We start from the raw sequence: 57517 nt of genomic DNA on the forward strand, positions 1-57517 counted from the left end.
CCTGACGGCCTACGACTCGGCTTCGGTATTGGTGATTAGGATCGTCCGCCGCAGTTCGACACTGAGCCTCTGACGCAGGCTTTCCGGCGCGGTCTCCCCGCCGCACTTGCGGTTCACCAGATTCTTGACCTTCTCCTCGATCCCGTATGCCTCGAGGCACGCACCGCACTCGTCTAGATGCCACTTGAGTCGGGCCCTCGTCGTCTCATCACACTCGCCATCCAGCATCAACCACACGTCCGCGATGACGGCGGAGCAGTCGAGTTGCTGGGATTCGTCCTGCTCGCTCATTGGGAAACCTCCTGCTCCGAACTCGTTATCGCAGGTACGTCTGCCCCGTCACGATTGAATCCGCGTTCACGGGCGACGTCGGCAAGAAGTCCCCGCAACTGCTTGCGCCCACGGTGCAATCGCGACATCACGGTCCCGATCGGGGTCCCCATGATGCTGGCTATTTCCTTGTAGGGGAATCCCTCGACGTCGGCGTAGTAGACCGCCATCCTGAACTCCTCCGGCAGCGCCTGCAGAGCCTGCTTGATGTCGTCGTCGGGCAACGCATCCAGGGCCTCGACCTCGGCGGACCGCAGACCACGGGCCGAGTGTTCCGCCGTCGCCGCCAACTGCCAGTCGGTGATCTCGTCGGTAGGGTATTGCGCGGGCTGACGTTGCTTCTTACGGTACGAGTTGATGTACGTGTTCGTGAGAATCCGGTACAGCCACGCCTTGAGGTTCGTGCCCTCGCGGAAGGAACGAAACGCCGTGTATGCCTTCACGTACGTTTCCTGAACGAGATCCTCGGCGTCCGCCGGATTCCGAGTCATCCGCAGCGCAGCACCGTACAGCTGATCGATAAGCGGCAGCGCATCCCTTTCGAAACGCGCGATCAACTGGTCCTGCGGCTCGGCTCGATCCGCCGTTGGACGGTCATGTTCCTGCACCCTGATCCCTTCGGTCGCCGTGGGCGTCAAGATTACCGCCAACTGGAGACGCGATGTGGGCTCCGCTACCGAAGACATCACGATACCGGCCACTCCTTCCGCTGAAAGTTACTCGTCTGCACCTACAACACGGCTCCCCTCTCCTATGTTCCCGATTGCGTGCTGTGTTCCCGATTGAGTGACAGAGTGTCCTTCCATGGCCGGAACCGCCACACCCGCGACGAAGATGCTGGACGCCCACAACGTCACTCACCGCGTGCACAGCTACCAGCACGACCCGCGCGCCGAGTCGTTCGGTTCAGAGGCCGTCGACGCGCTGGGTAAGACGCTCGGCGTCACCGCTCATCAGGTGTTCAAGACACTGCTGATCAAGCTGGACTCGGGCGCGCTCGCGGTTGCGGTTCTTCCGGTGCCGGCAAAATTGTCTTTGAAGTCTGCTGCCGCAGCACTCGGCGCAAGGAAAGCGGCGATGGCCGATCCGAGGGAGGCGGAACGCTCCACCGGGTACGTCTCCGGCGGCATCTCCCCGCTCGGACAACGCAAGACACTTCCGACAGTGATCGACGCTTCAGCGCTGGACTGGGACCAAGTGCTGTGCAGCGCGGGTCGGCGCGGACTCGAAATTGAACTCGCCCCTGCTGACCTCGTGCGACTCAGCGGCGCCGCCACCGCCGCGATCACAGCAGGCTGATCTGCTCTCCCACCTGCGACTCGCCCCAACCTTCGGACCCTGGGTCGAGCAGGTGCGGTCCGTTATTCCTCACCGAGTTCACAAGCGTGGACACCCTCCGCACCGTGATGCGGGCGACTTCGTCCGGTGACACCGCAAGCAGATCCGTGGACACCGGGTGCTCGGGGTCGAGCCACGCGGCCCACCGACTCTGGGGCATCACGAGCGGCATCCGGTCGTGAACCTCCTCCAAATGGGGTGCGGAATCGACCGTGATGATGCTGCAACTCAGGACTGGAGGCGACTCCTCGACCGAGCGATCGTGCCAGACCGACCACAGGCCTGCCATGTACATCCGAGATCCGTCTTCAGTCGACATGTAATACGGGATCTTTCTCACCTTGCTCGACTTCTTCGTCCCCGCGCCGGCCCCGTCGGGGGCCATCTCGGTCTGCCACTCGTACCATCCGTCCATCGGGACGAGGCACCGTTTGTGCTGGAACGCGTTCCGGAACGCGGGCTTGATGTCCACCGAGTCGGCCCGCGCATTGAACAGCACCGGCCCTTTGCCGATTTCCTTGGTCCATGGCGGAACGAGACCCCACCGCATCCGACGGATACGCCTGGCACCGTGTCGATCGACGACCGTCAGCACCGCCGTAGTGGGCACGACGTTGAAATCGGGCGGACTCGGCTCCTCGCCTGCCTCGTTGATCGCGCCGAGGCCTGCCTCGTTGATCGCACCGAGGTCAGCCGCTAGCGTTGCCGGGTTCGCAGTGGTCGCATACCTGCCGCACATGCTCACCAGGGTGGCACGAACCGCCGACAGTTCGCCCGACACGCCGCCCACCCCTGCGCCGCGCCGGCCCGATAGGCGAAGATGGAAGCCGTGAGACCGAGCCTGTGGAACGCCCCCCGTGCCGAGTCGCCCGTCCTCGCGACGGTCGCCCTCCCCGGATCCAAGTCCATCACCAATCGTGCGCTGATCCTGGCCGCACTCGGGGACGGTCCATCAACCCTCACCGGGGCACTCCGCAGTCGCGACACCGACCTGATGATCGACGCCCTACGCGCGCTCGGCACGACCGTCGACGCCGCCGCGGACGGTACGACACTGCGAGTTACCCCGGGTTCGCTCCGGGGCGGCGTGGTCGACTGTGGTCTGGCCGGAACCGTCATGCGCTTCCTGCCCCCCGTTTCCGCACTCGCCGACGGCGCCGTCCGATTCGACGGTGACGAGCAGGCGCGAACCCGACCCCTCGGGACGATCTTGAACGCCCTGCGCAGGCTCGGGGCAGATATCGACGGCGACGCGCTCCCCTTCACCGTTCGCGGAGCCGGGTCGTTGAGGGGTGGGAGCGTCACGATCGACGCGTCCGGGTCCTCCCAGTTCGTCTCGGGCCTGCTGCTGTCCGCGGCCTCGTTCGATGAGGGCGTCACCGTCCATCACGAGGGCGAACCCGTCCCGTCCATGCCGCACATCGACATGACCGTCGAGATGCTGCGCCAGGCCGGTATCGAGGTGTCCACTCCCGCGACGGGCGGTGGCGCCGACACCTGGCATGTCCGTCCGGGCGTCATCCGTGCCGTCGACTGGGTGATCGAACCCGACCTGTCCAACGCCACCGCATTCCTCGCGGCAGCCGCCGTGACCGGCGGTGAGGTGACCGTGCCGCTGTGGCCGGCCAGAACGACCCAACCCGGCGACGCGATCCGCGAAATCCTGCTCACGATGGGCGCGGAGGTACGGCTCGAGGGGTCGAACCTGACCGTCCGCGGACCAAGGAAGCTGACGGGACTCGACATCGACCTCCACGACGTGGGTGAACTCACGCCCACCGTCGCCGCGCTCGCCTCACTCGCGGATGGTCCGTCGCACCTGCGCGGCATCGCACATCTACGCGGGCACGAGACCGACCGGCTCGCCGCCCTCGCTCACGAGATCAACGCCCTCGGTGGGAATGCCGCCGAGACCGCGGACGGGCTCACAATCCTCCCCGCAGAACTACACGGCGGGACGTGGCGCTCCTACGCCGACCACCGGATGGCCACGGCGGGCGCCATCATCGGCCTGACTGTCGACGGCATCGAGATCGAGGACATCGGAACTACTGCCAAGACTTTGCCTGGTTTTGAGACCCTATGGGCCACAATGCTGTTCGAAACACCGAAAACGGAAAGGAAGGCGAGCTCCTGAGCCGCCGGCAGTACGACGAGTCCGACGTCCGAGTGCGACCGGGCCGAGGAACCCGCCCACGCACCAAAACTAGACCCGAACATCTGAACGCCGAGTCGGCGATGGTCGTGTCGGTCGACCGCGGACGGTGGGGTTGCGTACTCGCCGGCGACCCGGACCGGCTGATCGTGACGATGCGGGCGCGCGAACTTGGCCGCACTCCCATCGTGGTGGGCGACGAGGTCAGCGTCGTCGGTGATCTGTCCGGCAAGCCCGACACCCTGGCCCGGATCGTGCGAGTGGCCGAACGCGCCACTGTCCTGCGACGCACCGCCGACGACACCGACCCGTACGAACGGATCGTCGTGGCCAACGCGCAACAGTTGCTGATCGTGGTGGCGCTCGCTGACCCGCCGCCGCGGACCGGATTCGTGGAGCGCGCCCTCGTCGCCGCCTACGTGGGCGGGTTGAGCCCCATCGTGTGCCTGACGAAAAGCGACCTCGAGTCGCCGGAGGAGTTCGCGAGCGCGTTCGCCGATCTCGACGTCCCCGTCGTCGTGGCCGGCCGCGACGATCCGGTCGACGAGGTGGTGTCGATGCTGTCGGGTCAGCTCACCGCGTTGATCGGCCATTCGGGTGTGGGCAAGTCGACACTGGTCAACCGACTAGTGCCCGACGCCGATCGGGCAGTCGGGGTGGTCTCGGGCGTCGGCAAGGGACGTCACACATCTACCCAATCCGTCGCCTTGCCGCTTCCGACTGGCGGCTGGGTGATCGACACTCCCGGAATACGCTCGTTCGGGCTCGCCCACATCTCGCCCGAGAACGTGGTTGCCGCATTCTCCGATCTCGCCGCCACGATCGAGGATTGCCCGAGAGGGTGTACCCACCTCGGCCCACCCGCCGATCCCGAGTGCGCACTCGACCGACTCGAAGGTAAGTCCGCCAGACGTGTCAGCGCCGTCCGTCACCTCCTCACGGCCATCGCTTCGAACGAAGCCTGGTGAGTGACGGACGGCGCCTTTGACGCGCCGGCTGATGACAACGATTTACCCCCAGCCCGAACAGTGGAAGGCGCGCTCGCCAAGGCGGTAGCGAAGCCTTCTAGCGAGAAAGCAGCGCTCGCAGTCCTCGACGCTTGCGGGTCCGCTTGATCGCGGTTCGCAACCCCTGACGATGTCCGGTCACGGGATCAAAAGTCGCCGTGGTGTTTCCGCCGAACTTGCGCTCGGATGCCGTCTCGGGAGCGTCGTCCGTAGTCGCCTTCAGATACTTGTTCGGCAGCGACAGCTTGGCGATGGTGCGCCATGACTTCGCGTATTGCACGAGGAACGGCCCGGTCGTGTACGGCAGGTCGTACTTGTCGCACAGTTCCCGCACCCGAACGGCGATCTCGGCGTAGCGGTTGCTCGGCAGGTCCGGGAACAGGTGATGCTCGATCTGGTAGCTCAGGTTGCCGGACATGAAGTCCATGACCTTGCCGCCTTCGATGTTGGCACTGCCGAGCATCTGGCGCAGGTACCACTGTGCCGGAGACTCCCGGTCGATGTCCGCCTTGGTGAATTTTTCCGCACCGTCCGGAAAGTGCCCGCAGAAGATGATCGCGTTGGTCCACACGTTGCGGATCACGTTCGCTGTGAGGTTCGCTGTGAGCGTGCTCTTCCAGGCCGGGCCGGTGATCGCGGGGTGGACCACATAGTCCTTGAGGATCTGCTTGCCGACCTTTTCGCCGACCTCGCGAAGTTTGCGCCGCGTCTGCTCCTTCGGCACTCGCCCCTGGGCTACCTTGCCGAGTTCGAGGTGCTGCACCGCAACTCCGTATTCGAACATCACAGCCAGCAGCGTGTTGAAGACCAGGTTGCCCGCATTGAACGGCTCCCAGCGCTGGTCGCGCGTCACCCGGAGCAGTCCATACCCGACATCGTCGTCCATGCCGAGGACGTTCGTGTACTTGTGGTGCAAGTAGTTGTGCGTCTGTTTCCAGTGCGCGGACGGGTCGGTGTTGTCCCACTCCCAGGACGTGGAGTGGATTTCCGGATCATTCATCCAGTCCCACTGGCCGTGCATCACGTTGTGACCGAGTTCCATGTTCTCGATGATCTTCGAGACACCCAATATTCCAGCGCCGAGTAGCCAGGCGGGACGCCGGCGACTGGCGAAGAGCACGGCACGGCCGCCGATCTCGAGTCCACGTTGAAGCCGGATGGTGTTGCGAATGTAGCGCGCGTCGCGTTCCCCGCGCGCCTCCTCGATGTCGCGTCGGATCGCATCCAACTCGCGTCCGAGCGCCTCGACATCGGCATCGGCGAGATGCGCGTATTCCTTGACATCGGCAATCGCCATGGGGCCTCCTCCTTGCTGGGTCGATAAGTTCACACCAGACTGGCACTGGAAACCTACCGGATCGTAGGTTACGGTACCGTAGGTTACCGGAACTCCGCTGTGAGGGACATCACCGTCGACGACGGGCAATATTGGCTTCTGCGCGGGAACGCAGTGCCGACAGCAGCCCTCGACGCTGCCCGGTAACGGGGTCGGTGCGCAACGTCTCGACCATGGCCGCACCCGCGTCGCGGAACTTGCGCTCCGACGACGTCTCGGGGGCGTCGTCGGCAGTTGCCCGCAGAAACCTATCTGGCAGAGCGAGTTTGTGGATTGTGCGCAACACCAGCAGATACTGCTTGGCAAGCGAACCGGTTGTGTACGGAAGGTCGTACTTCTCGCACAGCGCCCGCACCTTCACCGCGATCTCCGGATACCGATTACTCGGCAGATCAGGGAACAGGTGATGTTCGATCTGGTAGCTCAGGTTGCCGGACATGAAACCCATGATCTTGCCTGAATCGAAATTGGCGCTACCGAGCATCTGCCGGAGATACCACTCGTGGCGGGTCTCGTTCTCGTATTCCTCAACAGTGAACTTCTCGGCGCCGTCCGGAAAGTGGCCACAGAAGATCACCACGTACGCCCACAGGTTTCGGACGAAATTCGCGCTCGCATTCGCCGACAACGTCGACTTCCACGCCGGACCGGTCAACGCCGGGAACAGCACAAAATCCTTGCCGACCTGACGGAAGATCTTGCGGGCGAAATCCTTGTTGGCCTGGGAATTGAGTTGACGACGCTCCGTGCCCTCGAGTTCGGAGGCGGCGGTGAGGTCGTGGAGGGCGATGCCCCACTCGAAGGTGGCCGCGAGGATGACGTTCGCGACAGGCTGCAGCAGATTGATCGGCCGCCACGGCTCGTCACGGGTCATTCTGAGGATGCCGAATCCGACGTCCTCGTCCATGCCGACAATATTCGTGAACGTGTGGTGTGAGTAGTTGTGGGCTCGCTTCCAGTGCTCTGACGGCCCCGTCTGATCCCACTCCCACGACATCGAGTGGATCTCCGGATCGTTCATCCAGTCCCACTGGCCGTGCATCACATTGTGGCCGAGTTCCATGTTCTCGACGATCTTCGAGACGGAGAGCATCGCGGTACCCACCAGCCACGCCGGGCGGTACCTGCTTCCGAACAACACGAGCCTGCCACCGAGCTCCAAGAGTCGTTGAATCCTGATCGTCCGGCGGATGTAGCGGGCGTCGCGAACTCCGCGCGAGTCCTCTACCTCGAGCCGGATCGCATCGAGCTCACGCCCGAGCGATTCGATGTCCGCTTCGGTGAGATGCGCGAACTCTTTGATGTCGGTGATTGCCACCGTTCTCCTCCGTCTGTAAGAGTCCGAGAATAGCGGAGCGAGGTGAACACCACACTCGCTCTCATGCGTCTAGCGTGCAGTCCCCTGCCGCCGCCGAGATACACGTCTGCACGCGGTCACCTTCGGCATGCTGCTTGCCTGACCTCAGGTCGATGGCGTGACCGGAGAGAATCGGCACCACACACGTCTGGCAGATACCCATCCGACAGCCGAATGGCATGAGTGCCCCGACGTTCTCACCGGCCTCGAGCAGCGTGGTGGCACCGTCGACCGAGACGGTCTTGTCAGCCTTGGCGAACGTCACTGTTCCCCCTTCGCCGGACGTGTCGGCCCGGGAGACGGCGAACCGCTCGAGGTGGAGCTTGTCCTCGATCCCCTCGTCGCGCCACAACGTCTCGATCTCGTCGAGCATCGGCAGCGGACCGCAGGCCCACGTCTGCCGTTCACGCCAGTCCGGGCAAATCTCGTCGAGGGCGGACAAGGCGAACTTGCCACCGCTGCGAGTGAGCTGAATCTTGCAGCGGAAGTCGTCGTGCTCGTCGTGAAGTTGGGCGAGTTCGTCGGCGAACATCACGTCGCCGACGGTGGGCGCCGAGTGCACGTGGAAGACATCGGCAAGCTGACCGCGCCGGTTCATCGTGCGCAGCATCGCCATCACGGGAGTAATGCCGCTTCCCGCGGTAAGGAACAGTATCCGCTCCGGCGGTGGGTCGGGCAGCGCAAAGTTGCCGGTCGGCGTAGCGAGTCGGACGATCGTTCCCGAGGGCACGCCGTTGACGAGGTGACTCGACAGGAATCCCTCAGGCATCGCCTTGACCGCGATGGAGATGAGCTTGTCGTCCCAGTTCGGGGGCGAAGTGAGGGAGTACGAACGCCAGTGCCAGCGCCCGTCGACGTGCAGTCCGATGCCGATGTACTGGCCCGGCTCGTATCCGAAGTCGAATCCCCAACCGGGCTTGATCACGATCGTGGCCGAATCCGCCGTCTCCGCACGGACCTCCACGATCTGGCCACGCAATTCTCGCGCCGACCACAACGGGTTGGCCAGGTGCAGGTAGTCGTCGGGGAGTAGCGGCGTCGTGAGCCGCGCAGCCGCGCCGCGCAACCAATTGAGCTTGGACCTAGTGGCGGGCACGACCGCAGCTGCGGGCGCCTCGATCCAGTTCTTCAGACCCATCCGACCTCCACCTGTCTCGTCACGACCTACGCTACCGTAAGCCAAATTACCTACGGTAGCGTAGGTTACCAATGGGTACGAAGTCGCGCCGGTCACAGCAGTTCGAGCAGGAACGGAAGTTCCTGAGTCGCATACCACGCCAAGACATGGTCTTCAGCGTCTCCGAGAACGAACTCGGCATCCGGATCACCCAGGTCCGCCTCGTCGATGACCGATACAGCACGTTCGATGTCACGTTCCGCCTCCGCGAGATCTACGTGCACCGCTGCGACCTGCCCGATTGCGACAGGACCCGGCAACCGGACCACGGCGTCGTCGAGGTCCGCACGCGGGGTCACCACGTCCACGTCGACCGCGACCACGGCACGCCGGAAGCGAACACAATCCGCACCGCTCTCTGCCACCCGACCTGCAATCAGTCGCAGCGATGCCCGCGCAGCCTCGGCCATCGCGACCTCGGCCAGTTCCTCGTCGTCGCCGGACGAGTACGACTCACGCAGAGTGGCGGTGACGGCGAATGCAGTCCTACTCATCGGGTCGAACTCCTGATCGGCCACCAACCGCTGGAGGATCTCGATCGTCGCGGGAACATACACCCTCGTCATACGTCACTCGTCAATCGCACCGCGGACTGCTCACCGACTGGCATCCAACAACTCCTCGAGAGATTCGTGCAGCAGTGCCGCCACCACGTCCACGTCGGCCATGGCGTCACGGTCCGCATTCAAACCGTAGTAGACGTCGCCGTCATAGGATGTCAGCGCAATGCTCAAAGTCTGGTTCTTCAGCAATGGCGACACCGGATACATCTCCAGCATTCTCGCTCCGCCGACGTACAGCGGCATCTGAGGACCCGGCGCGTTGGTGATCGTCAGGTTGAACATCCGCTGCGAGAAACTGCTTGCCACGCGGGCACCCATGGCGTGCAGGGTGGCGGGCGCGAACCCCGACAAACGCACCAGCGTCTTCGCGGTGACACGAGGGCTCTGCATCGCCTGCGCCTCCGTGGCATGGGCGAGGTGTGAGAGTCGTATCACCGCATTCGGTTCCCCGACCGGCAGGTCGATGAGGAACGAGGACACCATGCTCCGCGAATCCCCCCATTCCCCACGACCGGACGCCTCGTCGTCTTCGCGCTCGGATTCCGTCGCATAAACCGACATCGGCACCAATGCGCGCACGGCAGTCGACTCGGTCACCGGCTCGCCCCGCGACAGCAACCAGTTTCGCATTGCCCCGGAGATCACCGCGAGGATGACGTCGTTGACCTCGCACCCGTAATTGGCGCGGATCTTCCGGTAGTCCCCCACTTCGGTTTTGGCAACGGCGAAACGGCGACTGCGGGAAATAGCTGCGTTGAGCGGGGTCACGGGTGCCACCTGTGCGGCGGCGTGCACCACGGCGGCAACCCTGCCCACCGCTCCCATAACCCCGCCGAGCGCGGCGGCCATTCCGCCCAGCGTCATCCGCAGGGCCGTCACCCCTTCGCTGGGACGCGACACCATCTCTGCCAGTGCGCCGGCGATCAACGTCGATTCGCTGGGCGCGCGAGCAGGCATCCACAGTTCCTCGACCATCGGAGGGCGGGTCTGTGCCGAGTCCAGGATCACCTGAGTGATCTCGAGCGCCGTCTCCCCGTCGACCAGAGACGCATGGGACTTGGTAAAGATGGCGAAGCGATCGTTCGACAGACCCTCCACGAGGTACATCTCCCATAGCGGGCGACTCACGTCGAGCGCCCGCGACGTGAGTCGCGCGACGAGATCATGCAACTGCGCGTCTGAACCCGGCTTCGGCAGAGCCGACCTCCGGATGTGGTACTCGATGTCGAAGTCTCGATCGTCCACCCACACTGGACGTGACAGCCCCAGCGCCACCTCTCGCACCTTCTGCCGATAACGCGGCACGAGCCTGAGCCGTTCCTCGACGAGGCACAACAACTCCTCGTAGGACAATCCGTTCGACGGCTTCCGGAAGACCGCGAGCGACCCCACGTGCATCGGAGTGCTGCTCGCCTCGAGAAAATAGAACGACGCGTCCTGCGTTGACAGTCTCGTCACCATGTCGAGCCCCACCCCCTTTGCAGCCCGTCTCGACACACGTCGAGAAGTATCGCTGTCTCGTCCTCACCTGGACCTGTCGGTACCCCACCAAAGTCCGATGTCAATCCCAACACGCATCCACCCTAGGTTCCGCTGCCCAGTTCGGCTACACGACAGCGGAATCCATGCGATCATGACCGCTACGACGGCCATCTCATGCCGAAACCGGGGGGTAAGAAATGAGTGAATTCTACACGTTCCTGTCACGAGTGCCGCGCTTCGAACCGGCAGCCCAGGTGGTATCAGCACCACCGCTGCCTGCGCCCCGCTCCGCGTCTTCCGCTGGACGGCACACGCCCGCGCGGGGCCGGCCCCGTTCCTCGCCCCACTCGGGGGCTTCACCCCGATCGGCGCAGACGGCCCAACCGGTTACTCGACCCACTCCGGACGTCCAACGTTTCACGGAGCACGCGTTCCGACTCCTCCTCGAAGTGCTGGACAGGCGCCGGAACGTGCGGCAGTTGCGGCCACTCCTGGCGCCGTCGCTCGTCGACGTCGTACGCACGCACGCGTCGGCCGACTCGCCGGCCAGGCGGCTCGGCGTCGCGACGCTCGTCAGGGTCCACCTGCGCGCCGTCGAACCCCGAGCCGTCGAACCCGGAGCCGTCGAGGCCTTCGGTACCTACAGCAGGGGTCCGCGGATCTTCGTGATCGCAGCCTGTGTCGAACGAGTGTCCGACACAGGCTGGACTATCACCTCACTGGTGATCGGCTGATCGGTTCGCCACAACTCAGCTCTTGCGCTTAGGTCGTGGGGCCTTTTTGCCCTTCGACTGCGACCTTGCGGTCTCACGACGCTGGCGACGGGTTCCGGCGTCTTCGGAGTCGTCCGCACCACGGCGGCTGAGTTGGGCATTGCCGTCCTCGGCTGGACCGGAATACGTCAGTCCGCGCGTGTCAGCGTCAGCCAGTCCCTTGGCACGGAGAGCGGACGGAGCCGCTGAGCCCTTGGCCCGCTGGGCAGCCTCCTGGGTGGGCAAAGGACGCGGGGCGGCTGGACTGGATGCCGCGGTCGCCGCTGCGGACGACGCCGTGACGCTGATGCCCGGAGCCGTTTCCTGCGGGGCTGCGGCCTCGACCTGAAGATTGAACAGGAATCCGACCGACTCCTCTTTCAACCCCTCGAGCATTCCGCCGAACATGTCGAAACCCTCGCGCTGGTATTCCACGAGCGGATCGCGCTGTGCCATCGCCCTGAGACCGATGCCCTCTTTGAGGTAGTCCATCTCGTAGAGGTGCTCCCGCCACTTGCGGTCGAGAACGCTCAGCAGCACACGGCGCTCCAACTCGCGCATCGAGCCCTCGCCGGCGGCACCGTCGATCTCAGCTTCCCGGCGCGCGTACGCCTCGTGCGCATCCTTCAGAAGGATCGCTCGCAACTCGGCGCCCGAGATGTCCTTCGTCTCGCCGTCGGCTTCGTCGCCGACGAATTCCTTGTAATCCAATCGGATCGGGTACAGCGTCTTGAGCGCGGTCCACAGCTGTTCGAGGTCCCAGTCCTCGACATAGCCCTCGGCGGTCGCGCCATCGACGTAAGCCGTGACCACATCGGTGATCATCTCCTCGACTTGACCCTCCATGTCCTTGCCTTCAAGGATCTGGCGGCGCTCGTCATAAATCACCGTGCGCTGAAGGTTCATCACCTCGTCGTACTTGAGGACGTTCTTGCGGATCTCGAAGTTTTGCTGCTCAACCTGTGTCTGAGCGCTCTTGATGGCCTTCGAGACCATCTTCGCCTCGATGGGAACGTCGTCGGGCAGATTGAGTCGCGTCATGATCGACTCGAGGGCTGCACCGTTGAACCGTCGCATCAGTTCGTCACCGAGCGAAAGATAGAACCGCGACTCACCCGGGTCGCCCTGGCGACCGGAACGACCGCGCAACTGGTTGTCGATGCGTCGCGACTCGTGCCGCTCAGTGCCGAGGACGTACAGCCCACCCGCTTCGCGGACCTTGTCCGCATCGGCTTTCACCTCGGCTTTGACCTGATCGAGAACCTCGTCCCACGCGGCCTCATACTCCTCGGGGGTGCGGACGGGGTCGAGACCGCGCTTACGCAGCGCGATATCGGCGATGATATCGGGATTACCGCCGAGCACGACGTCGGTTCCACGGCCGGCCATGTTGGTCGCGACAGTAACCGCGCCAGACCTGCCCGCCTCGGCGATGATCGTGGCTTCCTGCTCATGGAACTTCGCGTTCAGCACGTTGTGCGCCACACTCCGCTTGGTGAACTGCTTCGACAGGTACTCCGACCGCTCGACGCTGGTCGTGCCGATCAGGACCGGCTGGCCGTTTCCATGCCGCTCCACGACGTCGTCGACCACCGCGTCGAACTTGGCTTCCTCGGTCTTGTAGATCAGGTCACCGTTGTCGACACGGACCATCGGGCGGTTGGTCGGGATCTGGATGACACCGAGGTTGTAGATCTGGTGAAGCTCGGCGGCCTCGGTCTCGGCCGTACCCGTCATTCCCGACAGTTTGTCGTAGAGGCGGAAGTAGTTCTGCAACGTGATCGTCGCGAGCGTCTGGTTCTCGGCCTTGATTTCAACCTTTTCCTTGGCCTCGATCGCTTGGTGCATGCCCTCGTTGTACCGGCGACCGACGAGGATACGACCGGTGAACTCGTCGACAATAATCACCTCGCCATCGCGGACGATATAATCCTTGTCCTTGTTGTAGAGCTCCTTGACCTTGATGGCGTTGTTCAAGTAGCTCACGAGCGGCGAGTTCGTCGCCTCGTACAGGTTGTCGATTCCGAGTTGGTCCTCGACCAACTCGACGCCGGCCTCATGCACACCGACGGTGCGCTTGCGGATGTCGACCTCGTAGTGCAAGTCCCGCTTCAGGAGCGGCGCGATGCGAGCGAACTCCGCGTACCACTTACTCGATGCGTCGGCGGGGCCGGAGATGATGAGAGGTGTCCGCGCCTCGTCGATCAAGATGGAGTCGACCTCGTCGACCACGGCGAAGTTGTGACCGCGCTGGACGAGATCGTCCAGGGAGTGCGTCATGTTGTCGCGCAAGTAGTCGAACCCGAACTCGTTGTTCGTCCCGTAGGTGATGTCGGCCGCATATGCCGCGCGGCGCTCGGCGGGCGACATCCCTGACAGGATCACGCTGGTTTCGAGTCCGAGGAAGCGGTGAACGCGCCCCATCCACTCGGAGTCGCGTCTGGCGAGGTAGTCGTTGACCGTGACCACATGCACGCCGTCACCGGAAATGGCGTTGAGGTAGGCGGGCAACACGCAGGTCAGGGTCTTTCCCTCACCCGTCTTCATTTCGGCGATGTTGCCGAAGTGGAGGGCCGCTCCGCCCATTATCTGCACGTGGAAGTGCCGCTGGTCGAGGACCCGCCAAGAGGCCTCCCGGGCGACTGCGAAGGCCTCGGGCAGCAACTCGTCGAGTGATTCACCGTCGCGGTACCGGGCACGGAACTCCTCGGTCTTTGCGCGGAGCTGCTCGTCCGACAGGTCCTCGACCTCGGACGACTTCGAGGAAACGTGGTCGGCGATATGCTTGAGTCGCTTGACCATGCGACCCTCACCAACACGGAGCAGCTTCGATAGCGATAGCGACGGCACAGTCTTGTTCGTCCTCAATCTTCGGCAGTGGATGGATGGGTGGCACACAAATCCGGCCGGAGGTCGAAGAACCCCGGCCGGATCCATGGTAGGCGCTCTCACTATCGAGGGAGTAGACCGACCGTTCAGATCGTCAAGCGATATGTGAGAACATCACGCCAGACGGATGATTCCATAGTCGAACGCGTGTCGCCGATAGACGACCGAGGGCTTGTCCGACTCCTTGTCGTGGAACAAAAAGAAATCGTGCCCGACCAACTCCATCTCGTACAGTGCGTCGTCGACTGTCATCGGCGTGGCGTTGTGCTCCTTGGTGCGCACAACCTGACCTGGCGTGTGTTCGTCCTGCTCCTGGCCATCCAGGGAGATGTCGGGGCTGATTCCGAGGCTGTCGTCCTCGGCCAGTGCGGCGGTAGCCTCGGCCACCGACACCGGCGTCTTTTCTCCGTAGTGGATCTTCTTCCGGTCCTTGGTGCGGCGGAGCCTGCTCTCGAGCTTGGCGGTAACCGATTCGAATGCTGCATAGAAACTATCGGCGGACGCCTCAGCTCGGGCTACCGGCCCCTTGCCGCGGGCAGTGATTTCGACACGCTGACAGCTTTTCATCTGGCGTCGATTACGTTCGTGCTGAAGTTCCACGTCGAAGTGGTAGATGGAAGGGTCGAAGCGCTCGAGGCGCGACAGCTTCTCTGAGACGTACACGCGGAAATGGTCGGGTACCTCGACGTTGCGTCCTTTGACGACAATCTCAGAGTGAGCAGTATCCGTCTTCTCCGGTAAATCCGTCATGCTGTCGTCGATGAAAACCGAGGCTTGCGAAGGGGTCGTCACTCGTACCTCCCGATTACGGCCCCGCCCTACGTTGGGCGTGGCGAAGTTGAGCAATGCCAGGTGGGGACCCGCCCGGCACCAGGTTCGAAGTATCACCTCCTACCTGTCTTCTCGGGTGTGCTCGCGACGCTAGTCCGTAACTTGCGCCCGTGCCACTATTCAACAGCAATTCATCCCACGCCCGCTATGACAACCGCCGCACTCACTCGAATCCCCGACTCCGACAGCACCCTGATCGACTCAGTCGCGGTCGCTCTGGTAGTCGACACATCGTCGAGTAGTACCACCGACACACTTTGCAGCTCAGCCGATTCCGATAGTAGACACCGGGAGAAGTGTTCCCCCCTGCCTGTGAGCCGGATGCCCCCGTCGAGGTTTGCTCGACGTTGATCGGCTGACAGCCCGACCGAATCGTGCACCCCTCGTCTCATCGTGAGTGCGGGACACACCCGCCTCGGTCCGACGGCCTCGACAGCGATGCGCGTGACAGGATCGCCGCCGCGTATACGGGCAGTCCTGGCCCGGGTCGGAGCAGGGACGAGAACTACCGACGACTGTTCGGACGCGTCGAGTTCACCCCAATGATGGAGGCGCACGAGAGCGCCGGCGACCGCAGATCCGAGCGGCCCGGCGAGATCGCGACGCCCCCGTTCCTTCGCCGCTATGACAGCCCGCCGACGCGGTCCCGAATAGTGGCCGAGGGCCCACACCGGGACGCCTGGATCCATCCGCGGACACAGCAGCACGGGATCGTCGGCCAACTCCGCGGCGCAGCGGGCGCACCACCGAGTGCCAGGCACCGCGCAGCCACCGCATTCCACCGGCAGGATCAGATCCAACAGGGTCCGCAAACCGGGCAGGGAGCGCATGCGCGCAGTATCCGCGCCCACACCGACACCAATCAGCCCGGCTGGATCGGGATGGCCTTCACACCCGCCAGTCCGGGCACCTCCCGCCAGTATCGGTCACCCGCCGGATCGTTATTGTTCAATTGGAAGACGGCCCGCGCGTCCGCGACGAACTCGGTGGTCGTGGACGCGTCCACGGCCACAACTGGTGTCGTGAGGTTGCGGCTCGGCAGCGCGTCCACGCGCGAACCGTCGACCGCCACCTGCACCACCGGTATCTCGGAGGCCGCGCGCGCAACCACGATCGTGTCGCTGGTACTCCAGTCGAGAGCGATAGCCGGGCTGCCGAGCCCGATGGCCACCGCATGGGGATTGGTGAGAGCATACTCACCATTCGGCATCTGCGTCACGATGGCGAGGTAGACCTTGCCATCGACGATCAGCGCAGCACGCACACCGTCGCGGGATAGCCGCAACTCCGTGATCGTGGCGCCCAACGCTGTGACGGCACCCGCGTCGACGTCGGCTACCGACGTCCGCCCAGTGCCGGGGTCGCGCAGCACGCGAATAACCTTGTCGCCGTTGACTACGGCCCAGATCGACGAACTCTCGGGCGCCCACGTCGGTCGCGTGATGGCACCGCCCTCCAGCACCACCGCCGCATCTTCCCCGTAGGTGCCGACCATCAGCGCGCTCGTAGGTTCCGGAGCAGCCAAGCCAGTATCCGCGACCGCAGCGATCAGCTTTCCGTCCTGGGACAATGCGACCGAACGCATGTTTCTGGTGGAACCGAAGTAACCCGGCACGGGGATTACGCCTGCCTCATTGACGCTCACCATGGATCCGTCGCGCAAGGCGTGCAGTCCGACGGCCGCACTCGACGTCGCGAACGGGTTCATGGATGCGACATCGGCGGTGGTCCAGCCGTTGGGATATCGGTCGTCCAATAGCTGACCGTCCGCGAGCAAGACATACGGTCCGGAGATCCCCGCGTTGGCAAGTGTCCAGATCACCTGGGCCGCAAACAACTGCTTCGCCCGTTCCTCCATGAACCCCAGTCCGGCGAAGTCGATCCGAATTCCACCGAGATTCAAACCCACATGCGCGGTACGCCCGTCCGCCTTCGTGATCTGACCGACGACCGAGACGTCGCCACCGAGTTCGTTGCGTACCGCCGGAGCCAAGGCACCCTTCGGTCCTTCGATCAACAGGTCGACGAGCTGAGATGCCATCTGATCCTGCGGTCCCCACACCCAGCGCGGGTCCGGGACGACCATCTTCCCTGCCGGGTCGAGGAAGTACAGCGATTTACGCTGGTAGGAGTTCAGGAACTGTGCCCGGTCGAGGATCACACCCGCGGGCAACTCGGAGATCCGCCACTCTCCGTCATGCTGCGAGAGGCTGATCGTTGCCTCGAAGCTTCCGTCCACCGCGACATAGAGTCCTCCACTCTCGAGCTGACCCACTTTGTTGGCCCGGATGGTATACGTCGCGTCGTCGGCAGACCGCGCCTCCGAGAGTACATCGACCTTGTCGACGATGGTAACGCTCGCGGCGTCGTCCCATCTCTCGGATACCGCGGGGGCGAGGAATTGGCGGGCCGCAAAGTGCTGGTTCGACGGATCGGTACTGGCCTTGAAGAAATCACGCAGCAGGTGGTCCGGTTCACGCCCGGGTGCCGGGGCCGCAACATCGGATCCGGGCGGATCGGTGTTGACCGTCCCGATCGCCTGCGGTGTCGAGGAATCCGGCAGGCTCGCGCATCCACTCACTCCCACGAGCACGGCAATGACGACCGCGGCGAAGGCCGAACGCGCGGCGGTGATGGAGTTCCCGCGGGGCGTCATCTGTCCTGCTCCGGTAACTGCGAGCGGTCGCGGTCGCCGACATGCGCCCGCTCACGCATCTCGGGGCCCGCCCGGGACTCGTCGTCCACCCCCACCGCCGAACCGTCGTCGGCCGCGGGCAACGCAGGCTCTTCCCGAATCGGCTGCTCTCGAACGTCCTCCCCGGTTCCCGGTTTCAGGGGCAACGGGCTCGACACGACCTTGCGTCCCCGAACCAACGGCAACGTCAAGCGGAAGCAGGCACCCCGGCCGGGCTCGCCCCACGCCTCGAGCCTGCCGTCGTGGAGGTTAGCGTCCTCCACACTGATCGCCAGTCCCAGGCCGGTGCCGCCCGAGCGCCGCACGCGGGACGGATCGGACCGCCAAAACCTGTTGAACACCAACTTTTCCTCGCCTGGTCGTAGGCCCACACCCTGGTCACGCACGATGAACGCGACCGCGCTGTCGTCGGCGCGCAGGCGCAGCAACACTGGTTTGCCCTCTCCGTGGTCGATCGCGTTGGCCAGGAGGTTGCGCAGAATCCGTTCCACCCGCCTCGGGTCGACCTCGGCCGTCACCGCCTCATCCGGCAGGTCGATGATCAATTCGGTGGCGCTCTCTCGCGCGAGATGACGCACGGTCGAGACCGCCGCGCGCACACAAATCCGCACGTCGAGTTGCTCTGCGGCGAGTTCCGCGACGCCGGCGTCATGCCTGCTGATCTCGAGGAGGTCCGCCAGTAGACCCTCGAAGCGGTCGAGTTCGGCAACAAGTAACTCCGACGATCGACGGAGCACTGGGTCGAGGTCGTGGCTGCCGTCGTAAATCAGGTCCGCCGCCATTCGCACCGTGGTCAGCGGTGTACGCAGTTCGTGACTCACATCAGAGGTGAAGCGCTTCTGGAGATTGCCGAACTCCTCCAATTGGGTGATCTGTTTGGACAGACTCTCCGCCATTTCGTTGAACGACATCGCCAGTCGCGCCATGTCGTCCTCGCCGCGCACCGGCATTCGTTCCTTCAGCCTGCCGTCGGCGAAGCGCACGGCGATCCGCGAGGCCGACCGAATCGGCAGGACCACCTGCCGGGCGACGAGAAGCGCGATCGCCGCGAGCAGCACGGCGAGCACCGCACCACCCACCATAAGCGTCCCGCGAACCAGCGACAGGCTGCGACCCTCGCTCGCCAACGGGAACACGAGATACAGCTCGAGCGTCGAGACGGCGGACGCCGTGGGGCTTCCTACGATCAGTGCCGGACCCGAATAGCCGTAAGGGTCGTTCACCGTAGCGAACTGGTAGCTCACCTGGCCTGCCGCGACGAAGTCGCGCAGCGATTCCGGGATCTGATCCGCCGGACCACTCGACGCCAATGGGCGAGTCCCGGCTGCCGGCACGATCAGCGCGGGATCGAAAGCGCCCGCCGAATCCGACGCCTGTCCGGAGTCCGGTCCCCTGTTGGTCAGAGCGGCGCTGGCAGCGTCAAGTTGCGTGGTGAGAGAACTGCTACCGTCCGCACCGGCCAACTCTCCCTCGACAGTGCTACGCGCGCGGTCCATTTCCTCGATCGCCGCATTGATCTTCGTTTCGAGCAAACGGTCGGTGATCTGGCTTGTCAGTACGACGCCGAGTATGACGATGACGATGAGCGACAGGGTCAACGTCGAGACGACGACCCTCAACTGCAGCGAACGACGCCAGGTGTGCGCGAGGGCATTGCTCAGTGAGTGACCCCACCGCAGGACCGGTGAAACGCGTCGATTGACACGACGCCGCCAGCGGGAAACACCTGTCACGGCGGTCCGGCCTTATAGCCGACCCCCCTGACCGTCAACACCACTTCGGGGTTCTCGGGATCAGTCTCGACTTTGGCGCGCAGGCGCTGCACGTGCACATTGACGAGCCGGGTGTCGGCTGCGTGTCGGTAACCCCACACCTGCTCGAGCAGCACCTCGCGGGTGAACACCTGTCGCGGCTTGCGCGCCAGAGCCACCAGGAGATCGAACTCGAGGGGAGTGAGTGAAATCAGTTCTTCGCCCCGGCTCACCTTGTGCGCGGGGACATCGATCACGAGATCGGCGATGCTGAGCAACTCGGCGGGCTCGTCCTCGGTCCGGCGCAGCCGGGCCCGGACCCGCGCCACCAACTCCTTGGGCTTGAACGGCTTCATGATGTAGTCGTCTGCGCCGGACTCCAATCCGAGGACCACGTCGACGGTGTCCGTCTTCGCCGTCAGCATCACGATCGGAACACCGGAATCGGCCCGCAGTACGCGGCACACATCGATGCCGTTCATGCCAGGCAGCATCAGGTCGAGCAACACCAAATCCGGGCGTGTCTCCCGGACCGCGCTGAGCGCCTGAGTCCCGTCCCCAACCACATACGGATCGAAACCTTCGCCGCGGAGCACGATCGTGAGCATCTCCGCGAGTGCGGTGTCGTCGTCGACAACCAGAATCCTTGGCTTCATGTCCCTATCGTTGCATCTTCGGAGCCTGTAACAGCCCGTTCGCCGTCACGGCGTGCCGTGTTCTTTCTTCAAGAATGTCAGGTTTTCGGCGAGCGTGTCCGGATCGGTGTCCGGCGTGAGCACCCACCAGGGGGAAATCCAGTCCTCCGCGGCCAGGTCCCGGTACACCTCTCCGGTTCGTTTCTGCAGTCCGCGGTCCCGCTCGTAGGCGTCGATCGTCCTGCTCGCGTCCGCTGATTCCCGTCCCCGGGCACGTTCCTGCGCGAGAGCCACCGGAACGTCCAGATACAACTGCAGATCGGGACGGGGAAGCCCGAACCGCTCGAATTCGAGGTCCGTCACCCATCCCACGAACTCGTCGTCGCCACGCTGATGCAACCGTGCTGCACCGTAGGCGGCGTTGGACGCCACATAGCGGTCGAGGAGGACCAGGTCGTGTCCGGCGAGCAAGTCCGATAACTCGCCGACCGCGCCGGACCGGTCCAAGGCAAACAGCATCGCCATCGCGTGCACTGAGTTCGCGAGATCTCCGTGCGCGCCCTTCAGCGCCTCGGACGCCACGTCCGCGTGCACGGAACGGCCGTAGCGCGGAAAGTCCAGGGTCCCGACCCTCAGCCCCCCATCGGTAAGGTATTTCACCACTGCGCCGACGAGTGTCCGCTTGCCCGCGCCGTCCAGGCCTTCGAGCGCAATAAGTGTCCCCACGAGGTAGCACTGTATCCCCAGACCAAACCGATCCCCCGACCAACCCGATCCCCCGACCTCCCGGCGCGCGCCTTGACACCGGCAACACTCCGCTCAGGTCGGGGGACACTCGGGATATATGGCGGCTCTCAGTACCGGTAGTGCTCGGGCTTGAACGGGCCTTCGACGTCGACGCCGATGTATTCCGCCTGTTCCTTGGTGAGCTTGGTGAGCGTGCCTCCGAGCGCCTCGACGTGAATCTTCGCGACCTTCTCATCCAGATGTTTCGGGAGGCGATACACCTCGTTGTCGTAGTCCTCGGGCTTGGTCCACAACTCGATCTGTGCGATGACCTGGTTGGAGAAGCTGTTACTCATTACGAACGAGGGGTGGCCGGTGGCGTTGCCGAGGTTCAGCAGGCGCCCCTCGGACAGCACGATGATCGAGTGGCCGTCCGCGAACCGGAACTCGTCGACCTGCGGCTTGATGTTCACGCGGGTAACGCCGCCGGAACGCTCGAGCCCCGCCATGTCGATCTCGTTGTCGAAATGGCCGATGTTGCCCAGGATCGCCTGGTGCTTCATCTGCTTCATGTGCTCGAAGGTGATGATGTCCTTGTTACCTGTGGACGTGATGACGATGTCGGCCCAGCCGATGGCCTGTTCGACCGTCTTCACCTCGAAGCCGTCCATCAGTGCCTGCAGAGCGTTGATGGGGTCGACCTCGGTGACCGCGACGCGGGCACCCTGGCCCCGGAGTGCCTCGGCGCAACCCTTGCCGACGTCGCCGTAGCCGCAGACGAGAGCGGCCTTGCCGCCGATCAGCACGTCGGTGCCGCGGTTGATCCCGTCGAGGAGTGAGTGTCGGGTTCCGTACTTGTTGTCGAACTTGCTCTTGGTCACCGAGTCGTTGACGTTGATCGCCGGGAACACGAGATCGCCGGCGGCTGCGACCTGATACAGACGCAGGACACCGGTGGTGGTCTCCTCAGTGACACCCTGGATCGACTTCGCGATCGTGGCCCATTTGGTCTTGTCCACTTCGAGGGACTGGCGCAGCAGGGCCAGGAACACCTTGTGCTCGTCCGAATCCTGCTCGTCGTCGGTGGACGGCACGACACCGGCCCTCTCGAACTGGGCACCCTTGAGGACGAGCATCGTGGCGTCGCCGCCGTCGTCGAGGATCATGTTCGCAGGCTTGTCGCCGTCCGGCCAGGTGAGCATCTGCTCGGCAGCCCACCAGTACTCCTCGAGGGTTTCGCCCTTCCACGCGAAGACCGGGACACCCCGAGGTTCCTCGGGCGTGCCGTGCCGGCCTACGACGATCGCCGCGGCCGCGTGATCCTGCGTGGAGAAAATGTTGCAGGAGGCCCAGCGGACCTCGGCGCCCAGCGCCGTGAGCGTCTCGATGAGCACGGCCGTCTGGATGGTCATGTGAAGCGAACCGGAAATGCGTGCCCCCGCGAGCGGTAGCACCTCTGAGTACTCGCGACGAAGTGCCATCAGTCCCGGCATCTCATGCTCGGCGAGCCGGATTTCCTTGCGGCCGAACTCGGCGAGCGAAAGGTCCGCCACCTTGAAATCGATCCCGTTGCGGCTCTCTGCCACGGGCGTATTTGAACCTGAGGTCGTCATCTGCCTCTCCTGGTTGACTGCTGTTTCGATCAAGGCTATCCGTAACGCGATCGGGGGTGACACTCCCACGACGCTCCACCACCCGGCAGTGACCCTTGTGGTCGGCAGTTGTGATCGACAGTCACCCTTGATCGGCGCCGTTGACCGCCTCGTCCACGAAAGGCCCCAGCAGGGCGCCGAGATCCTCGGCGACGTTGACCTCGGACCCCGGCGGCACAGAGATGTAGCTCATGGCCAAACGCACGATCGCCCGGCTGAGTATTCCCGCATCCGACGCGTTCGCCCGTACCCAGCCATTGACGAACATCTCGGAAAGTCTCGCGGACGCCCGTTCGATGATCGGCGCGCTCTCGGTCGTGATGAGTCGCAGGAGGTCAGGCTTCGCCTCACCCCGCAGCAGCGACTGAACCAGAGGATCGGAAAGACTCGCGGCGAAGAACGTCGTGAACCCTGCCGCCAAGGCGGCACGGCCATCCCCGACGTTCGCGACCATCGCCTCGCCGACGGAATCGACGAGTTCGTCGGCCAACCGGAGGGCGTACGCTTCCGCGAGGCCCTGCCGCGACTTGAACTCGTTGTAGAGAGTCTGCCTACTCACCCCCGCGCCTGCCGCGACGTCGGACATCGTGATATCTGACCAGTCTTTCTCGACCAGGAGATCCCGCATCGCGTCGAGTACCGACCGACGCAGCAGCAGCCGCGCGGCCTCCTGATAGGGCACCCTGACACGCGGCGAAGTCATGGCGAAGATACTAGCGTCCACCGCCGCGGCCGTGCTCGACCGGCACACAGCCGCGGCGTGCGCGATCTTCCGAATTCAGTTCCGCTCGATTTCGACCATGAAGAAGTCTGCTTTCGCCGCGCCGCAATCCGGGCAACTCCAGTTGTTCGGGATGTCTTCCCAACGAGTTCCGGGTTCGATGCCGTCCTCCGGCCATCCCAGTTTCTCGTCGTATTCGAATCCGCACTGAACGCATTGATAGAGCTTGTATTCAGTCATGGAGTTTCTCCTCGTATCCGACCACCGCCTCGAAGTCGAGCTTCTCCCGCACCCCGCAATCCGGGCAACACCAGCCCTCGGGTACCGAACCCCACTGCGTGCCAGCCGGAAACCCCTCACGGGGCGCGCCCACAGCCTCGTCGTAGACGTAGTCGCAGACCGGGCAGAGGTACGCGCTCATTCCGGCGCCCCGTACTTCGCGAGCACCTTCCCGCGCTTGGAAGGCTGGATGTTGACGCGCATGATGTCGTCGTCGTAGTGCGCGAGCACCCGGGGGTCCATCACCCTTCGCCACAACGGCGGAAAATAGGAGAGCGCGATCATGCTGCCATAGCCACTCGGCAGGGTAGGGGCGCCGTCCATGCTCCGCAGCGTCTGGTAGCGCCGAGTCGGGTTGGCATGGTGATCACTGTGCCGTTGCAGGTGAAACAGGAAGATGTTGGTAACGATATGGTCGCTGTTCCAGCTGTGTTCGGGGGTGCACCGCTCGTAGCGGCCGCTCGCCGTCTTCTGCCTCTGCAATCCGTAATGCTCGAGGTAGTTGACGGCTTCGAGCAGGCAGAACCCGAACACTGCCTGAATCACCAGATACGGCATTATCCCGATTCCGAAGACTGCAACGAGTGCGCCGAACAGCACGACGGACATCAGCCAGGCGTTCAGGATGCCGTTGTGAATCGTCCACGGACGCTTACCGAGCCGTTCCAGACGGGCCTTCTCAAGCCGCCAGGACGAAGTGAGGCTGCCCCACACACTCCGTGGCAGGAACGCCCACAGCGTCTCTCCGAAACGTGCACTCGCGGGATCCTCGGGCGTCGCGACCCGGACGTGGTGACCCCGGTTGTGTTCGATGTAGAAGTGCCCGTAGAACGACTGCGCCAGAGCGACTTTCGAGAGCCACCGCTCCAGTTCATCCTTCTTGTGCCCAAGTTCGTGCGCGGTGTTGATCCCGATTCCCGCAACGCATCCGATAGTGATGGCAAGCCCGACCTTCGAGGCGACACCGAGGCCGCCGTCGACGCCCAGCCAGCCTAGATCCGTTGCGGACCAGAGATAGCAGGCCATCACCAGACTGACGAACTGGAGCGGGATGTAGGCGTACGTGCAATACCGGTAGTACTTGTCGTTCTCGAGCCACTCCATCACCTCGTCAGGCGGATTGTCGCCGTCCGGGCCAAAGAAGATGTCGAGAATGGGGAGCATTACGTAGACGATGAACGGTCCGATCCACCACCACACCGGCGCAACAGCACCGAGTCCGATGCGCTCGAACGCCCACACCAAACCGATCGCGGTAAACACCGTCGTGGGCGGATTCAGGCCCAGCGGCCACAGATAACGTTTCTTGTCCCGCCATTGCCCGGTCGGGGCGGACGACTCCGGTTGTAGATGTGTCGACATTTACGTCCCCTTCACCCCAAGTTCATGTGAGTAACCTCACTACTGAACTAGACACTACAGCGTAGCGCGTTCTTCATCTAGACATATTTCTCGTTTTGTAAAGACGTTCGATCGAAGCGCAACGCGAAGGAACTCGCCGAGAAAGCGACCGGTCTCCCCTGCCGAGAATGCGGCAAGTCTTCTCTGCGGACTGGGACACCGTGAGCGTTGTCAGGCTTCGCCGCGGCTGCGTAGCTCCATCGTCGAGTGTCGACGGCTGTAGGTGAAGTAAATGATCATTCCGAGTGCCATCCACACCACGAACCTGACCCAGGTCTCGATGGACAGGTTGAGCATCAACCACAGGCACGCCAGGACTGCGAGAACCGGGACCAGCGGAACCAGCGGAGCCCGGAATCCGCGGGGCAGGTCGGGGCGCGTACGGCGCAGCACCACCACGCCGACCGATACCAGCACGAACGCAAACAGCGTTCCGATGTTCACCATTTCCTCGAGAGCGCCGATCGGAAAGATGCCCGCGAGCACGACGATCACGAGACCGACTAGCACCGTGATCCGGACGGGGGTGCCGCGCTTGCCTGTCGATGCCAGCCGGCGCGGCAGCAGTCCGTCCCGCGACATGGCAAAGAGGACGCGGGTCCCGCCGAGGGCGAGAACGATCAGTCCGGTAGACAATCCGGCCAGCGCACCGTACGAAATCAGGTACTTCATCCAGGTGATTCCGTGGATGTCGAAGGCAGTGGCCAAAGTGGAGGTGTCCCCCGCCAATTCGTGATAATCGACCATGCCGGTAAGCACCAGGGTCACCGCCACGTACAGAACCGTGACGATGACCAGCGAGCCGAGAATTCCTCGGGGCAGTGCTTTCTGCGGGTCCTTCGCCTCTTCGGCGGTGGTGGCCACGACGTCGAAGCCGAGGAACGCGAAGAACACCAGGCCTGCGGCCGCGAGCAGTCCATACCAGCCGAACGCGCTACCGTCCGCGCCGGTGAAGTAGGAGAACACGGACTGGTGGACGCCCTCCCCCGTGCTCTCGTGCACCGACGGCGGAATGAACGGCGAGTAGTTGGCTGGGTTGATGTAGAACGCGCCGACGACCACGACCACAACCACCACGGTTACTTTGATCGTCGTGATGACCAGCACGACCCGCGAAGAGAGTTTGGTGCCCATCGCGAGCAGCGCCGTCATGATCGCGGCTATCAGGATTGCGCCCCAATCGATCGTGAACGAACCGATCGTGGCGACCGGTGCGTGGAGTCCGATCACCTCGCCGAGATAGAGCGACCAGGCTTTTGCCACGACCGACGCCCCGAGTGCGAGCTCGAGGACGAGGTCCCAGCCGATGATCCATGCGACGAGTTCGCCGAACGTGACGTACGAGAACGTGTAGGCACTCCCGGCCACGGGAACGGTGGAGGCGAACTCCGCGTAGCAGAGCGCGGCCAGGGCGCACGTGATGGCGGCGAGGACGAATGCCAGCGATACCGCCGGACCCGCGACGTTTCCCGCTGTGCTCGCGGTGAGCGTAAAGATTCCGACACCGACGATGATGGCGACGCCGAGCACGGTGAGATCCCGCGCCGTCAGTTCCTTGCGGAGTTTCGTGTCCGGTTCTGCGGTGTCTCGGATCGCCTGCTCGATCGACTTGGTGCGAAACAATCCGGTCGATCTTCCGCCGGTCTGCAGTTCTCCCTCGCGTTGATTCCGGATGGCCACGTCAGACTCCTCGATCGACAGTTGCCGTCCAGACTATGCCTGGGCGCGGAACAGATCGGGCTCGATGTAGATGCGACGAGCCGCCGGGACTGCTCCGCGGACCCGCGCCTCGGCCTCGTCGATGGCTGCTGCCACAGCACCGATGTCCGATCCGGACGCCACCGCCACTTTCGCCGCTACCAGAATTTCCTCCGGACCGAGGTACTGGGTCTTGCAATGGATGACACGTTCGATCTTCTCGCCGTCGACGAGAGCGGCGAGGATGCGCGCCTCTTCGTCGGCGGTCGCTCCTTCGCCTATCAGCAGGCTCTGCATCTCGACAATCAGGATGATCGCGATGATTCCGAGCAGGACACCGATGCAGAGTGTGCCGACGCCGTCCCATATCGGATCACCAGTGAGCATCGTCAATCCGACACCGCCGAGGGCCAGGAAGAGACCGACCAGTGCGCCAGTGTCCTCGAGCAGCACGACGGGTAGCTCCGGGCTGCGAGACGTACGGATGAATCCCCACCAAGTCGCTCGCCCCTTCAGGGGAAGAGATTCTCGCACTGCAGTGACGAAGCTGAACGTCTCGAGCCCGATCGCGATCAACAGGATCACGACTGCCACGAGCGGGGACGTGAGATCCTCCGGGTGTTGGATCTTGTGAAAGCCCTCGTAGATCGCGAACAACGAACCGAGACTGAATAACACGAGTGCGACGACGAACGAATAGAAGTAGCGGCTGCGCCCGTAACCGAACTGGTGCAACTCGTCCGCGGCACGTTCAGACCTCTTGTGTCCGAGTAGAAGCAGACCTTGGTTGGAGGTGTCGGCCACCGAGTGCACCGATTCCGCCAGCATGGATGACGAGCCTGTGATCAGGAAGCCGGCGAACTTGGCGACCGCGATACCCGCGTTGGCACCGAGTGCGGCGAGAATCGCCTTCTTTCCCCCATTAGCCGACAACTTGACTTCCCCTCTCGATCGACGGCGGCTCAGCGATCGGGCGCAGAGCCTACGATCGCAGGGCGGCTCACAGGCTACGCGATCGGCGCGCCAACTCTCGCGCTGAACAATTGTGCGCGCTCCGTCGTCGCCGTCACCTCGACCACGGGGTCCTCCGCAGCGACCCAGGCGGCGTTGCCCTGGGAGAGTTCAAGGGAGTCGGACCCACAATGCAACTCCACCGAGCCCGAGGTGCACAGGAGGATGTGCGGACCTTCCGAATCGAGACGATGCTCCGCGGGACCGTCCGGCGACAGGTCGATCCGCGCGAGCACGAATTCCGGCGCCGGAGTGGAGTACACGAATTCGCCGCTGCTCCCGATCTCTTCCGCTTCGATGACCGGGATGTCGACGGAGTCGAAGTCGAGGACGCGCAGCAACTCCGGAACGTCCACGTGCTTGGGTGTAAGTCCCCCGCGCAGCACGTTGTCGGAGTTCGCCATGATCTCGACGGCCATGCCGTGCAGATAGGCATGCAGATTGCCCGCGTTCAGGTACAGGCCCTGTCCAGGTTCGAGAGTGACCCGGTGCAGCAGCAACGCGGCGAGCACACCGGCGTCGCCGGGGTACACCTCACTCAGCTCGAGGGCGGTACGGATCTCGGTTGCAAACTCCCCGTCCTTGGTGTTCGACAGATAGTTGATACACCCGTCGAGTACCCGCGGCATCAACGCGCCGAGCGCAGGCTGCGGCAGCGTGATCCACGTGGTGAACAGCGCCCGCAGTCCGTCGGAGTCAGGCTGTCCGGCAATCAGCCCAGCGTAGGGCTGCAATTCCGGAACCGCGATCGCTTCGAGCAGTTTGACGGTGCGTTTCGGATCCCGGAAACCAGCGAGTGCCTCGAACCTGCTGAGCGCTACAACTAGCTCGGGTTTGTGGCTGGCGTCCTTGTAGTTGCGCACCGGAGACTCGACTGGAATCCCCGCATCGTTCTCCCGGCGGAATCCCTCGCGGGCCTGTTCCGCGCTCGGGTGCGCCTGCAAAGACAGTGGTTCCTCCGAGGCGAGCAACTTCAGCAGGAAGGGGAGTCGTTCACCGAAGGTCTCCACACTCCGCGTGCCGAGCTGGTGTTCGGGCTCCGCATCAACCAAGTCCAGAAGCGACCGTGACCCCTTTTCGGTGAGGACCCGGGCGGGGTCGCCCGGGTGGGCGCCCAACCAGAGTTCCGCCTCCGGATGTGCCGTCGGAGCCGGAAGTCCGCGCAACTGCGCAATTGCCGTACGTGAGCCCCACGCATAGGACCGAAGCGCACCCTCGAGACGGTGCACTAGATACCACCGATCAGCTGGAGATACGCGGCCGTCATATCGAGCCGGCCGACGAGCATCACCGCCTGCTCGAGTTCGGGACGCACTGCCGTGATCGGCCCCTCCTCCGACGGCGCCGTGACAAGATCAACGTCACCCAGGACCAGGGTCTTGCGTTCGATGAGCATTCGATCCACCTCCGCCGACACGACGAACGTGCGCACAGGGCTGACGGGAGAGGGGGTGTCCAGTTCGGGATCGTGGAAGATCGAGTCGTGCAATGCACGCGACTGGGAGCGAAACGTTCCCGCCGCGCTCAGCACGTCCGACAATTCCGACGCGGTCGTCACACGGCCCGCGTGAAGTAACGCCTCGGCGCCGTGGCGCGCAATTTCCACACCACTCGCCGTGTCGCCCGCGAGAACTATCCGCCGACCCTGCATGCGCGAAGCGAGTGACTTCGCCGGATTGTGGAATACCTCACTGTTCGGCCTGTCGCGCAGCGCCTCGCCGTCGGCGGCATCGGCCAGTTGTTCGAGGTCGGGCACCGCGTCCCCCCAGCGCTCCGAACCGACCACTCGCACAACTGCGAGCAGGACCGCGAAGTACCGCAGCAGGCCATGTCGCGTGAGTGCCTGAATCCGCGGTGCGAACATCGCGACGCGCCCAGCCGCGGCTGACTGGAGCGGTCCCTCGTCCGGTGCGGCCACCACCACTTCGGCACCGCGCCGGACCGCCACGTCGACGGCCTGCACCAGCCGAGGGTCCCCTGCGTCGTCTCCGGCCACCACGACCACGTCGAGCGGGCCGACCCACAACGGGGTGCCCGTAGCACGGACCAGCGGGAACCCGATCCGCTCTGCGAGTACGGCCGTCAAGATGGCAGCACCGCGACTCGCGCGGCCTGCACCAGTCACGACGACCACACTGCGTGGACGCAGTCCCTGTAAGCGGTCGAGGACCCCCTCCTCGACCGCCGATCGGGTGGCCCGGATCTGGGCGCCCCCCGTCGCCGCGGAACGCAGCACTCCCTCGGTGTCGGCTGCGACGAGTGCGTCTCCGTCGTCGAGATCGAGCACGGGCGTCGGTGCTGTCATGACACCGCACCCTCTTTCTTCTTCAGTGCCGGCCACCCTCAGTGCCAGCCACATTCACTGCCCGGCCACATCCACCGTGTGCGCCGGAATCTCTTGCTACCAACTATGGCAGTCAGGCTCGGACGATACCCAATATCTCGGTAACGAGTGCGTCTACGTCTTCGGCCGTACGCGCCTCCACGTTCAGTCGCAGCAATGGTTCCGTGTTGGAAGCCCGTAGGTTGAACCACGAGGTGTCCTTCATCTCCACGGTGACGCCGTCGAGTCGATCCACGTCGATGGTGCGGTCGGCAAAGGCGGTCACCACGGCGGCGGTGCGATCGGCGGCGTCCGCGACACTCGAGTTGATCTCCCCCGACGCTGCGTACCGCTGGTACTTCGCCATCAATACCGACAGCGGCTGGTCTTGCTCACCCAGTGCCGCCAGAACGTGCAGCGCGGCGAGCATGCCCGAGTCTGCGCCCCAGAAGTCCCGGAAGTAGTAGTGCGCGGAGTGCTCACCACCGAAGATCGCACCGGTCTCGGCCATCTGCTGCTTGATGAACGAATGCCCCACCCGCGTGCGCACCGGGTGCCCGCCCAGTTCAGTCACCAGTTCCGGGACCGAGCGAGAGGTGATGAGGTTGTAGATGACCGCCGAGCCCGGCTCCTTCGCCAGTTCGCGTTCGGCGACCAGGGCAGTCACAGCGGACGGCGACACCGGGTTTCCGAGCTCGTCGACCACGAAGCAGCGGTCCGCGTCGCCGTCGAAAGCCAGACCGATATCGGCCCCAGTCTCGCGCACATAGCGCTGCAGGTCCACGAGGTTTGCCGGGTCGAGGGGATTGGCCTCGTGGTTGGGAAACGTGCCGTCGAGTTCGAAGAACAGCGGTTCGAGGTCCAACGGCATCGGGCCAAACACCGCAGGCGCGGTATGCCCGCCCATTCCGTTGCCCGCATCGACGGCGACCTTCAGCCGGCGAAGGTCGGACAGGTGCACCAGACCTCGAACGAAGTTCGCATACTGTTCGAGGACGTCCTCCTCTGACACCACCCCAGCAGCGCCGTCGTGCACGGGCACCCCGTCTATGACCTCGGCTGCCACCGCCTGCAAACCCGTCTCCTGGCCTACCGGCTTGGCCCCGGCACGGCACAGCTTGATGCCGTTGTACTGCGCGGGGTTGTGGCTCGCTGTGAACATGGCGCCCGGGCAGTCGAACAATCCCGACGCAAAGTACAGCTGATCTGTGGATGCCAGGCCGATCAGGACAACGTCGAGGCCCTGCGCGGTGACACCGTCCGCGAAAGCTCGGGCCAGGGCGGGAGAGGAGGAACGCATGTCGTGGCCGATGACGACCTTCTTGGCTCTCTCGTCGCGGACGAGTCGCGCAAATGCGCCACCGACGTCCTGCACGAACGCAGCATCGATGAGTTCACCAACGACACCCCGCACGTCGTAGGCCTTGATCACGGCATGTACGGACTCGGCTGATCGCGCCACTTCTGTTTTCTCCTTTGCGAGCACCAGTGCTGGCGCAAGCCTAATACCTGGCCCCGCGGGCTCGGAACGCCGCAAACAACGCCCCGCGATCAGCCTAAGATGTCAGTTGGCAGGGTCGGGGAGAACGCGCAGATGGCCGCGGCGGCCGGTCCGCATCGGGCCGGGACGGGTGCCGGTCGCACCACGATCCTCGCTGGGGGAGGCCTTTTCGTAGCTTACGCGGTCGCCGAGGCCCGCTTCCCGCACGGCTTCCGCCAACGCGGTCAAATCGTCCTCGTCCGGGGTACTCGACGAGAATCCACCCTCGTGCCGGACCAATTCCCAGCCTTTGGGTGCGGTGATCCGCGACGCATGGTTTTCGCACAGATCCCACGAATGCGGTTCCGCGACCGTAGCGAGTGGCCCGACAACGGCGGTGGAGTCCGAGTAGACGTACGTGAGCGTGGCGACAGCGGGGTTCTTACACCCGGGCCGGCAACACCTACGCAGAGATCTCACAGCTAGGGAGCCTAGCCCCAGGAAGCCCCGACACCTACTCGGACACACCGAGAGCGCACCGCTGTCGTAATGTCCCCTTCATGTCCAGAGCACGACGCAGGCGTCCCGTGACCACCCGATCCGTCGACCGCCGGGGACGTGGAATCCGCGGGTCCGTGTTCCCTCCCGACGTGCCGGCACGTCGAAGCCGCGCGGAAAGGTTCGACCTCGTGGTCCTCGACGCCTTCGCGCCGATCGATGCACTCTGGCGCGAGCGCCTGACAAAACTCGACATTGCAGTGGACGAGGTACCGAAGATTCACGCGCTGGATCCTGACTCGGTGAACTGGCCGGTCGAAGTCGTCGCAGACGGTCCCGTGCCGCTGTCACGGCTACTACCTGCCGGCGTCGACCGACGCGGGGCCACCACGCGGGCCCGGATCGTACTGTTCCGACGACCGTTGGAACAGCGCGCCAAGAGCCCTGACGACCTCACGGACTTGGTGCACGACGTGCTCGTGCAGCAGGTGAGCACCTACCTCGAGGTCGAACCCGAGGTCATCGACCCGGATATGCCGGGCAACGAGGACTGACTACACGATCCCCCGCTTGAGGCGACGGCGCTCACGCTCCGACAGGCCTCCCCAGATGCCGAACCGCTCGTCGTTGGACAGCGCGTATTCGAGGCACTCGTCCCGCACCTCACAGCCCAAGCAGATACGCTTCGCTTCCCTGGTGGAGCCACCCTTCTCCGGAAAGAACGCCTCGGGGTCAGTCTGTGCACAGAGTGCACGCTCCTGCCACTGATCCTCGATGCTGTCGAACAATTCGTCGAAACCGCTCACCAGACTCAGCACCGGGCGGGCGTCAGTCGTCTCTACTTCCTGGCCGACAAGTTCTCGTACAGGAAGCTCTGTCACATCGCGTTCTCGGTCATCGCGTTCTCGGTCACCGCCTTGCGGTACACAGACTTCTCGAGCGCAGACGCCGCTCACCGCACCTGCTTCGGAAATGGTCTGCGGTTCTTCGCTTACTGTGCTCCAGCGAGTTTCTGACTCGATCTGCTCATTGGGCATCACTCCGCCTCCTCACCTGTGATAGCGCAGAATATTTCGATCGATCATGTACCCCGAACCGAACATTCCTGCCATTCGCTCGAACAAAGATTCGAATTGAGTCCGCCGCAAGTGATCCCACCCCCACAACGTCAGAATGACATATTTGTGATTAGACACGTCCAGCGTGTCGCGGTCAAGCGGAATGGAAAAAATCGATTAGTATTTCGCGCCTTGAAATCGCCCCAGGGACGCAGCCCACTGCAAGCCATCGGCGACCGCCTAGGCTTTATGTCGTGAAAGTGACTGTATTGGTTGGCGGCGTCGGCGGAGCCCGATTCCTGCAAGGTGTTCTCAAACTCCTCAGTGCCGATGCGTTGCACCGCATCACAGCGGTCGTCAACGTGGGTGACGACGTGTGGATGCACGGACTCCGTATCTGCCCTGACCTCGACACCTGTATGTACACCCTCGGTGGCGGCATCGACACCGAGCGTGGCTGGGGTCACGCGGGTGAAACATGGAGTGCCAAAGAAGAACTCGCCGCCTACGGCGCAAAACCCGACTGGTTCGGGCTGGGCGACCGCGACATCGCTACACATCTTATCCGGACACAAATGCTGCGCACCGGCTTTCCGCTGTCAGCGGTCACCGAGGCACTGTGCAATCGCTGGCAACCGGGCGTGACCCTGCTGCCTGTTACCGACGACCGTAGTGAAACTCACGTCGTGATCACCGATCCCGAGGACGGCGAGCAGCGGGCGATCCACTTCCAGGAATGGTGGGTTCGCCACCGCGCCAAGGTGCCGACGCACAGTTTCGCGAACATCGGTGCCGAGCAGGCCGCGCCGGCTCCAGGGGTGCTCGAGGCGATCGAATCCGCCGATATTGTCCTACTGGCCCCGTCGAATCCCGTCGTCAGCATCGGCGCGATCTTGGCGATCCCCGGCGTCCGTGGCGCGCTGCGGACCACCGAGGCGAAGGTCGTCGGAATTTCGCCCATCATCGGCGGAAGACCGTTGCGTGGCATGGCCGACGAATGCCTGGACGTCATCAGCGTCGAGACGTCCGCCGAGGCGATCGGGCGTCATTACGGGGCACGAAGTGCGACCGGGATCCTCGACGGCTGGCTCATCCACGACACCGACACCGCAGAGGTGCCCGGTGTGAATGTGCGAAGGGTTCCCCTCATCATGACCGACCCCGACGCAACGGCCGAGATGGTCCGGGCCGCTTTCGATGTGGCGGGGGTTGCGCTGTGACCGAACCCACGCGGCCGCACGACCACGCGCCGGGGCGCTCGATCGAGATCCGGCCCGTCACGGGTCTGCCCGAGTTCCGGCCGGGCGACGATCTGGGTACGGCGATCGTGGAGGCTGCGCCGTGGCTCCGGGACAGCGACGTCCTCGTGGTCACCAGCAAGGTGCTCTCGAAGGTCGAGGGCCGGATCGTGTCCTCCCCCACTGATCCTGACGAACGCGACGCTGCTCGCCGTCGTCTCGTCGAACAGGAGGCCGTCCGCGTCGTCGCACAGCGGGGGCAGACCCTCATCACCGAAAACCACCTCGGGATCGTCCAAGCAGCGTCTGGCATCGACGGTTCGAACGTCGACGGTTCCGAACTGGCCCTGCTGCCCGAGGATCCAGATTCCAGCGCACGAGCACTCCGTGACGCAGTCACAGCCTTACTCGGCGTAACCGTTGCGGTCGTGGTCACCGACACCATGGGGCGCGCTTGGCGCAACGGCCAGATCGATGCCGCCATCGGCGCGGCCGGCCTTTCCGTCCTGCACGCGTACGCGGGTGCACGCGACAGTCAGGGCAACGACCTACTCGTGACCGAAGTCGCGGTCGCCGATGAGATCGCCGCAGCAGGCGACCTCGTGAAGGGCAAACTCGGCAGCGTGCCGGTCGCGGTGGTACGCGGGCTCGAACTCGCCGATGACAGTTCGAGCGCACAGGATCTCATCCGCCGCGGATCCGAAGACCTGTTCTGGCTCGGCACCGCTGAATCCCTCGAGCGCGGACGGTCCGAGGCGCTACTGTTGCGGCGCTCGATCCGTCAGTTCTCCGACGAGCGCGTAGATCCCGACACGATTCGCTCGTCGATTTCAGAGGCGCTCACGGCCCCCGCGCCGCACCACACGCGCCCCGTACGCTTCGTCTGGGTCCGCACCCGCGACGTCCGCGACGACCTGCTGACCCGGATGCGCGGACAGTGGCGTTCGGACCTCACGTCCGACGGCCTGGGTGCCGATGCAATCGAGTCGCGGGTGGCCCGAGGGAACATCCTCACCGACGCGCCTGAGGTGATCATTCCGTTCTGCGTTCCCGACGGTGCCCACACGTATCCCGACACGCGCAGGCGGGATGCGGAATCCACGATGTTCACGGTCGCGGTGGGCGCGGCCGTGCAGGGCCTGCTGGTCTCGTTGGCCACCAAGGGAATCGGTAGTTGCTGGATCGGATCGACGATCTTCGCCGCCGACATCGTGCGTGCCGTGCTCGACCTGCCCGCCGACTGGCAACCCCTCGGCGCCATTGCAGTCGGGCACCCAGTCGACCCACTCTCGCCCAGAGACGCTGTCGATCCCGGCGACGCCCTGATCGAGAGGTGACCACCGGACAATGAGCGCCGAATCACTGCACCGCTCGGCAATTGCCGCGCTCGCGGGCTGGAAGACTCTCGACGAAAACGACGAATCGCTGCGGCACACCATGCTCGCGTTCCTCGCATCGGCGCCGCTCGGATGCCTGCGTGAGCACGCCCCGGGGCACATCACCGCGTCCTCCCTCGTCCTGGACGAGGGAGGGTGCCATGTGCTTCTCACACTGCATCCGAGAGTCGGCCGGTGGATCCAACTGGGCGGGCACTGCGAGCCCTCCGACGACACCGTCGTCGACGCTGCACTGCGGGAGTCCTGCGAGGAATCGGGGATCCCTGATCTACGGATCGATCCCGACCTGCTGTCTGCACACACCCACCCGATCACGTGCTCGCTCGGACAGCCCACCCGGCACCTGGATCTCCGGTTCCTGGTTCGGGCGCGCCCGAACGCACACATCGTGCAGAGTTCCGAATCCACGGACTTACGCTGGTGGCCGGTGAGCGAACTGCCGCCGAAGGCTGAGAAGTCGACGATCGACCGCCTCGTGTACCTTGCCGGATTGCGTTAGATCGGAAGGTGCGCTCCTGCCGGGAGCCGGTGGCGGTGAGGGCGCTGGGGCGCTGAGGGCGTCGGAAACCCGCAGCGGCGCTCGCCATGTCAGACGTCTGTACTGAACCTGACCCCGCCATCCGGCAGCGTCACACCCGGCCACACCCGCGCCCCGCGGAGAAGTTCGCACCGGGCGCCAATGTCGGCTCCGTCGCCGATCACCGCATCGCGCACGAGCGCCCGTGGCCCGATCCGCGCGCCGAAACCGATGATGGACCGTTCCACCGTCGCTCCGGCCTCGACAACCGCTCCGTCGAACAGAACGGCACCGTCGAGACGTGCGCCCGCACCCACTTCGGCGCCACGACCGACGACAGTTCCGCCGATCACCAACGCGCCAGGCGCAACACCCGCCCCCGGATGAACGAGCGACTCACCGCGCGGCCCGTCGAGTGCCGGGGACGGGGCGATGCCGCGGACCAGGTCCGCCGAACCCCGCACGAAGTCCTCGGGGGTGCCCATGTCACGCCAGTACGAAGAGTCGACGTGGCCGTACACGCGGGCGTCGCGGGCCAGCAGCGACGGAAACACTTCTCGTTCCACCGATACCGCGCGTCCTTCGGGGATCTGCTCGATGATTTCGCGCTTGAACACGTAGCATCCGGCGTTGATTTGATCGGTCGGCGGGTCCTGCGTCTTCTCGAGGAAGGCGGTGACCCGGCCGTCCGAATCGGTGGGAACGCAGCCGAACGCCCGAGGATCCTCCACCCGCACGAGATGCAGCGTGACGTCGGCGTCACGGGACCTGTGGGTGTCGAGGACAGCTTCGAGGTCGGTGCCCCCGAGTACGTCACCGTTGAAGACCATGGCGTGGTCACCGCGCAGTTTCGGCAGTACGTTCCGGATGCCGCCACCGGTGCCGAGCGGTTCGGTTTCGGTGACGTAGTCGATCTCGAGTCCCAGTCCGGATCCGTCGCCGAAGTAGTCCTCGAAAACCTCCGCCCTGAAGGACGTTCCGAGAACCACGTGCTTGATCCCGGCCGCCTCGATCCGTGCGAGCAGATGCTGGAGGAACGGCAGGCCCGCCGTGGGCAACATGGGCTTGGGCGCCGACAACGTCAGCGGACGAAGCCTCGTCCCCTTGCCGCCGACCAACACCACCGCATCAGTCGTTTTCTCAATTGCCATGATTCGTTCCCCCCTCATTCACGTTCTTCCGACGTTCCCGAACCGCCGCGGCGACCGCGATCTTCGACCGCACCGCCAGCCCTCCCCGAAGGGCCCATCTCAATGGCGCCTGCCACCGGTGGGGATGCCGGTCCGCCTGGAAGCGGTATGCGCTCTGATGATGGGCGGGCAACATCAGTTCCGGGTGCTTACCCGCGGCGTGCCCCTTGGCGTGGGTGACCTCCGCGGAGGGCACGTAGACGTTGAGCCACCCGGCACGGCCCAGTCGGTCACCGAGGTCGACGTCTTCCATGTACATGAAATAGCGGGAGTCGAACCCATTGATCGAATCAAAGGCCGAACGGCGCATCAGCAGACACGATCCCGACAACCATCCGACCGAGCGCTCGCTGACGGTTTCGTTCTCCTGGCGGTAGCCGGCGGTCCACGGGTTGGACGGCCACACCGTTCCGAGAACGGCGTGACCGGCGCCCGACACGAGGTCGGGCACCTGGCGAGCCGACGGGTAGATGCTTCCGTCGGGCTCCAGAACGAGCGGCCCCAGCGCCCCTGCCCGCGGCCAACGCTCGGCCGCTGCGAGGAGAACGTCGATCGATCCGGGCACCCAGCGAACATCCGGATTGGCTATGACGACGAATTCGATCTTCTCGTCGATCTCCGCCACTGCCCTGTTGATGGCACCGCCGTAGCCGATGTTCCCACCGGTCCGCAGGAGGCGCACGTGCTCGTTCGCCTCGTCGGCTGCCTCGGGGGCGCCGTCCGTCGACCCGTTATCGGCCATGACGACCTGCGGATCTTCTTTCGTCGCCTCGGCGAGAGTGGCCAGGAATTGCTCCAGATGCTCGCCTGGCGAATAGGTCACCGTCACCACGGCCAGCTTCGAACTCACGCGGGACAGCGTAACCGCTGCGGCGGGGTCCGCCTCACACCACCACATCCAGTGCCGAATGCAATGCCTCGCGCCAGGGCCGCAACGGAGTCAGGCCGGCCCGCGCCCAAGCGCTGCCGGACAGGACCGAGAACGCCGGTCGGGGTGCCGGCCGCACGAACTGGGCGCTCGTGCACGGGCGCACTCGCCCCGGATCGGCACCGAGCTCCTCGAACACTGCTCGCGCAAGGTCGAACCAGCTAGCTGCACCGGAATTGGTGGCGTGGAGAACCGGTGCCGCGATATCGCTCCGGCAGGCCAGTTCGAGCAGTGCGCCAGCCAAGTCGCCGACATATGTGGGAGAACCCACTTGGTCGTCCACCACGTCCACCGTGTCACGTTCACGCTCGAGTCGCAGCATCGTCGCGACGAAGTCGGAGCCTGCCCCCGTGTAGACCCAGGCGGTGCGGACGATGTGGGCGGACGGAAGCGCAGCGTGAACGGCGCGTTCACCGGCCAGTTTGGTGCGCCCGTAGGCCGTCGCGGGACCGGTCTGCGCGTCTACGTCATAGGGAGAGTCTCCGTCCCCGGCGAATACATAGTCGGTGGAGACGTGAATCAGCCGGGCATCCACCCGGGCGCATGCAGCCGCCAGGTTTGCGGGTCCGAATTCGTTGACCGCCCGCGCGGACCACTCGTCGGATTCCGCCGCGTCCACCGATGTGTACGCAGCACAGTTGATCACCACAGATCCGCTTTCGACCTGCGCATCCGCGGCGGCGGGGTCGGTGATGTCGAGTTCGTCGGCGCCCACACCGCGGACGGCGACTCCCGCTTCCGCGGCCCGGCGCATCAGATGTCGACCCAACTGCCCACGCGCTCCAGTTACCAGGATTTTCGTCACAATGGTAAGTCTGGCACGCTGATCGATTCCTCCCTGATCCCAACGCATCGACCAGTAGCCTGGGTTCTGTGTCACAGCAGCAACCTGCACCACACGGGCCCCAGCGGACAGCACGGCCGCTCTACATTGCTGTCACGCTGCTGTCTGCACTCGCCCTCGTCACCACCGGGTTCGCGTGGTGGGGCATCGATTCGCTGCGAAACAGTCTGGCAATCGCCGGAGGCCTCGGGCTGGGCGGCGACGCCGACGGGGCCGTTGACATTCTCATCGTGGGTACGGACAGTCGCACCGATGCGCACGGCAACCCGCTCTCCCAGGCCGAACTCGATTCGCTGCGGGCCGGCGAAGAGATTGCGTCCAACACCGACACCATCGTTCTGATCCGCGTCCCGATCGACGGTAGTTCCGCAACCGCTGTGTCGATCCCCCGCGACTCCTACGTGAAAGTCCCGGGCATCGGCATGTCCAAGATCAACGCCGCCTACGGAGCTACCAAGGAAACCGAGCGACTCGAACTCGTCGAAAATGGCGCCACCTTCGACGAAGCCGAGGAAGAGTCCACCAAGGCCGGGAGGGAGGCGCTGATCACGTCTGTGGCAGACCTCACGGGCGTGACCGTCGACCGCTACGCCGAGGTCGGGATGCTCGGGTTCGTCCTCTTGACCGACGCGGTTGGCGGCGTCGAGGTCTGCCTCGAGAACCCGGTCGACGAGCCCTTGTCGGGCGCCCACTTCCCCGCCGGGACACAGACGTTGACGGGGGCGGATGCATTGAGCTTCGTCCGGCAGCGCCACGGTCTCCCGCGTGGCGATCTCGACCGCATAGTGCGGCAGCAGGTGTTCATGGCATCACTGGTGGGCGAAGTACTGTCCGGGAAGACCCTCAGCAACCCCGGCAAGCTCGAAGACCTCACCACCGCGGTGCAGCGCTCGGTAGTGCTGGACGACGATTGGGACATCATCGAATTCGCGACGCAATTGCAGGAGCTCGCGGGTGGTGAGGTGCGGTTCGAGACGATCCCGGTCGAGGATCTCAACGCCATGACCAACTACGGCGAGTCGGTCGTCAGGGTCAAGCCAAGGAAAGTGCAGGAGCACGTGGCCGGAATCATCGGTCAGGAGGTCGCCGTTTCGGAGGACTCCACGACCGCCTCCGAGACGCCTGACATCGACCCGTCCACCGTCACAGTCGATGTTGCCAACGCCGGTGATGTCAGTGGCCTCGCGAGCGGCGTGGCCGATGCACTGGGCTCGATCGGCTACAAAAGGGGCGAGGTCGGAAACTACACCGGCGAGTGGGTGAGCGAAACCACCGTCTTCGCCCGATCCGCCGATAGCGACGCCGCCGACGCCGTCGCCGTCGCACTCGGCGGCCTCCCTACCGATACCGATTCGACGCTGCCCGAAGGCTCGGTTCGGGTGGTGCTGACCACCGACTACCGGGGACCGTCCTCCACGGGGTCCATCGACAGCCGCTCCGGCGACGAAGGCCTCGAATCCGTATTCTCCGTGGAAACCAGTCCCACGCCGGCGCCACCGGGCCCGCCCATCGACGCCGGTTCTTCCGGCCCACGCTGTGTCAACTAGAGCGACCCGCTCGGTGTCAACTAGAGCGACCCGCTCGGTGTCAACTAGAGCGACCCGCTCGGTGTCAACCAGAGGCGTGAACGAGAGAATTGAAACCATGTCCATGAACCATGCGTCCCGCACGCTCACCGACGCCCTACTCGACCCGATCCTGAAGAACGACCCGGCGGGCCCCCGCGTCACGTTCTACGACGACGCGACCGGCGAACGGGTCGAACTCTCGGCCCTCACTCTCGCCAACTGGGCCGCCAAGACCGCAAACCTGCTGCGCGACGAGTTCGCCCTTGAGCCGGGTGCCCGGGTCTCGGTGCTGCTTCCCGCGCACTGGCAGACGGCCGCGGTCCTGCTCGGCGCGTGGTGGGCAGGCGCCGACGTCGTACTCGAGCCCGATGCGGGCGCCGATGTCGCACTGGTCTCGGCCCAGCATCTTGCCGAGGTCGAGGACGTGCCCGAGGTCGCGGCACTCTCGCTTGACTCATTCGGCCGACCTGTCCCCGACCTCCCCGTCGGTATCACCGACTATGCCACCTCCATTCGCGTCCACGGCGATCAGTTCCGGCCCACGCTCGCCGGGACCGCACTCGCAGGCAAGAGCGTCGACGATGTTCTCGCCGCTGCCCACGCCTCCGCCGCTGCCCGCGGGATTACCGGCACCGATCGGGTGCTGTCGGAGTCGGCGTGGGATTCCCCGGACGCGCTGATCGACGGACTCGTGGCCGTCTTTGCCGCAGGGGCGTCGCTGGTTCAGGTGGCGAACCCCGACGCCGCGGCCCAGTCGAGGCGCGTCGACAGCGAGAAGATCACGCGTCATCTGTCGTAGCCGCCGTCCGCAAGTCCGGCAGCGATCTCGAACCTGTTGCGCGCACCGCGGTGCCGGGACTCCTCGAACAGATACCGCCATGCGAAGCTCCAGCCGTATGCGGCCCACTGGTCGGCGTGGACCGCTTCGTGCCGCAACAGCGACCGCTGCGGAACCCCGCCGGTGAGAAACGCGCCGCCGATCGTAGTCCCGCCGCGCGCATATCCTCCGCGCATTCGGCTGCACACGAAAATGCCGAACTCGTTGTCGAATGCGATGCGGGCACCCCACATCCGTGCATAGACCAGCACCAGACGCGTGATCGCCGCCGACTGCCCGCTGCCACGCGACGCACGGATCAACCACACCCCTCGGCTGCGCTTCATCTCCGAGGGGGAATCAGCTCAGCAGCTTGTCGCGGAGGGCCTGATCCTTGTCATGGACCACTTTCTCGAGCCCGTCCTGGAACTCGACCATCAGTTGCCGCAGGGCGGGGTCCGAGGCGCCCAAGATCCGGGCCGCGAGCAGGCCCGCGTTGTGGGCACCGCCGATGGACACCGTGGCGACGGGGACGCCGGCGGGCATCTGCACGATCGAGAGCAGCGAGTCCATACCGTCGAGGTACTTCAACGGAACCGGCACACCGATGACGGGCAACGGGGTAGCCGAGGCGACCATCCCCGGCAGGTGGGCGGCGCCGCCGGCGCCGGCGATGATCACCTGGATGCCGCGACCGGCCGCATCCTTCGCGTAGTCGAGCATCCGCTGGGGCGTTCGGTGTGCCGAGACCACACCGACCTCGAACCGCACCCCGAATTCGGCTAGTGCCTCGGCAGCGGCCTCCATTGTGGGCCAGTCGGAGTCGCTACCCATGATGAGCCCGACCTGAGGGCCCCCCGGTGTTGCCGATTCACTCACCGTGCACATCCCATCCGTCGGTCCATTCTGCGTGCGAGAGCCACCGCGCGGCACGCTCGGCGCGCTCACGCACCCGTGCGACATACTCCGGGTCACCGATCGAGCCGGGTCCGCCCACAATGTTCACGTGCCCGATCTTGCGATCCTTGCGTTCACCCTTGCCGTACAGGTGGACCTTCGCGTCGGGCATGCGGGCGAAGAGGTGGTGCACGCGCTCGTCCATGCTCATCGTGGGGGCCGTGGTAGCTCCGAGAACATTCGCCATCACCGTGATCGGTGCGATCGGCGAGGTGTCGCCGAGCGGGTAGTCGAGGACGGCGCGCAGATGTTGCTCGAATTGTGAGGTCCGGGCCCCGTCCATCGTCCAGTGACCGGAGTTGTGCGGGCGCATTGCGAGTTCGTTGACGACGAGAGTGCCGTCGGTGGTCTCGAACAATTCGACAGCCATGGCACCGACCACACCGAGTTCTGATGCAATCCGGAGTGCCAGTTCCTCTGCAGCCTCGGCGAGCGAGTCGGGTAACTGCGGGGCCGGGGCGAGGACTACAGCGCACTGCCCTTGACGTTGCACGGTCTCCACTACCGGCCAGGTGGCGCCCTGACCAAACGGTGAGCGGGCCACCATCGCCGCCAGTTCCCGCCGCATCTCGACCTTCTCCTCCACGATGAGGGGGACACCCTTGTCGAGTTGCGCGGTGACAATGCGCTCGGCTTCGTCGGAATCGTCCGTGATCCAGACGCCGCGACCGTCGTATCCGCCGCGTACCGCCTTGATCACCACGGGCCACCCGCGTTCGTTGCCGAACTTCACGACGTCCCCCGCCCACGTCGCCTCAGCGAAAGCCGGAACCGGAGCACCGAGCTCGCTCAGTTTGCGGCGCATTGCGAGCTTGTCCTGCGCGTAGATCAGCGCCTGCGGCGGCGGCTGGACATTGGCTCCCTCGGCGACCAGGACGTCGAGGTGCTCGGTCGGCACTTGCTCATGGTCGAAGGTCACCACGTGCGAACCGACGGCAGCCTTGCGGAGCGCGTCGAGGTCCGTGTGGCGACCGAGGACGACGTCGGGACTCACCTGCGCTGCGGGCTCATCCGCAGCGCCCGAGAGCACTCGCAAACTCTGGCCGAGTGCGATGGCCGCCTGATGCGTCATCCGCGCGAGCTGTCCACCACCGATCATCGTCACGACGGGCTGCCCAGTGGTCAGATCCCGGGGTGGCGTGGGACGCGGAGTGGAGTCAGGGTTGCCGGTCACGGGTTACCAGTTTGTCACGTCCCTGGTCGTGTTCCGCCGCCGAGGTGTCCGGGCGGCAAATTTCTGGGATTCTCCTGATGATCTCGCCGTCAATTGGCGTTATCGGGCCTGACTTTCGTAAGCTTGCTCGTTGTGTCATTTGTCGACGGCGTGCTCGCACGCGTTCCGCAGCCCTTCCGGGCCTTGGCGCTGCAGCATCACGAACTGATCAAGTTCGGGATCGTGGGCGGCACGACCCTGATTTTCGATCTCGCGATCTTCTATTCGCTGAGCCTGACGATCCTTGAAGAGAAGCCCGTCGTGGCCAAGGTCATGTCCGGCATTCTCGCCACAGTGCTGAGCTACATCCTCAATCGGGAATGGTCGTTCAAGAACCGGGGTGGACGCGAGCGCCACCATGAGGCGCTGCTGTTCTTCAGCATCAGCGGGGTCGGGGTTCTCATAGCCGCCGCACCCTTGTGGATCGCCAACAACGTGTTCGACATCCGCGCATCCCAGGAAAGTCTGACCACGCGGGTCGTCGTCGACTTCGTACTGAACTACGTCATCGGGAACCTGATGCAGATGGTGTTCCGCTTCTGGGCGCTCCGCCGGTTCGCGTTCCCCGACGAGAACGTGCGTCTCATCGATCCCGACCTCGAAGGCCCCGACCTCGAAGACAGGCCCACAGAGGAGGAGAGATCGGCTACTCCTGACCTCTAGCGGGGCTCCCGCGTCCCAGTCACCCGAGTCGGCACATCTTCCCGTGCCATGGGAACGAATATCGCAAACAAGGCCGGGCGCCGACGCTGTAGTTCGAGTCTGCCACCGTCAGCCTCGATGAGCGCACGCGCCAGCGCGAGGCCCACGCCGGTCGAACCGGCGCCCGAGAAGCCACGGTCGAAGATGTGCGGAGCCAGGGCGTTGCTGACGCCGGCACCCTCGTCGAACACCTCGACACACACCATGGCCTCATGGGCCGACGACGTCTCGGTGCCTTCACCCCGATGCGACTGCCCCTGGATCAGCCGCACCGCGACCGTGCAACTGCCGTCCCCATGCTTCAAAGCGTTGTCGACTAGGACCGCAACGGCCTCGCGCAGTCTGGATCCGGTGGTCGAGGCCATCACATTCGCGTCGCCAAGCAGCAGCAACTCTCGATCGGAGTCCTCGAATGGACGTTTCCACTCTGCGATGACCGCGCCGAGTTCCTTGATCACCGATATCGGGCTCTCGGTGATACCGCTGCGGGACGAGCGGACCAGTTCGTCGATCGCCAGGGTCAGCCGGTCCACCTGTTCCATGGCCTCGCCCGCTTCGGCCGTTACTGCGGGATCCGGATGCTCCGACAGCTCATCGAGCCGCAGTCGCACAGCCGTGAGCCGGCTTCGAAGCTGGTGGGAGACGTCAGCGACGAGTGCGCGTTCGCGCTGCAGACGGCCCGCCATCTCATGGGTCGCCGCGTCCAGGACGTCGGAGACGCGGTCGAGTTCAGGAATGCCGTGGCGTCGCGGGGCCGGCCGGAAGTCGCCCTCCGCGAGACGTGCCGCCCGGTTCGCGACATCCCGCAGCGGATCGGAGAGCCGTCTGGCAGTAGCGACGGCGACCACTGCTCCTGCCGCGATCGACACGAGCACCAGCCCGCCGACGGCGCCGATCGCCTGGCGTTGCTGGGTGCGCATCGCGCTCGACGGCACTTCGAGAATCAACGAACCGGACGCGCTGATCGTACGAGCTTCCATCAAAGGCGATTGCACAGACGATTCGCCGATCTCGACTTGCGCGGGGTCGCCATCGACCGTCGGGTACACGACCACCAGGCGCCCCCCTGGGGGGGTCAGCAGCCTCAGGTCGTCCCAGAGGAGACTTCCTTCGGAGATGTCATTGGCACCATCCTTGGCGACGATCTCCGAGGCCATCCGATCGAGTCGGATCTGGAGGTCGGTACGAGTCAAGTCCTCGACCCATATCCATGCCGTGTAGATGAGTGGCACGCCTAGCAGGAGTGCCGTCAGAATTACGACTGCGAGGATCGACTGGAGAAGTCGGCGGCGCACTGATCCACCTAGTCGGTGTTGATTCGGAAGCCAACGCCACGAATCGTCGTGATGCGCCGCTTGGCGATGGGGCCCTCGTCACCGATTTTCCGGCGCAGCCATGACATGTGCATGTCGAGGGTTTTCGAGCCGCGCAGATCCACGCCACCCCATACCTCCGCGAGGATCGTGTCTCGGGAGACCACATGTCCGGCGTGCTCGAGTAGCACCCGGAGCAACTCGTATTCTTTGTTGGCGAGGGCGATCTCGGTGCCGTTTACGAGAACCCGACGGGCCGCGGGCTCGAGTCGGATACCGCCGACCTCAACGACGGAACCCTCACCACCGCCACGTCGCCGCAGCAGGGCGCGCACCCGAGCCATCAACTCCGCCAATCGAAAGGGCTTCCCCACATAGTCATCGGCGCCGGCGTCGAGTCCAACGACGAAATCGACCTCGTCGGTACGGGCGGTGAGCATCAACACGGCGAGTTCGGAACTGTGTGCACGCACTTGCCTGCACACCTCGAGTCCGTCGATTCCCGGTAGCCCGAGATCCAGTATCAGGAGGTCATAGCCCCCCGCGAGCGCTTGTTCCAGCGCTGCCGGGCCGGTCTGCTCGATGGTGACGTCGTACCCTTCCCTGCCCAATGCACGCGACAGTGGCGCGGCGATGGCTTCGTCATCTTCGGCAAGCAAAACTGCGGTCACCTCCACAGCGTACGGAGATGTGCAGTCGACTGTGACCGATTATCGGTCTTTGCCGGTATCGGCGTCACCGCGCAAGTGCTCGCGATCGTGATCGCGGCGGAGATCCATCGCGTCGAAAACCTGGTGATAGAGCAGTGAGTGAACGCGCTGGATATCGGGGATGTCATCGAATTCCAGTGGGTCGTCGGAAGACGAAACGATAACCAGCGTTCCGGTGCGGAGCATCCTGTCAAGGAGGCCGTGGCGGAACTGGACATTGCTGATGCGTCCCATCGGGATATCGATTCCGATGTGCGTCATCACACCCTCGCGAACTAGTACACGACGGTCGGTGACGACGAAGTGCTTAGATTTCCATCTGAGAAACGGCGCGAGACAGCGCCATACAACGACGGCCAGCCACAGCACGAGGATGACAACGCGTACGACGTTCAGCGAGGAGGCGTCTAGTTCATTCTCCGCGAAGCCGACCGCGAACCCCGCCGCGGCCGTCACCGTCAACAAGATGACGGCCGGGAGTAGCAGCATCTTCCAGTGCGGATGGCTGTGAAGTAAGAGTTCCTCTTCTTCAGCGAGAGCGCCCTCCGGATATCCCATCGAGGAGTGAGCTTATCGCATGCGGCTGAGCACGATCGGGGTGATGGTGATGATGATGCCGTACAGCACCATCCACACGCCGACCACGATCACGAACACCCCGAGAGATAGTTCGGGCTGCAGGAGCACAATGGCGCCTGCGACCACGCTGATCACACCGAGCACAATACTCAGGCCGCGATCCGTCGTCGAACCCGAGGCGCCTTCGACGATGTCGAGGACCCCGCGGAACACCCACCACGCGCCGACGACGAGCGCGATGATCACCACGGTCTGGAGTGGGCTCCGCAGCATGAGGAAACCCAGAAGTATTGCCAGGGCACCGGATACGCCCACGAGCGTCCGCGTCGTTCCGCCGGCGTCGACGTCGGCGAACGCCCGAACGATCTGGACGATGCCGAACCCGAAGAATTGGATGGCGATCAGGACAGCCAGCACAGTGAGAGTGACGTGCGGCCAGACGAGAACAGCGATGCCTAGACCCAGGGTGAGTAGGCCTAACACCATCGTGAGGCCGGTCAACGTGCGCCGGGCAGCAATGTCAACTGACTCGGGAGTTGAGGTACTCATACATCCCAGTGTCGCACCACCCGACTCACACCGGGCGCAAATGTGTGATATCGCCCGCGGAGACGGACATCGGGTCGGCTTGACCGTCCGGCGTGATCACCACGCGGCCCTCCTGGTCGACATCCGTTGCGATTCCGATCAGTTCACGGCCACCGGGCAATTCGGCCCGCACGCGCCTGCCGAGTGTTCCACAGCGGGCACGGTATGCCTCGGCGAGATCAGTGACGTCCCAGTTCGAGTCATGCCACTGCTGCCAGCGTTCTGCGATCGCACGCAAAACGGCACGCACCAGGGTGTCGCGGTCGCTGACTTCGGCGCCTTCGAGCACGAGGGACGTGGCGTGTTCGACGGGAAGTTCGTCTCGCGTGAGGCTTACGTTGAGCCCGATCCCGACGACGACCGTGGGGTCCGGTGTCGTCGTGGCCACCTCTGCGAGAATCCCGGCAACTTTTCGACCATCGATCAGTACGTCGTTCGGCCACTTCAGTTCGGCGGGCACCTTCGCGACGACACGCAGTGCGTCGACCACTGCGACACCGGTGAGCAGAGGCAGCCATCCCATGGCACCCACGCTCAGTCCAGGCATTGTCAGCAGCGCCGAGACGGCGATCTGCGCCTGCGGCGGACTCACCCACACCCGTGAGTGGCGGCCACGGCCGCTCCCTTGGAATTCCGCCAGCAACACGTGGCGGTCGCATTCCGAACGTGCGGCGCGAGCGAGAAGGTCCGCGTTCGTGGATCCGGTCTCCTCCACGACATCCAGACGCGCCCAGAACTTACGCTGATCGCTGTCCTCGTTGCCGCGGACGAGTGCCGCGCGGAGATTGTCCGCACAGAGAGGAGGTCGGTTCAGGTCGGTCCACATCGCCACAGCCTAGGACGGCTCCGGAAAGGTACTGGTGAGTAGCCGAGTTCCGGCAACCCGCCGCCTGACCACCTCCCCTGTGAGAGGCCCGCCCGCTCTCGTTAAGCTGACCTGTCATGACCACTGTTCAGGAGCCGAGTGCGCCGGATTCGGCGATCAAGCCGGATATTCACACGACGGCGGGGAAGCTCGCCGACCTGCGAAATCGTCAGGCCGAGGCACTTCACCCGAGCGGACAGTCCGCGGCCGACAAGGTCCACGCCAAGGGCAAGTTGACCGCCCGTGAGCGCATCACCGCCTTGCTCGACGAGGGCTCGTTCGTCGAACTCGACGCCCTCGCCCGCCACCGCAGCGTCAACTTCGGCCTTGCCGACAACCGCCCCGTCGGCGACGGCGTCGTTACCGGATACGGTACCGTCGACGGCCGCAACGTCTGCGTCTTCTCCCAGGACGCCACAGTCTTCGGTGGCTCCCTCGGCGAAATCTACGGCGAAAAAATCGTCAAGGTCATGGATCTCGCGCTGAAATCCGGACGGCCGCTGATCGGCATCAACGAGGGCGCCGGCGCCCGCATCCAGGAAGGCGTCGTCTCCCTCGGCCTGTACGGCGAAATCTTCCACCGCAACGTTCGGGCCTCCGGCGTCATCCCCCAGATCTCCCTGATCATGGGCCCCGCCGCCGGCGGCCACGTCTACTCCCCCGCCCTCACCGACTTCGTCGTCATGGTCGACCAGACCTCCCAGATGTTCGTCACGGGCCCCGACGTCATCAAGACCGTCACCGGCGAAGACGTCACCATGGAGGACCTCGGCGGTGCGCACACCCATATGGTGAAGTCCGGGGTCGCCCACTACGTCGCCTCCGATGAGCAGGACGCCCTCGGCTACGTCAAGGACCTGCTGTCGTACCTGCCCTCGAACAATCAGGCCGCCGCCCCCCACATGCTCCCGTCCGACCCGATGACCGGCGGAATCGAAGACTGCCTCACCCCCGAAGACCTCGAACTCGACACCCTGATCCCGGACTCGGCGAACCAGCCCTACGACATGCACGAGGTGATCCGCCGCATCCTCGATGACGACGAATTCCTCGAAGTACAGACAGAACGGGCCGGCAACATCGTCATCGGCTTCGGCCGCGTCGACGGCCGCGCCGTGGGCATAGTCGCCAACCAACCCACCGTCTTCGCCGGCTGCCTCGACATCGACGCCTCCGAAAAGGCCGCCCGGTTCGTGCGCACCTGCGATGCGTTCAACATCCCCATCATCACCCTCGTCGACGTCCCAGGCTTCCTGCCCGGAACCGATCAGGAATACGACGGCATCATCCGCCGTGGCGCGAAACTGCTCTACGCCTACGGCGAGGCCACGGTCGGTAAGATCACCGTCATCACCCGCAAGGCCTACGGCGGCGCCTACGACGTGATGGGCTCCAAGCATATGGGCGCCGACGTCAACCTGGCTTGGCCCACCGCCCAGATCGCCGTCATGGGCGCCTCCGGGGCCGTCGGGTTCGTCTACCGCAAACGCCTCCTCGATGCAGCCGAGAACGGCGAGGACGTCGACGCCCTCCGCCTGCAACTGCAGCAGGAATACGAGGACACCCTCGTCAACCCGTACGTCGCGGCCGAACGCGGCTATGTCGACGCCGTCATCCCGCCCTCCCACACCCGCGGACAGATCGTGGCCGCCCTGCGCCTCCTCGAACGCAAAATGGTCACCCTTCCGCCCAAGAAGCATGGGAACATCCCACTATGACCGCTATCACTGAGGAAGTAGTGCCCCCCGAGACCAATTCGGACGCGGCGGCCGCGGTAGCGCAGTCAGTCCACGGTTGCCCAGCGGATGCCACCCTCTCCGGTAGTGCATCCACTGGCCTGCCGGGTGACACCGAGGGCGACGGCCCGGCAGAAATCGCCAAGTTGTTCGTGAAGGTAGTCAAGGGTTCTCCGACCGCCGAGGAGGTCGCGGCGCTGGTCGCGGTTCTCTCCGCGATGGCCGCTTCCGGCGGGGCCGATCGAGGCTCGAACCTCCCCCCTGAATCCTGGGGTGCCCCAACCGCAATGCACCGGGCCAACATTCCGTTCTCCCCGTCCTCGTTCCTCAACGGGTCGGCCGTCCGGCGTTGATCAGCACCCGATGACTTCTTTCGTTCTCGCATCGGCTTCCCCTGCACGGCTGGCTGTGCTGCGCAGCGCCGGAGTCGAGCCGATCGTGCGTGTCTCAGGAGTCGACGAGGACGCGATCATCGCGGCACTCGGTACCGATGCCGCCCCCGAGAACGTCGTCACCGAACTGGCCCGCGCCAAGGCCGAGGACGTCCTCCCCGTTCTGGTGCGGGACGAGATCTCGGATGCCGTGGTCGTCGGGTGCGACTCCATGCTGCTGATCGACGGATCACTGCAAGGCAAACCCGGCAGTGTCGACGTGGCGCGGGACCGTTGGTTCTCGATGGCCGGCCGCAGCGCAACCTTGCTCACCGGGCACAGTGTTCTCCGGGTCGTGAACGACTCGGTGGTAGCCGATGCACACGATCAGAGCGCGACCGTCGTCCATTTCGCGAATCCCACGAACACCGACCTGGAGGCGTATCTCGCCACGGGCGAACCTCTCCAAGTCGCCGGTGCGTTCACTCTCGACAGCCTCGGTGGGTGGTTCATAGACCGCATCGAGGGCGATCCTTCCAGCGTGATCGGAATCGGTCTGCCCCTCTTGCGGATCTTGCTCGCACAGGTCGGAGTCGGCATCGCAGACCTGTGGGCGACGTCAGGCCGCGTCGACTGATTCGTCCTCGACTGATTCGTCCTCGATCGACTGGTTCCGACGGGGCAGGGCCAACGATGCCACACCGATCGCGGCCGCTACCGCCGAAATAGTCCAGAGAATCCGGCGTTCGGCCTGCAGGAACGCCTCACCGGCCGCATCACGCGTCGATTCCGTGGCAGCAACTACCGCCGAGTCCGCGATCAGTTGTTCCGACGCGCCGAGTGCGGCGCCTCCCGCCCCGAGGGAACGGCACCCCTCGGGCACCTTCATCGGCGACGCGGAGCCGAGTTGCTCCGTAGCACACCGTACGAACGTCTCCTCGGCCTGCGGAATCAGCACCGACGGCACGCCGACATCCGTGAGATGTGTGGTCAGCGCAGGCCTCTCTGCCTGGACCGCGTCAGCCGACTGCGATGCGACGAGGTTGAAGAACACGACGCCGATCACCGCGAGTCCGATTGAACTACCCACCTGCTGGACGGTCGGAAGCAGGCCTGACACCGAACCGGCGTTCCGCGGCTGGACGGTCGCGAGAATCGCCGTCTGAAGTGGTGCGACGAACAGTCCGAGACCCACACCTCCCACGAACAGTGGCCCGGCGAGCGCCGACCATCGGGGATCGGTGCCCTCGTGCTGCAGTTGAGCCGCCAATACAACGAGGGAGCCTGCGAAGAGAAGCATTCCCAGCGGCAGAACCAGGTTGCCGATACGCCGATATACGGCTGAGGAAGCCAGCGCGGCAAGACCCGTGCCCAACGCCCATGGCAGCGTCATCACGCCTGCTCTCAGCGGCGAGAAGCCGAATCCGAACTGCAGGGTCAGGGAAATAGTGAAGATCAACGACGTGAGGGTTCCGAAGAACGCGAACGCGATGGCCGCTCCCAACGCGAATGCACGGTCGGTGAACAACTCCAGGCGCAGGACCGGGTCGCCGCCGCGGCGCCCGAGCCGATATTCGTAAACGACGAACGCGATCAGCACAGGCACCGAACACGCAAGCATGACCACGATCGGAGTGGGCCATCCGCGCTCGCGTCCCTCGGCGAGTGGAAAGATGAGCAGGAACAGCCCGACTGCCGACAGCACGGCGCCACCAACGTCCAGTTGCCGGACTCCGTCCGGTTTCGAGTCCAGTTGCCAGACTCCGTCCGGTTTCGAGTCCAGTTGCCGGACTCCGTCCGGTTTCGCATCGACGAGATAGAAGTACCCGAGCACGAGGGCGGCGATTCCGAGTGGGAGGTTGACGAAGAAGATCAACCGCCAGCCCCAGTCGAAGAGATTCCACTGAATGAGAAGGCCACCGACCAACGGGCCGCAGATCGTGGCAAGCCCGATGGTTGCTCCATAGATACCGAAGACACGGGGATGGAGGCGTTTAGGGAACAGACCCGAGATGATCGCGAATGTCTGAGCCGACATCGAGCCCGCGGCAAGGCCCTGCAACGCCCGGAACACGACGAGAGCGGTGGGCGACTCAGCCAGCCCACAGAGCAGGGACGCAACCACGAACACGGCCAGCGCGGTCAGGAAGACCCGTCGCCTGCCGAGCAAATCCCCCAGCCGCGCCGCAGTGATCAGAGAACACGCGAAGGAAAGCGTATAGACGCTCACCATCAGTAGCTGCGCAGAAACCGATGCGTCCAGATCGACCGCGATGCTCGGTAGCGCGACGTTGACAATGGTGGCGTCGAGCAGTTGCATGAATACCGCAGCGAGACTCGTCGCCAATCCCAGCCACGGGACCCATTTGCCGAGTTCGCCACGAACTGGTGCGTCACGCAGAGCTACAGACATCCGCACAGGCTAACTGCAACCGGTGGATATGAACGCCGCGGAGTCCTCACGGATTCCGCATTGTACAGATGTCTCTTTCTGCACGTGACTCGCATGCCCGATACTTGACTCGGGCCAACCCTGCCGGTAAGCATTCTCAAACTCCTTTACTTCTCTTTACTCGCCGCGGTGAAGTACTCAATGCCGCATGCTGTTGCGAGAAGTCCACGCCAGACCTGACCGAACTCGCAATCTTCACATTCAGACACCGGGAGCCGATCGATGGACTTGAACTTGATTACTCACTGGATCCCAGAGTCTGGGAGGGTCGTCGAGTGGAAGGCTACCGACGCGAGTGCACGTGCGGCTGCGGATGCCCCGGTCGGTCCGGCCCTGCCCACCACCATGCAGGAGCGTCACCTTCGGCGGGCGCAACTGACAGCAAACAAGGGTGAGACGCAGTCGCCGTGGATCGGCATTGCGTTCGACTTCCCAGGCAGGCTCGACGTCGACGCCATGACGCGGACGCTCGAGCGCTACATCCTACGTCACGACACGCTTCACACCTGGTTCTCGTTCGAGGACCCCGAGGCCGATCCGACAGACGCCGCCAATCGCGTTCGACGGCATATCGTCCCCAGCGATTCCATCGAGCTTGTCGCGCACCAGGGTGACCTCCTGAGCGCACCTGCGCAGGTCCGAGACCACGTCGCCGCGCGGTTTGCGAACGACACCAGCGCGCTGGGCTGGCCTTCATTCGTGCTCGGCGTGATCGAGCACTACGACTCGACACAACCTGCCGGTCCCGGTGACAGCTTCACCCTGTTCCACGGGGTCGATCACGCACACAGCGACCTGCAGTCGATGGTTCTGATGTTTGCCGAAACGCGGATCCTCTACGAGGCGGAACTCGCCGGTATCGAACCCGAACTGCACGACCCGGGCAGCTACCTCGAGTACAGCCGGCGGGAGCGGGAGAAGGCGGCGGCGCTGACTCTCGCCTCCCCCGAGGTGCAGGGCTGGATAGGGCATCTCACCCGCAGCGGTGGAACCTTCCCGAGCTTTCCCCTCGACCTCGGCGCGTCCGACGCACCCAAGCCGGCCATCGGAAGCCGCTTCGACCTGGCCGACGCCGACGAGTGCGAGCAGTTCGGTGCCGTGTGCAAGGCGAACGGTGCCAACTTCATCGGCGGAGTATTCGCGGCCCTCGCCATCGCTGAGCATGAACTCGTCGGACGTGAGCGCTACATTGCGCTGTCCCCCGTCAGCACCCGCAACGACCCGCAGTTCGACTGGTCTCAGGGCTGGTTCATCAATCTCATTCCGGTCGGATTCGAGCTAGGCGATGCCACGACGTTCACCGGTCTCGCCCAGCGCGCCCAGGAGGCCTACCATTCGGGCAAGACTCTCGGCGAGGTATCGGCGCAGCAGGTGGTCGATACCGTCCTCGCGCACGGTGGCCACGATTCGGTGGCACAGCCCACCACCCTGACGCCTCCCCCGATCGTGTCGTACATCGACGCCCGCAGACTGCCACAAACCGAAGACTACGCGTCCACCCGAGCGACCATGATCGTGGGTGGTAAGGCCACGCAGATCGCGTCGATCTGGATCAACCGCGTCCTCGAGGGCACGTGGATCGCGATCTCGCACCCGGACACCGAGGAGGCATACCGGTCGGTCGCAGCGTATGCCGGACGGCTGAGGACGATCATGAAAACTGTTGCTCGCGAAGGTGACTTCACGTTGTCGCCCTTCATTCCGGCAAACTCGGAATCCACGACCGCCACAGGAGTGAAGTAGTGCACGTCACATCCATCGACCGGTACATGCTCGAGCCAGGCCTGGTGACGGAGTGGTCCGTCGCGCCCGGCACGGTTTCTCGGTCCGCGATACCGCCGTCGTATAATCAACAGTTCCATCTCGAGACCGCGCGCACGCACGGTGTGGGCCGAAGTGTCTGGATGGCAGCAGCTTTCGATCTTCCCGGTCGACTCGACCGGAAAGCGCTCGAACAGGCATTGGTGCACTTCATCCGACGCCACGACACGCTGCAGTCCGGATTCGACGTGAGCGCGGACTCCATGCTGCGCGTCGATCTCGACCGCGAGGACATCACCGTCTCTTCGTCCGAGTCCGTGGCAACATCGTCGTCGGACGAGCTTTGCGATCATCTGCGCTCACGCTTTACCTTGGCGTGCGATCCGCTGACATTTCCCGCCTACTTGTTCGCCACAATCGAGCGCGACTCGCACTACACCGTGATCAGCGCGTTCGATCACACCCTCGTCGACGGCTATTCGCTCGTCATTGCGCTGGGCGAACTTCGCCAGATCTACGAGAAACTGGTCCTGCTCGGCGGTTCTGCGGAGGTCACCCAGGACGATCTGACCAAGGAGTTCGGCGATCCCGGCAGCTTCCTGCGATACTGCGAACTCGAAGCCGACGCACCGGTCACCGACCTTGGTGACCCCCGTGTGCGCGAGTGGGCGCGGTTTTACGAGCGCTGCGGCGGTACCGCGCCCAGTTTCCCGATCGATCTGGGCGTCGAAGCGGGCCATCCAGCACCACAGGGCGCCGACGTCCGCCCACTTCTCCACGCCGCCGACACCGAGCGCTTCGAGGAGATATGCCTCGAGTCGGGCGGCAGTCTGTTCACCGGCACGCTCACCGCGATGGGCATGGCCGTGCAGTCGATCAATGGCGTCACCCGGATGCCGTTGCAATTCCCACTGCACATACGCCAGGATCCGCGGTGGGCAAACGCAATCGGATGGCTCACGACCAGCGCACCGCTGACCGTCGAGCTGACGCCGGACGGAGACTTCCAGGCTTCGCTCGCGCACACCCACGCCTCGTTCCGCAAAGCCCTCACGCTCAAGGGCGTGTCGATGGCCCAGGTGCGCGAGGCGCTCGGCGACGGGTACCGTCGCACCCGCACGGATGTGTTCATGGTGTCCTACATCGACTACCGCAAACTGCCCGGCACCGAAGACCACGTCGAGTTGAACGCGCACCACGTCAGCAACGTAACCGTCGCGGACGATGCCCAGTTCTGGATCTCGCGCACTCACCTCGGCCTCGCGCTGCGCTCCCGGTTCCCCGAGACCCCTACGGCGCGACGGGCGGTCACGGAGTTCCTCGTACGGGTGGAAGAGATCATGCGAGACATCTGCGAACATGGTGTCACTCCCATCGCGGAACTCACGAGTCAGCTGGATTTGGAGGGCACTCCGGTCGTGTGACCACCGACCCGGTCGAACGAAGGCGCGGCTTCCGCATAGAATCGATACTGTCCGCACCGCATCTGTTCCAGGAGCCCACCCGTGCCCGTAGCACCAGATCCCACCAAGTCCTTCGCCGACTACGCCAACCCTGGTCGGCTCGTGTCGACGGAGTGGCTCTCCGCGAATCTGGGCACACCCGGTCTCAAGGTAGTGGAGTCGGACGAGGACGTGCTCCTCTACGACGTCGGGCACATCCCAGGTGCCGTGAAGGTCGACTGGCACCTCGATCTCAACGATCCTGTGACCCGCGACTACATCTCCGGCGAGCAATTCGCCGAACTGATGAGCCGAAAGGGCATCAGCCGCGACGACACCGTCGTCATCTACGGCGACAAGAGCAACTGGTGGGCGGCGTACGCACTCTGGGTGTTCACGCTGTTCGGGCACAAGGACGTCCGACTCCTCGACGGCGGCCGCGACGCCTGGATCGCAGAGGACCGGGCCACCGCATTCGACGTTCCCGAGACCACCCCCACCGACTACCCGGTGGTCCAGCGCAACGACGCCCCCATCCGAGCCTTCAAGGACGAGGTTCTCGATCACCTCGGCAAGGGTCCGCTCATCGACGTGCGCTCACCCCAGGAGTACACCGGCGAACGAACCCACATGCCCGACTACCCGGAGGAGGGTGCTCTCCGCGGCGGCCACATCCCGAGCGCACAGAGCATCCCCTGGGCCAAAGCTGCCGCCCCCGACAGCCGTTTCCGCTCGCGTGGCGAGCTGAACGAGATCTACGGCCGCGTGTCCGCGGACGACGACATCGTGGCGTACTGCCGCATCGGTGAGCGTTCGAGCCATACCTGGTTCGTTCTTACCCACCTGCTCGGTTACCCGAACGTCCGCAACTACGACGGTTCGTGGACCGAATGGGGCAACATGGTGCGCGTTCCCATCGTCAAGGGTGAGGAGCAGGGGGACGTTCCCGGCGCTTCGTCATGACCCGACTACCCGATTCACTTGCCGAGATCGTCGACGACTTCGCTGCCGTCGACGGTTCGGACAAGCTGCAGTTATTGCTCGAATTCAGCCGCGAATTGGCACCGCTCCCCGCGGAACTCGAGAAGGATGCGATGGAACCGGTACCCGAGTGCCAGTCTCCGCTGTTCCTGTTTGTGGACAATTCCGATCCGGCACACGTGCGATTGCATTTCAGCGCGCCA

The 57517-nt window shown here is 64.4% G+C and carries 57 protein-coding genes (1 of these 57 cut by a window edge); 18 read left to right on the top strand and 39 right to left on the bottom strand.

Annotated elements, in window-relative coordinates; genetic code table 11:
- Positions 1-9 precede the first annotated feature (9 nt).
- Both rsrA and RM2_RS05920 read right to left on the bottom strand, forming a co-directional pair.
- Complete coding sequence (rsrA, locus tag RM2_RS05915) at positions 10-291, bottom strand: mycothiol system anti-sigma-R factor (RefSeq protein ID WP_072687917.1); 282 nt, start codon at positions 289-291, stop codon at positions 10-12.
- On the bottom strand, positions 288-1016 hold the full coding sequence (locus RM2_RS05920) for a sigma-70 family RNA polymerase sigma factor (protein WP_072687966.1): 729 nt from the start codon (positions 1014-1016) through the stop codon (positions 288-290). The genes rsrA and RM2_RS05920 overlap by 4 nt, the downstream gene beginning before the upstream one ends.
- A 118-nt stretch (positions 1017-1134) precedes the next feature.
- Here RM2_RS05920 and ybaK point away from each other — a divergent pair, with 118 nt between their 5' ends.
- Entirely contained in the window at positions 1135-1629 is a 495-nt protein-coding gene (gene ybaK / locus RM2_RS05925) for a Cys-tRNA(Pro) deacylase (RefSeq protein WP_072687918.1), read from the top strand.
- On the opposite strand, the gene RM2_RS05930 is transcribed toward ybaK, so the two are convergent.
- Positions 1616-2407, bottom strand: a complete 792-nt coding sequence (locus RM2_RS05930; RefSeq protein ID WP_072687967.1) for an SOS response-associated peptidase — start codon at positions 2405-2407, stop codon at positions 1616-1618. The two genes, ybaK and RM2_RS05930, sit on opposite strands and share 14 nt — an antisense overlap.
- A gap of 81 nt (positions 2408-2488) precedes the next feature.
- Between RM2_RS05930 and aroA the strand changes: the two genes are divergently transcribed.
- Together aroA and rsgA are read left to right on the top strand one after the other, a co-directional pair.
- A complete protein-coding gene (aroA, locus tag RM2_RS05935; RefSeq protein ID WP_072687919.1) occupies positions 2489-3805 on the top strand; it encodes a 3-phosphoshikimate 1-carboxyvinyltransferase in 1317 nt (438 codons plus the stop codon).
- Positions 3751-4791, top strand: a complete 1041-nt coding sequence (rsgA, locus tag RM2_RS05940) for a ribosome small subunit-dependent GTPase A (protein ID WP_072687920.1) — start codon at positions 3751-3753, stop codon at positions 4789-4791. Before aroA ends, rsgA begins: the two co-directional genes overlap by 55 nt.
- Positions 4792-4888: 97 nt before the next feature.
- Here rsgA and RM2_RS05945 read toward each other — a convergent pair whose 3' ends face one another.
- The 5 genes from RM2_RS05945 to RM2_RS05965 form a co-directional block, all read right to left on the bottom strand.
- On the bottom strand, positions 4889-6127 hold the full coding sequence (locus tag RM2_RS05945) for a fatty acid desaturase family protein (protein WP_072687921.1): 1239 nt from the start codon (positions 6125-6127) through the stop codon (positions 4889-4891).
- Positions 6128-6236: 109 nt separating this feature from the next.
- Positions 6237-7484, bottom strand: a complete 1248-nt coding sequence (locus RM2_RS05950) for a fatty acid desaturase family protein (RefSeq protein WP_072687922.1) — start codon at positions 7482-7484, stop codon at positions 6237-6239.
- Positions 7485-7545: 61 nt separating this feature from the next.
- Complete coding sequence (locus tag RM2_RS05955; RefSeq protein WP_072687923.1) at positions 7546-8661, bottom strand: ferredoxin reductase; 1116 nt, start codon at positions 8659-8661, stop codon at positions 7546-7548.
- 92 nt (positions 8662-8753) lie between these two features.
- Positions 8754-9266, bottom strand: coding sequence for a DUF6912 family protein (locus RM2_RS05960; RefSeq protein ID WP_072687924.1), 513 nt, complete (start codon positions 9264-9266; stop codon positions 8754-8756).
- A gap of 30 nt (positions 9267-9296) precedes the next feature.
- Positions 9297-10724 (bottom strand): WS/DGAT/MGAT family O-acyltransferase, encoded by a 1428-nt coding sequence (locus RM2_RS05965; RefSeq protein WP_072687968.1) that lies wholly within the window; start codon positions 10722-10724, stop codon positions 9297-9299.
- A gap of 218 nt (positions 10725-10942) precedes the next feature.
- Here RM2_RS05965 and RM2_RS05970 point away from each other — a divergent pair, with 218 nt between their 5' ends.
- The gene (locus RM2_RS05970) at positions 10943-11479 is read left to right on the top strand and encodes an Rv3235 family protein (RefSeq protein ID WP_072687925.1); all 537 of its coding nucleotides are present in this window, start codon (positions 10943-10945) and stop codon (positions 11477-11479) included.
- Between the two features lie 15 nt (positions 11480-11494).
- On the opposite strand, the gene secA is transcribed toward RM2_RS05970, so the two are convergent.
- The 18 genes from secA to RM2_RS06060 form a co-directional block, all read right to left on the bottom strand.
- Positions 11495-14347 carry a preprotein translocase subunit SecA gene (gene secA / locus RM2_RS05975; protein WP_072687926.1) on the bottom strand — a complete coding sequence of 951 codons (2853 nt, stop codon included), beginning with the start codon at positions 14345-14347 and terminating at the stop codon, positions 11495-11497.
- A 153-nt stretch (positions 14348-14500) separates the two neighbouring features.
- The gene (gene hpf, locus RM2_RS05980) at positions 14501-15178 is read right to left on the bottom strand and encodes a ribosome hibernation-promoting factor, HPF/YfiA family (protein ID WP_072687927.1); all 678 of its coding nucleotides are present in this window, start codon (positions 15176-15178) and stop codon (positions 14501-14503) included.
- A 170-nt stretch (positions 15179-15348) separates the two neighbouring features.
- The gene (locus tag RM2_RS05985; RefSeq protein WP_072687928.1) at positions 15349-16047 is read right to left on the bottom strand and encodes a ComF family protein; all 699 of its coding nucleotides are present in this window, start codon (positions 16045-16047) and stop codon (positions 15349-15351) included.
- Between the two features lie 32 nt (positions 16048-16079).
- Positions 16080-17873 carry an MtrAB system accessory lipoprotein LpqB gene (gene lpqB / locus RM2_RS05990; protein ID WP_072687929.1) on the bottom strand — a complete coding sequence of 598 codons (1794 nt, stop codon included), beginning with the start codon at positions 17871-17873 and terminating at the stop codon, positions 16080-16082.
- Entirely contained in the window at positions 17870-19645 is a 1776-nt protein-coding gene (gene mtrB, locus RM2_RS05995; RefSeq protein WP_072687930.1) for an MtrAB system histidine kinase MtrB, read from the bottom strand. Before mtrB ends, lpqB begins: the two co-directional genes overlap by 4 nt.
- On the bottom strand, positions 19642-20319 hold the full coding sequence (gene mtrA, locus RM2_RS06000) for an MtrAB system response regulator MtrA (protein WP_072687931.1): 678 nt from the start codon (positions 20317-20319) through the stop codon (positions 19642-19644). Before mtrA ends, mtrB begins: the two co-directional genes overlap by 4 nt.
- 45 nt (positions 20320-20364) lie before the next feature.
- A complete protein-coding gene (locus RM2_RS06005; RefSeq protein WP_072687932.1) occupies positions 20365-21024 on the bottom strand; it encodes a dTMP kinase in 660 nt (219 codons plus the stop codon).
- Between the two features lie 128 nt (positions 21025-21152).
- Positions 21153-22637, bottom strand: a complete 1485-nt coding sequence (gene ahcY, locus RM2_RS06010) for an adenosylhomocysteinase (protein WP_072687933.1) — start codon at positions 22635-22637, stop codon at positions 21153-21155.
- Between the two features lie 121 nt (positions 22638-22758).
- Positions 22759-23379 (bottom strand): TetR/AcrR family transcriptional regulator, encoded by a 621-nt coding sequence (locus RM2_RS06015; protein WP_072687934.1) that lies wholly within the window; start codon positions 23377-23379, stop codon positions 22759-22761.
- A gap of 75 nt (positions 23380-23454) precedes the next feature.
- A complete protein-coding gene (locus RM2_RS06020) occupies positions 23455-23637 on the bottom strand; it encodes a rubredoxin (protein WP_072687935.1) in 183 nt (60 codons plus the stop codon).
- Positions 23630-23818 (bottom strand): rubredoxin, encoded by a 189-nt coding sequence (locus RM2_RS06025; protein ID WP_072687936.1) that lies wholly within the window; start codon positions 23816-23818, stop codon positions 23630-23632. The genes RM2_RS06020 and RM2_RS06025 overlap by 8 nt, the downstream gene beginning before the upstream one ends.
- Entirely contained in the window at positions 23815-25038 is a 1224-nt protein-coding gene (locus RM2_RS06030; RefSeq protein WP_072687937.1) for an alkane 1-monooxygenase, read from the bottom strand. The genes RM2_RS06025 and RM2_RS06030 overlap by 4 nt, the downstream gene beginning before the upstream one ends.
- Positions 25039-25248: 210 nt before the next feature.
- The gene (locus RM2_RS06035; RefSeq protein ID WP_072687938.1) at positions 25249-26757 is read right to left on the bottom strand and encodes an amino acid permease; all 1509 of its coding nucleotides are present in this window, start codon (positions 26755-26757) and stop codon (positions 25249-25251) included.
- A gap of 33 nt (positions 26758-26790) precedes the next feature.
- Positions 26791-27708, bottom strand: coding sequence for a cation diffusion facilitator family transporter (locus tag RM2_RS06040; protein ID WP_072687939.1), 918 nt, complete (start codon positions 27706-27708; stop codon positions 26791-26793).
- Between the two features lie 74 nt (positions 27709-27782).
- The gene (gene manA / locus RM2_RS06045; protein ID WP_072687940.1) at positions 27783-29015 is read right to left on the bottom strand and encodes a mannose-6-phosphate isomerase, class I; all 1233 of its coding nucleotides are present in this window, start codon (positions 29013-29015) and stop codon (positions 27783-27785) included.
- Positions 29015-30091: a tobH protein gene (locus RM2_RS06050; RefSeq protein ID WP_072687941.1), complete on the bottom strand. Its 1077-nt coding sequence runs from the start codon at positions 30089-30091 to the stop codon at positions 29015-29017. Before RM2_RS06050 ends, manA begins: the two co-directional genes overlap by 1 nt.
- A gap of 112 nt (positions 30092-30203) precedes the next feature.
- Positions 30204-31571: a phosphomannomutase/phosphoglucomutase gene (locus RM2_RS06055; protein ID WP_072687942.1), complete on the bottom strand. Its 1368-nt coding sequence runs from the start codon at positions 31569-31571 to the stop codon at positions 30204-30206.
- 102 nt (positions 31572-31673) lie between these two features.
- Complete coding sequence (locus tag RM2_RS06060; RefSeq protein ID WP_072687943.1) at positions 31674-32069, bottom strand: DUF3499 domain-containing protein; 396 nt, start codon at positions 32067-32069, stop codon at positions 31674-31676.
- A gap of 80 nt (positions 32070-32149) precedes the next feature.
- Here RM2_RS06060 and RM2_RS06065 point away from each other — a divergent pair, with 80 nt between their 5' ends.
- Positions 32150-32641, top strand: coding sequence for a metallopeptidase family protein (locus RM2_RS06065; RefSeq protein ID WP_169846680.1), 492 nt, complete (start codon positions 32150-32152; stop codon positions 32639-32641).
- Here RM2_RS06065 and RM2_RS06070 read toward each other — a convergent pair whose 3' ends face one another.
- Entirely contained in the window at positions 32642-32905 is a 264-nt protein-coding gene (locus RM2_RS06070) for a WhiB family transcriptional regulator (RefSeq protein ID WP_169846681.1), read from the bottom strand.
- A gap of 494 nt (positions 32906-33399) precedes the next feature.
- Between RM2_RS06070 and cofD the strand changes: the two genes are divergently transcribed.
- From cofD to RM2_RS06085, 3 genes are read left to right on the top strand one after another with little or no spacing between them, the layout of a single operon-like run.
- Entirely contained in the window at positions 33400-34365 is a 966-nt protein-coding gene (gene cofD, locus RM2_RS06075) for a 2-phospho-L-lactate transferase (RefSeq protein ID WP_072687945.1), read from the top strand.
- Positions 34362-35720, top strand: coding sequence for a coenzyme F420-0:L-glutamate ligase (locus RM2_RS06080; protein WP_072687946.1), 1359 nt, complete (start codon positions 34362-34364; stop codon positions 35718-35720). The genes cofD and RM2_RS06080 overlap by 4 nt, the downstream gene beginning before the upstream one ends.
- A 10-nt stretch (positions 35721-35730) precedes the next feature.
- The gene (locus RM2_RS06085; RefSeq protein WP_072687947.1) at positions 35731-36279 is read left to right on the top strand and encodes an NUDIX hydrolase; all 549 of its coding nucleotides are present in this window, start codon (positions 35731-35733) and stop codon (positions 36277-36279) included.
- A gap of 89 nt (positions 36280-36368) precedes the next feature.
- On the opposite strand, the gene manB is transcribed toward RM2_RS06085, so the two are convergent.
- The 3 genes from manB to rfbD are packed head-to-tail and all read right to left on the bottom strand — an operon-like array spanning position 36369 to position 39220.
- The gene (gene manB / locus RM2_RS06090) at positions 36369-37448 is read right to left on the bottom strand and encodes a mannose-1-phosphate guanylyltransferase (RefSeq protein WP_072687948.1); all 1080 of its coding nucleotides are present in this window, start codon (positions 37446-37448) and stop codon (positions 36369-36371) included.
- On the bottom strand, positions 37438-38337 hold the full coding sequence (locus RM2_RS06095) for a glycosyltransferase family 2 protein (protein ID WP_072687949.1): 900 nt from the start codon (positions 38335-38337) through the stop codon (positions 37438-37440). Before RM2_RS06095 ends, manB begins: the two co-directional genes overlap by 11 nt.
- 34 nt (positions 38338-38371) lie before the next feature.
- The gene (gene rfbD / locus RM2_RS06100) at positions 38372-39220 is read right to left on the bottom strand and encodes a dTDP-4-dehydrorhamnose reductase (protein ID WP_139277683.1); all 849 of its coding nucleotides are present in this window, start codon (positions 39218-39220) and stop codon (positions 38372-38374) included.
- 68 nt (positions 39221-39288) lie between these two features.
- Between rfbD and RM2_RS06105 the strand changes: the two genes are divergently transcribed.
- Positions 39289-40806, top strand: coding sequence for an LCP family protein (locus RM2_RS06105; protein ID WP_084721656.1), 1518 nt, complete (start codon positions 39289-39291; stop codon positions 40804-40806).
- A 103-nt stretch (positions 40807-40909) separates the two neighbouring features.
- On the top strand, positions 40910-41626 hold the full coding sequence (locus RM2_RS06110) for a TIGR03089 family protein (RefSeq protein WP_072687950.1): 717 nt from the start codon (positions 40910-40912) through the stop codon (positions 41624-41626).
- Here RM2_RS06110 and RM2_RS06115 read toward each other — a convergent pair.
- Genes RM2_RS06115 through RM2_RS06125 form a run of 3 tightly spaced genes read right to left on the bottom strand, consistent with a single transcriptional unit; the run spans position 41614 to position 43775 of the window.
- Positions 41614-41991, bottom strand: coding sequence for a hypothetical protein (locus RM2_RS06115; protein ID WP_084721657.1), 378 nt, complete (start codon positions 41989-41991; stop codon positions 41614-41616). The two genes, RM2_RS06110 and RM2_RS06115, sit on opposite strands and share 13 nt — an antisense overlap.
- Positions 41992-42004: 13 nt before the next feature.
- A complete protein-coding gene (gene purE / locus RM2_RS06120) occupies positions 42005-42532 on the bottom strand; it encodes a 5-(carboxyamino)imidazole ribonucleotide mutase (protein WP_072687951.1) in 528 nt (175 codons plus the stop codon).
- Complete coding sequence (locus RM2_RS06125) at positions 42516-43775, bottom strand: 5-(carboxyamino)imidazole ribonucleotide synthase (protein ID WP_072687952.1); 1260 nt, start codon at positions 43773-43775, stop codon at positions 42516-42518. The genes purE and RM2_RS06125 overlap by 17 nt, the downstream gene beginning before the upstream one ends.
- A gap of 132 nt (positions 43776-43907) precedes the next feature.
- Between RM2_RS06125 and RM2_RS06130 the strand changes: the two genes are divergently transcribed.
- The gene (locus RM2_RS06130; protein WP_072687953.1) at positions 43908-44477 is read left to right on the top strand and encodes a GtrA family protein; all 570 of its coding nucleotides are present in this window, start codon (positions 43908-43910) and stop codon (positions 44475-44477) included.
- On the opposite strand, the gene RM2_RS06135 is transcribed toward RM2_RS06130, so the two are convergent.
- Genes RM2_RS06135 through RM2_RS06155 form a run of 5 tightly spaced genes read right to left on the bottom strand, consistent with a single transcriptional unit; the run spans position 44474 to position 48532 of the window.
- Positions 44474-45811, bottom strand: a complete 1338-nt coding sequence (locus RM2_RS06135; RefSeq protein WP_072687954.1) for a sensor histidine kinase — start codon at positions 45809-45811, stop codon at positions 44474-44476. The genes RM2_RS06130 and RM2_RS06135 overlap by 4 nt on opposite strands.
- 8 nt (positions 45812-45819) lie before the next feature.
- Complete coding sequence (locus RM2_RS06140) at positions 45820-46500, bottom strand: response regulator transcription factor (protein ID WP_072687973.1); 681 nt, start codon at positions 46498-46500, stop codon at positions 45820-45822.
- Between the two features lie 39 nt (positions 46501-46539).
- Complete coding sequence (locus RM2_RS06145) at positions 46540-47097, bottom strand: PH domain-containing protein (protein ID WP_072687955.1); 558 nt, start codon at positions 47095-47097, stop codon at positions 46540-46542.
- 12 nt (positions 47098-47109) lie between these two features.
- A complete protein-coding gene (locus RM2_RS06150; RefSeq protein ID WP_072687956.1) occupies positions 47110-47667 on the bottom strand; it encodes an HdeD family acid-resistance protein in 558 nt (185 codons plus the stop codon).
- 25 nt (positions 47668-47692) lie between these two features.
- A complete protein-coding gene (locus RM2_RS06155) occupies positions 47693-48532 on the bottom strand; it encodes a biotin--[acetyl-CoA-carboxylase] ligase (RefSeq protein WP_072687974.1) in 840 nt (279 codons plus the stop codon).
- Positions 48533-48648: 116 nt separating this feature from the next.
- On the opposite strand from RM2_RS06155, the gene RM2_RS06160 reads away from it, so the two are divergent.
- Genes RM2_RS06160 through RM2_RS06170 form a run of 3 tightly spaced genes read left to right on the top strand, consistent with a single transcriptional unit; the run spans position 48649 to position 51315 of the window.
- Complete coding sequence (locus RM2_RS06160) at positions 48649-50289, top strand: acyl-CoA carboxylase subunit beta (RefSeq protein WP_072687957.1); 1641 nt, start codon at positions 48649-48651, stop codon at positions 50287-50289.
- On the top strand, positions 50286-50660 hold the full coding sequence (locus RM2_RS06165) for an acyl-CoA carboxylase subunit epsilon (RefSeq protein WP_072687958.1): 375 nt from the start codon (positions 50286-50288) through the stop codon (positions 50658-50660). The genes RM2_RS06160 and RM2_RS06165 overlap by 4 nt, the downstream gene beginning before the upstream one ends.
- Before the next feature lie 10 nt (positions 50661-50670).
- A complete protein-coding gene (locus tag RM2_RS06170; RefSeq protein ID WP_072687959.1) occupies positions 50671-51315 on the top strand; it encodes a Maf family protein in 645 nt (214 codons plus the stop codon).
- On the opposite strand, the gene RM2_RS06175 is transcribed toward RM2_RS06170, so the two are convergent.
- Positions 51298-53091, bottom strand: a complete 1794-nt coding sequence (locus RM2_RS06175) for an MFS transporter (RefSeq protein ID WP_072687960.1) — start codon at positions 53089-53091, stop codon at positions 51298-51300. The genes RM2_RS06170 and RM2_RS06175 overlap by 18 nt on opposite strands.
- Positions 53092-53352: 261 nt before the next feature.
- Between RM2_RS06175 and RM2_RS06180 the strand changes: the two genes are divergently transcribed.
- The 4 genes from RM2_RS06180 to RM2_RS06195 form a co-directional block, all read left to right on the top strand.
- Positions 53353-54873, top strand: a complete 1521-nt coding sequence (locus RM2_RS06180) for a condensation domain-containing protein (protein ID WP_072687961.1) — start codon at positions 53353-53355, stop codon at positions 54871-54873.
- Positions 54873-56315 (top strand): condensation domain-containing protein, encoded by a 1443-nt coding sequence (locus RM2_RS06185; RefSeq protein WP_072687962.1) that lies wholly within the window; start codon positions 54873-54875, stop codon positions 56313-56315. The genes RM2_RS06180 and RM2_RS06185 overlap by 1 nt, the downstream gene beginning before the upstream one ends.
- Before the next feature lie 81 nt (positions 56316-56396).
- Positions 56397-57296, top strand: a complete 900-nt coding sequence (locus tag RM2_RS06190) for a sulfurtransferase (RefSeq protein WP_072687963.1) — start codon at positions 56397-56399, stop codon at positions 57294-57296.
- Positions 57293-57517, top strand: the 5' portion of a protein-coding gene (locus RM2_RS06195) for a SufE family protein (RefSeq protein WP_072687964.1). It continues 192 nt past the right edge of the window; 225 of the gene's 417 nt are visible here — the first part of the coding sequence; it begins with the start codon at positions 57293-57295; its stop codon lies beyond the right edge, outside the window. Before RM2_RS06190 ends, RM2_RS06195 begins: the two co-directional genes overlap by 4 nt.

This window comes from Rhodococcus marinonascens NBRC 14363 (assembly GCF_001894885.1).
Classification (GTDB): domain Bacteria; phylum Actinomycetota; class Actinomycetes; order Mycobacteriales; family Mycobacteriaceae; genus Rhodococcus_F; species Rhodococcus_F marinonascens.

Excerpts from the sequence above, each read along its gene's own strand:
- aroA (WP_072687919.1), top strand. The coding sequence starts at position 2,489 with ATGGAAGCCGTGAGACCGAGCCTGTGGAACGCCCCCCGTGCCGAGTCG.
- RM2_RS05970 (WP_072687925.1), top strand. The coding sequence starts at position 10,943 with ATGAGTGAATTCTACACGTTCCTGTCACGAGTGCCGCGCTTCGAACCG.
- RM2_RS06175 (WP_072687960.1), bottom strand. The coding sequence starts at position 53,091 with ATGTCTGTAGCTCTGCGTGACGCACCAGTTCGTGGCGAACTCGGCAAA.
- RM2_RS06110 (WP_072687950.1), top strand. The coding sequence starts at position 40,910 with ATGAACCATGCGTCCCGCACGCTCACCGACGCCCTACTCGACCCGATC.
- ahcY (WP_072687933.1), bottom strand. The coding sequence starts at position 22,637 with ATGACGACCTCAGGTTCAAATACGCCCGTGGCAGAGAGCCGCAACGGG.
- RM2_RS05985 (WP_072687928.1), bottom strand. The coding sequence starts at position 16,047 with ATGCGCTCCCTGCCCGGTTTGCGGACCCTGTTGGATCTGATCCTGCCG.
- ybaK (WP_072687918.1), top strand. The coding sequence starts at position 1,135 with ATGGCCGGAACCGCCACACCCGCGACGAAGATGCTGGACGCCCACAAC.
- RM2_RS05965 (WP_072687968.1), bottom strand. The coding sequence starts at position 10,724 with ATGGTGACGAGACTGTCAACGCAGGACGCGTCGTTCTATTTTCTCGAG.
- RM2_RS06160 (WP_072687957.1), top strand. The coding sequence starts at position 48,649 with ATGACCACTGTTCAGGAGCCGAGTGCGCCGGATTCGGCGATCAAGCCG.
- RM2_RS06085 (WP_072687947.1), top strand. The coding sequence starts at position 35,731 with ATGAGCGCCGAATCACTGCACCGCTCGGCAATTGCCGCGCTCGCGGGC.
- RM2_RS06165 (WP_072687958.1), top strand. The coding sequence starts at position 50,286 with ATGACCGCTATCACTGAGGAAGTAGTGCCCCCCGAGACCAATTCGGAC.
- RM2_RS06150 (WP_072687956.1), bottom strand. The coding sequence starts at position 47,667 with ATGAGTACCTCAACTCCCGAGTCAGTTGACATTGCTGCCCGGCGCACG.
- RM2_RS06050 (WP_072687941.1), bottom strand. The coding sequence starts at position 30,091 with ATGACAGCACCGACGCCCGTGCTCGATCTCGACGACGGAGACGCACTC.
- RM2_RS06180 (WP_072687961.1), top strand. The coding sequence starts at position 53,353 with ATGGACTTGAACTTGATTACTCACTGGATCCCAGAGTCTGGGAGGGTC.
- RM2_RS05960 (WP_072687924.1), bottom strand. The coding sequence starts at position 9,266 with ATGACGAGGGTGTATGTTCCCGCGACGATCGAGATCCTCCAGCGGTTG.
- RM2_RS06065 (WP_169846680.1), top strand. The coding sequence starts at position 32,150 with ATGTCCAGAGCACGACGCAGGCGTCCCGTGACCACCCGATCCGTCGAC.
- rsgA (WP_072687920.1), top strand. The coding sequence starts at position 3,751 with ATGGGCCACAATGCTGTTCGAAACACCGAAAACGGAAAGGAAGGCGAG.
- RM2_RS06170 (WP_072687959.1), top strand. The coding sequence starts at position 50,671 with ATGACTTCTTTCGTTCTCGCATCGGCTTCCCCTGCACGGCTGGCTGTG.
- RM2_RS05955 (WP_072687923.1), bottom strand. The coding sequence starts at position 8,661 with ATGGGTCTGAAGAACTGGATCGAGGCGCCCGCAGCTGCGGTCGTGCCC.
- lpqB (WP_072687929.1), bottom strand. The coding sequence starts at position 17,873 with ATGACGCCCCGCGGGAACTCCATCACCGCCGCGCGTTCGGCCTTCGCC.
- RM2_RS06155 (WP_072687974.1), bottom strand. The coding sequence starts at position 48,532 with ATGTGGACCGACCTGAACCGACCTCCTCTCTGTGCGGACAATCTCCGC.
- RM2_RS06030 (WP_072687937.1), bottom strand. The coding sequence starts at position 25,038 with ATGTCGACACATCTACAACCGGAGTCGTCCGCCCCGACCGGGCAATGG.
- mtrA (WP_072687931.1), bottom strand. The coding sequence starts at position 20,319 with ATGAAGCCAAGGATTCTGGTTGTCGACGACGACACCGCACTCGCGGAG.
- manB (WP_072687948.1), bottom strand. The coding sequence starts at position 37,448 with ATGGCAATTGAGAAAACGACTGATGCGGTGGTGTTGGTCGGCGGCAAG.
- RM2_RS05920 (WP_072687966.1), bottom strand. The coding sequence starts at position 1,016 with ATGTCTTCGGTAGCGGAGCCCACATCGCGTCTCCAGTTGGCGGTAATC.
- RM2_RS06115 (WP_084721657.1), bottom strand. The coding sequence starts at position 41,991 with ATGAAGCGCAGCCGAGGGGTGTGGTTGATCCGTGCGTCGCGTGGCAGC.
- RM2_RS06145 (WP_072687955.1), bottom strand. The coding sequence starts at position 47,097 with ATGGGATATCCGGAGGGCGCTCTCGCTGAAGAAGAGGAACTCTTACTT.
- RM2_RS05930 (WP_072687967.1), bottom strand. The coding sequence starts at position 2,407 with ATGTGCGGCAGGTATGCGACCACTGCGAACCCGGCAACGCTAGCGGCT.
- purE (WP_072687951.1), bottom strand. The coding sequence starts at position 42,532 with ATGTGCACGGTGAGTGAATCGGCAACACCGGGGGGCCCTCAGGTCGGG.
- RM2_RS06025 (WP_072687936.1), bottom strand. The coding sequence starts at position 23,818 with ATGAGCGCGTACCTCTGCCCGGTCTGCGACTACGTCTACGACGAGGCT.
- RM2_RS06020 (WP_072687935.1), bottom strand. The coding sequence starts at position 23,637 with ATGACTGAATACAAGCTCTATCAATGCGTTCAGTGCGGATTCGAATAC.
- RM2_RS06015 (WP_072687934.1), bottom strand. The coding sequence starts at position 23,379 with ATGACTTCGCCGCGTGTCAGGGTGCCCTATCAGGAGGCCGCGCGGCTG.
- rsrA (WP_072687917.1), bottom strand. The coding sequence starts at position 291 with ATGAGCGAGCAGGACGAATCCCAGCAACTCGACTGCTCCGCCGTCATC.
- RM2_RS05945 (WP_072687921.1), bottom strand. The coding sequence starts at position 6,127 with ATGGCGATTGCCGATGTCAAGGAATACGCGCATCTCGCCGATGCCGAT.